Raw genomic sequence first — 55795 nt, 5'->3', positions numbered from 1 at the left:
AAGGGCGCCGAACTGGTGCAGGAGGGGGATCGCATCGAGATCTACCGACCGCTGATCGCCGATCCCAAGGAGATGCGCAAGAAGCGGGCCGAGAAGGCCAAGGAAGAGGGGCGAGCCGATGTGGTCACCGGTGGTCGACCCGATGTGCACCGCAAGCGGGACGATGGTGAATCGGCCTGACGCAGGCTGAATGCCTGGCAATAACAAGAGGCGCCACGGCGCCTCTTGTTATTGGGTGCTGCTCAGCATCGCCAAGACAGGGTGTTATGCCGTCAGATCAAGGGATCACAGCATGAGCAGCCGCTCGTTTTCCACCGTCTCGACGCCGTCCTGCAACTCGGCGAGCACACTCATGGCGTGGGCCACCTGACTCGCCTCGATGGCGCGCCAGCGCTGGAATCGCCCTCGCAGCAGCGGCCTGATGAGCGGATAGAGTGCCTGGATAAGCTGCTCGGATTTGCGCGGTGGCTGGCGATTGCCGAGCAGCATGGCGGGGCGGACGATGGCGAGCCGTTGCCACTCTTGCGCCAGCAAGGCCTGTTCCATGTCGCCCTTGGTGCGGGGGTAGAGGGCCGGGGAGCGGGGATTGGCGCCGAGGCTGGAGACGACCAGCAGGCGGCGGCAACCGTGGCGACGGGCGAGGGCGGCGAAGGCCAGCACATAGTCGAGATCCACCCGGCGAAAGGCGGTGTCGGAGCCGGCGTCCTTGCGGGTGGTGCCGAGGCAACAGAAGGCGAGTTCGATGGGGGCGGGCAGGGTCACCTCGTCCAGTTGCTCGAAGTCCACCGCCAGCCAGTGTCGTCCGGGAGCGGATTCGCCCGGCTTGCGGCAGAGCAGGGTCAGCTCATGTGCAGGGCCGAGTTGGCGGACGAGCTCTCGGCCGATGAGGCCGGTGGCGCCGGCTATCAATATCTGGCTCACGGTGATGTCCTTAAGGGGCTGGGCTTAGTTATCAGCCTATAAAACAAAACCGGCCTTGGCCGGTTTTGTTGGGTATCACAGCGGGGTGGTGAAGGCCGCCGGGAGCGGGAAGTCTCCCGTGGCGGTAGCCAGTCGGTCACCCACGAAGTTCAGGGTCAGTTCCTTGCGTTCCTTGTCACCGCGCCCTGGCTGGAATTCATAGAGATAATACCAGGTGTTGGGGTCAAAACCGTCGCGCAGCATGGGGGAACCCAACACGAACTCGACCTGCTCGCGGGTCATGCCCTGGCGCAGCTTGTCGACCTGTTTTTGTTCCACATAGTTGCCCTGGGGAATATCGATGCGATAGACCAGGCTGCAACCGGACAGAGTGAGGGCGGTCAGGGCCGCGGCAATCAGGTGTTTCATCCGCATATCGGGTTCAGATCATCCATACAGTCTTTTTAGCTCGGCAAATCATACCCACTCCCCGTGCGGAAGTAAAAAGCCATTGATCCTCCAGCCAATAAAAAGGGCCGCCAGGCGGCCCCTTGCCAATGCGCGAAGCGTTACATGGCGGCGCGGAAGATGGCGACGATCTCGGCATGGCTCGCCTGCATGGGGTTGGTTAAGCCGCAGGCATCTTTCAGGGCGTTGCTGGCCAGTACCTCGAAGTCATCTGCCCTGACCCCGAGCAGCTCCAGACCGGCCGGGATCGCCACATCCTGCGCGAGCCGTTTGATGGCCTGGATGGCGGCGGCGGCGCCTTGCTCATCGCTCATGGCGCTGACATCCACCCCCATGTGATGGGCGACGTCCTTGAGGCGAGCGGCACTGACCTGGGCGTTGTAGGCCTGCACGTGGGGCAGCAGGATGGCGTTGCAGACGCCGTGAGGCAAGTCGTAGAAGCCGCCGAGCTGGTGTGCCATGGCGTGCACGTAACCCAGGCTCGCATTGTTGAACGCCATGCCCGCCAGGAACTGGGCATAGGCCATCTGCTCGCGAGCGTGCAGATCATCGCCCTGCTTGACGGCGGTGCGCAGGTGTCGGGCAATCAGCTGAATCGCCATGATGGCGCTGGCATCGGTGACCGGGGTGGCGGCGATGGAGACATAGGCTTCGATGGCGTGGGTCAGCGCATCCATGCCGGTGGCGGCGGTGAGGCCGGCGGGCTTGGCCAGCATCAGCTCGGGATCGTTGACCGACATCAGCGGGGTGACGTGCTTGTCGACGATGGCCATCTTCACCTGACGGGCCTCGTCGGTGATGATGCAAAAACGGGTCATCTCGGAGGCGGTACCGGCGGTGGTATTGATGGCGATGAGCGGCAGCTGCGGCCTGGCGGAGCGATCCACCCCCTCGTAGTCCTTGATGCTGCCGCCGTTGGCGGCGACCAGAGCGATGCCCTTGGCGCAGTCGTGGGGCGAGCCACCGCCCAGCGAGATGACGCAGTCGCACTGGTTGGCCTTGAGCATGGCCAGGCCGGCTTCCACATTGATCATGGTCGGGTTGGGCTTGGTCTCGTCGAACACTGCGCTTTCAATGCCATGTTCTGTCAGCAGGCTGGCCACCTTGGCGACCACGCCTATCTAATTGAGGATCTTGTCGGTGACGATCAGCGCCTTGCGAAAGCCATGGCCCTTGATATCGGCTGTCGCCTCTTGCAGGCAGCCAGCGCCCATCAGATTGACCGCGGGAATATAGAATTTGAATGTCGCCATGATGGACTCCGTATGATTAGCCATTAAGTGGTATGCGAGCGCCAACATAACAGCTGATGAGGAGATAAACAGGGGTCAATAGTATCTGGTTTGCAACTTTGTGGACTCGATCGTGCTCTTGTTTAGGGCGGACAGAGAGGGCTTGACAAGGGGTGAAAATGAAAGGTGGGTGAAAAACGTTTTTCAGGAAATTCATCAGCTTAGCAAACGTTTTGCGTGGAATCTGTCACTGTCAATGCGTGGAAGTGTGAGATGCTTCAAGGAATTGGAAAGCGCTTTCGACCATAGTGGCGCCTCCCCATAATGAGGGGAGAGCAGGCTTGAAAGTACCATAAAGAATCATCTTAACTTGCCCCCTGACCATGCTGGTGGGGAGCAACCAGGAGTCCACTATGTCTGATGTTTTCCACTTGGGTTTGAAGAAAGCTGATCTGCAAGGCGCCACCTTGGCGATCGTCCCCGGTGATCCCGAGCGCGTGAAGCGTATCGCAGAACTGTTGGATAACCCGGTGCACCTGGCCAGCCATCGTGAATTCACTACCTGGCGTGGTGAAATGGGCGGCACCGCCGTGATCATCTGCTCTACCGGCATCGGTGGCCCGTCCACCTCCATCGCGGTAGAAGAGCTGGCACAGCTGGGCATCCGTACCTTCCTGCGCATCGGCACCACCGGCGCCATCCAGCCGCACCTGAACGTGGGCGACGTGATCGTTACCACCGGTTCCGTGCGCCTCGACGGTGCCAGCCTGCACTTCGCGCCGATGGAATTCCCGGCCGTTGCCGACTTCGAGTGCACCACCGCACTGGTCGAAACTGCCAAGGAGCTGGGCTCCAAGCTGCACGTGGGCGTGACCGCTTCTTCCGATACCTTCTATCCGGGTCAGGAGCGTTACGACACCGTATCCGGCCGCGTAGTGAGCCGTTTCCAGGGTTCCATGAAAGAGTGGCAAGCCATGGGCGTGCTGAACTACGAGATGGAATCTGCCACCCTGCTGACCATGTGTGCCAGCCAGGGCCTGCGCGCCGGTATGGTGGCGGGTATCATCGTCAACCGTACCCAGCAAGAGATCCCGAGTGCGGCCACCATGGCAAAAACCGAATCTGATGCCATCAAGATCGTGCTGGGCGCCGCCCGCAAGCTGATCTGATAGCACACACCGAGTGGGGGGTGGGGGCCGTTGCGAAAGCGCGGCCCCTATCTTTATCTGCCGTTTATGCCTTTCCCCGTTTTTTCTCCTCGCCCCGAGCAACATCGCCAGCCAGTCAGACTGCCCTCTTAGAAGGGACTGGCACATCTCGCTGCCATCGGCTCGCCGCTCACCGGGTGGATGAAGTCGAGCTCGCTGGCGTGCAGCATCAGCCTGGGTGTCTGTGCTGTGCCCGGCTGCATCAGGCCGCCATAGAGATCACAGCCCAGGATGGGGTGACCCAGTTGCTGGCAGTGGATGCGCAGCTGGTGGGTGCGACCGGTCTCGGGCACGAGCCGTACCCGGCTGAGCCGCAGTGGCTCACCTGTTTCGCTCTCGCGGCTCAGGCGCGCCAGCACCCGATAGCGGGAGCGGGCCGGCTTGCCGCTGAGGGCGCAGATCTTCATCAGCGGAAACAACGCCGGATCCTTGGCGATGGGGGCATCGATCAGCCCCTCGTCATCGACCGGATGACCGCACAGCAGGGCCTCGTAGGCTTTGGTCACGGCGCGCTGGCTGAACTGGTGGCAGAGCTGGGCGTTGACGGCCTTGTTCCTGGCCACCACCATGATCCCCGAGGTGCCAAAGTCGAGGCGATGCACCAGGGTGCAACCGGGGAAATCCTGTACCAACCGATAGTGTACCGAGTCGAGGTTCTGCGGGTTCTTGCCCGAGAGGCTGAGCAGGCCGCTCGGTTTGTCGATGACAAGCAGGTGCTCATCCTGGTAGAGGATCCCTATGCTGGCGTGGCAAGGGGGGGCGATAAAGGTGTCGACGATGACAGACATGGCGCGGGTCAAGGCAGAGGGTGGGGCGGGATGATAGCCAATTTTTCCTCCCCCCGCGAACCCGGTGAGGCCAGGTTGCCGGTTTTATCGGCAAAGGGGCCGGGCCAGGGGCTGCCCGGGTCCGTTTTGTGACGTTCTGCCGAGTTAAAGGGCCGCCCTGTTGTTATGGTGTGGCTCCCGTTCGCCGTGGTCTGCGTCGATGACTGGCGCTGGGGCCGCTCCCTGGGCTAGACTGCCGGGTCTGATCGGGCCGTGCATAGGGTGGGAATGGCACAGTGAGTCGCTATCCTCTCAATAGATAGCCGGCGAACATCCAGGGGGAACCGGGCCGGCTCGGGCTTCATCGACCTGCCAGAGCAGCGTCTGCGGGCATTTAACTAACCATGGGAATGGATAAGGGGCGGAGGATGTGGAAAGAGACGTTGGCATTGCTGGCCTGCGTACAACTGGCAGGATGTGCCACGCCATTCGAGTCGATGTGGCAAGGGCTGGCGACCTGTGACCTGGACCAGCTCCACCTTGATAGCGAGACGGGCGAGCCGTCCCATCCGTTGCTCAAGACCTTTACCCCCGACAAGGTGACGGACGGCTTCGCCTGGTACAAGACCCATCAGGAGTTGCACGGTCTGCCCATCACGGGATTCCTCATCCCGGCCTCGACTTTCGAGGTGCACGCCCTCTTCGTCGACACCCCCATCGCCAACGCGCGTCGGCTGACCCACAACGCCTATGGCAGCGAGTTCAGCGATGAGCGCAAACATGATCTGGGGGAGGCTCCCCTGCTGCTGCGGGATCCCAACAACCCCAAGCGCACCATCATCGACTGCACCAAGGGGGAATCGGCAGAGCCGCTGCCGGAGGAGCCGTTCCCGGAGGAGTAGGCGCGGCAAAGCCGCAACGACCCGATACGAGAGAGGGGAGCCATGGCTCCCCTCTCTGTTTATGTGTTCCCGGCTGCCGATGCATCGCACTGGCCATGACTCAGGGGTAGCTCAGAACCTGTTGGATAGCGGCCAGAGTGGCCGTTATCCAGACCGGGTTGGATAGCTCCCCGGTCGGCTATACAACTGGGGATGATTATCCTTCAGGGGTAGCTCAGAACCTGTTTGATGGCGGCCAGATTGGCCGTTATCCAGACCGGGTTGGATAGCTCCCCGGTCGCTGATGCAACAGGGGATGATTATCCTTCAGGGGTAGCTCAGAACCTGTTTGATGGCGGTCAGATTGGCCGTTATCCAGACCGGGTTGATGGGCCCCCAGTCGCCGATCCGGTAGTGGCCTTGCAGGTGACGCGCCCCCTCGGTCTGCTCGAAGCTGCACAGAATATCGAGCTCCGCCAGGGCCGTCAGGGTGTCCTGGGCGGTGCGCCTCGGCATCCCGGTCGCCGCCATGATGGCGGGGATGGTGTCGGTGCCCTGGCTTATCAGGTGAGCAACGTAGAGCCGGCGATAGAAACTGGTCCGGGTCTTGCTCGGCTCGCTCATATCTCGTCCTCGAGCCGGTCGAAGTAGCGCCAGGTTGCGATGGCAGCCTTGCCCATCACCAGCGCCCAGAGACCGAACCAGAACCAGCGGAAGAAGCTCCAGGTGGAGGCGTCGGGCTCGGTGCTCTCAATCTTGGTGACGTTCGGGAACAGGGAGAACATGTTCACGCGCCAGCCGTAGGAGGTGATGATGGCCAGACGCTTCTCGAACTCCATGGACTTGGCCTTGGCCTGCACATCGGCGGCGTTGAACTTGAAGTAGAAGGGCCAGCCCCAGAGGGTATCCTCGTTGCGGAACACCCGGATCTTCTCGCCGGGACGCTCGGTATAGATGTAATAGACATCGACGGTGGGGCCGTCAGCCGGGTTCTTCTGGCTGATGGGGCCATCCTTGTCGGTGCGCTTCACCTCGACCCCGGTGATGGTGGCGATGGTGTGTTCCGGCAGGTAGTAGTCGAGCCAGAGCGCGGAGAGCAGGGCGATGAGCCCCAGGACGATAAAGGCGGGTTTCTTGAACTTGAGGCTCATGGTGTTCTCTGGGTGAGGGGGAATGACGTGCCTCTACAATACCCATATTTGAGCATGGAGCCCAGCCCCTAATGGCACCTTAAAGTCAAAAGTATCGTTTAAAACCGGGAGAGGCCGCGCTGGTACGGCGGCTCGGGCCCAGAATGCGGGGCCCGAGCGTCGCTCGCGAAGGGCAACGAGAGCTGGAACTGGGGCCGCTGCTTGCGTTGCTGTTCGGCGAGCTGTGACAGTGCGTGACTGGCGGCGGCGCTCTGGCTGATGCCCGTCACGCTCTGGTTCACTATCTCGTGGATGTTGGTGAGGTTGCGGCCGATGTCGGCGGTGACGCAGGATTGCTCCTCGGCGGTGGTGGCTACCTGGGCATTGGCGCCGTTGATCTGGTTGACCGCGCCAGGCGAAAAGGTTTTTTCTTGTGTTAAAAGAGTGTGATAGGCAAGATCACTGGGTTATTGGCATGGAGGTGTAGTGTGTCTGATTGGATTGATCCCGCCATTCTGGCGTTGTTTGTACCCACGTTCTTTTTCGTCTCCGTCACGCCTGGGATGTGCATGACCCTGGCGATGACCCTCGGCATGAGTCTGGGGGTGCGCCGTACTCTGCACATGATGTGGGGGGAGCTCATCGGGGTTGGGCTGGTCTCGGTGCTGTCCGTGGTCGGGGTGGCTGCCGTCATGCTCAACTACCCGGCGCTGTTCTCGGCGTTCAAGTACGTGGGGGGCGCCTATCTGGTCTGGCTCGGCATCCAGATGTGGCAGGCGAAGGGCAAGATGGCCATCCCGGCCGACCTGTCGGCAGGGCAGGAGACCAAGCCGCTCGGACTGGCGCTGCAAGGTTTCGTCACCGCCATCGCCAACCCCAAGGGCTGGGCCTTCATGGTCTCCCTGCTGCCGCCTTTCATCAACGCGGCCAAGCCGATGGCGCCACAGATCGGCGCGCTGGTGACGCTCATTCTCATCATCGAGTTCTCCTGTCTGCTGCTCTACGCGAGCGGCGGCCGCACCCTGCGCCACTTCCTCGCCAAAAGCGGCAACGTCACCCTGATGAACCGCATTGCCGGCTCCCTGATGCTGTTTGTCGGCGTCTGGCTGGCCTTCGGCTGACAGCATCCGCCATGCAAAAAGGCCACCTCCCGGGAGGTGGCCTTTTTTGTGGCCTTCTGGCGCTGGCGCCGATGATTCAGTCGGTCAGGCAGTCCGGATCGAACACATATTCCCCCGCCAGCCAGCGCAGGATCTCGTTCACGCAGACCTGATCCTGGAACGGCAGGTAGCGGGTCTTGAGGTGGATCACCTGCTCTTGGGTGAGCTGGGCCAGCCCGATATCCTGGAACAGCGGCAGATCGGCCTGGATCATGGCGGAGATCTGGGGGCCACAGGTGGCGTTGAGGGAGGCGTGCAGCGCCTTGTCCGGATCGTACTGCTTGCCGAGCTTGTAGCTCATGGGCAGGGTGGCGAGCGGCAGCACCGAGAGCGCTGCCTGCTTCATGGGGTTGACCGCGTGGCCGGCCACCAGCTCGCCGAGCTCGGCGGGGCGGTTCTCGAAGGCGCGCAGGTGCAGGTAGCTGCTGGCCTTGCTGCCGTCGTTGACCGGGTAGTTGTCCCACAGGAAAGGCTTGCGGTGCAGCCAGTCGGCGGCCTGCTTGAGGTGCGCCACCGGGTATTCGGTGGAGCAGACCCTGGGGCCGGTCCAGAAGATGTCAAAACGCTTGTCCAGCCCCTGACCGAGATCGGTCAGGTAGTGGGGGGGCATGGCGCCGAACACTTTCTCCAGCACCGGATCCGTGGAGTAGTAGCTGGGGCAGAACAGCAATCGGCCGGCCTGGGTGTGGGCCGCGATGTCGTGGGCGATGGTGAGCTGCCAGTGGGCGAGATCCGGGGTGTCGCCGGTCATGTCGTCAAACAGCACCGCCAGAATATCGGGCTTGAGCGCCTCGTCGATGAGCCGCACCTTCTCCAGCAGGGCCGCTCGCTTGTGCGGGTAGTCGTGATGGGCACCCATGGGGCTCAGGCCCACCCCGAAGGCCAGACCGTTGTCACGGCACTGCTGGGCGAGGCGGCGCAGATCGTCGAGCTGCTGGGCGGGCCAGGGCTGGGCCCAGTGCTTGCGCAGATAGCCGTCTTCTTTCGGCGCGTAAATATAGAAACCATAGCCATGGCGGGGCAGCCACTGGGCGTAGCGGGCGCGGGCATCCCAGCTCCAGCCCTTGCCAAAGAAGCCCTCGATGAGGCCCAGCTTGGGGGAGGGAGGATACAGACCAGACAACAGGGTTTGGTAAGGCATAATATTCTCCCTTATCACTGAAAACCTGCTCACCACCTTGTAAAAAGTTGTGAAACAGGAAGATATGCTGCTCTAAACCTTGTTTATGACTGCAAACAGCGGTTGTCGCGCGCTTGTTATCCCGGATGACCGCCGGCAACAGATGTCGGGCGGCTGTTATTCAACATAGCCAGCGGCGGGCCTAGACGGGATCTTCTTCCAGGAAGCGAACCCCGATCTTGCGGGGCTCACCCTCTTCCATCTCCGCCACCGTCCAGAGCAGACCCTGCCAGGTGAAATGGTCGCCGACCACCAGATTATCGCCCAACTGTCCGGCGATAAAGTTGCCGAGGGTCTGATCCGCTACCTCGCTCACATCCAGCCCGTACAACGGGGCGAGATCCACCAGTCTGGCGGCCGCCTCCAGCAGGAAGTCACCGAAGAAGCGCGGGCCCAGATCCTGTTCCGGCGCCTGGCTGAACAGCTGGCCGAGGGCGGGAAGGTCACGCTCGTGGCCGATGACGCAGAGGATGTCATCGGATTGCAGGCAGGTACTGCCCGAGGGGTGCAACAGCTCCTGCCCGCGAAACAGGGCGCAGATGCGGGTGCCCTCCGGCATGCGCAGCTCCCGCAGGGGAGAGCCGATGCACCACTTCTCGGCGCTCAGGCGATAGACGAAGGTCTCCCACTGGCTGTCGAGATCGATCTCGAGCCCGGATCTATTGATGGGGGAGGGCGGTGCCGGCACCTCGACGCGGGCCAGCTTCGAGGCCAGCGGCAGCGAGCTGCCCTGCAGGATGAGGGAGACCAGCACCACGAAGAAGGCGACGTTGAAGTAGAGCTGGGCGTTGGGCAGCCCCGCCATCATGGGGAAGACCGCCAGGATGATGGGCACGGCGCCGCGCAACCCCACCCAGGAGATGAACCAGCGCTCGCGCGGCGCGAAGTTCTTGAACGGCAGCAGGCCGACCCAGACCGAGATCGGGCGGGCGAACAGGATCATCCACATGGACAAGGCGAGCGCGGGCAGGGCGATGGGCAGCAGGTTGCTGGGGGTCACGAGCAGCCCCAGCACCAGGAACATGCCGATCTGGCTGAGCCAGGTCAGGCCGTCCAGCACCGACAGCGTGGTGCTGCGGCTGCGCAGGGAGAGGTTGCCGAGCAGCAGGCCGGTGAGGTAGATGGCGAGGATGCCGCTGCCCCCCACCGCCGTGGTGAGGGCGAAGATCAGCAGGCCGCCGCTGACGGTGAGCAGGGGATAGAGACCGGGGGCCAGCTTGGCGCTGTTGATCAGGCGCCACAGCAGCCAGCCGCCTCCCAGACCGATGCCCGCCCCCATGCCGAACTGCTGCAGCAGTTGCAGCAGCAGGAAACCGGCGTCCAGTCCCTGCTGGGCGGTGGCCAGCACCTCGATCAGGGTGACGGTGAGAAACACCGCCATGGGATCGTTGCTGCCGGACTCGATCTCCAGGGTGGCGCTGACCCGCTCGTTGAGGCTGCGGCCTCCGAGCAGGGAGAACACCGCCGCCGCATCGGTGGAGCCGACGATGGCGCCGATGAGCATGCCCTGCATCAGGCTGAGATCGAACAACCAGGCTGCGGCGAGGCCGGTCAGGGCGGTGGTGATGGCGACCCCGACCGTGGCGAGCGACAGGGCGGGCCAGAGCGCGACCCGAAACGAGGAGACCCGGGTGCGCATGCCGCCATCGAGCAGGATGACCGCGAGCGCCAGGTTGCCGACCAGATAGGCGGTGGAGTAGTTGGCGAAGTGAATGCCGCCGGGACCGTCCTCACCGGCCAGCATGCCGACGGCGAGGAATATGACCAGAATGGGGATGCCGAGCCGGGAGGAGAGCGCACTTAACAGGACACTGGCTCCCACCAACAAGGCGCCGATAAAGAAGAAACTGTTGATGGTGGTGGCATCCAATGGCGAACTCCTCGTAGCGATCCGCAAAAACAGGCACATTATATGCAGTTTGGCCCCCTTTGTGTGGCTTAATTGTGCATTAATTTGCAGTTTTTTACGTTTACAGTGCTGTTTTTAAGCAGTCGGCCGGGAGGGATTGGCGCGGGCAGGATGACAGGAAGAGGTGGCAATCGGTGCCCTGTTGCAGGCAGTCAGAGGATGGCATTTCGGGGCCGGTGGCTGGTTGGGGAACCGGGCCTAAAGAGGAGAGCGAGGCGCCGCACGGCGCCCCGCTCACGGGATCAGTCGTCCTCGTCGTCTTTGACTTCCCGGATCTTGTCCCGGTATTTGGGCAACTGCTTCTCGAGCCGCTTCATGTCCTTGATGGCATTCAGAAACAGGCCGAGCAGGAACAACAGCGGCAGGCCTATCCATAACCACAGACTCATAGTTCGTTTCTCCTATCGGTGCGACCGGCGTTGACACTTGTGGTGGCATAGCGGGCCAGGATCTCGTCGAGATGGGCCAGTATGCACGCCTTGCCTTCAATATCCGCCTGTTGCAGGCAAAGCGCCAGCGCGTCGGGATCCAGCCGCTGATCGGCCGACTCCAGGGCGAAGCTGATGTGCCAGGGCTCGTAGGCGACCCCGCTGCCGCCGTCGAGCGGCTTGGCATAGGGCAGGAAGAAGCCGAAATCGTTCATGTGGTCGGTCAGCCAGTCGCTGAGGCCCGCAAACCAGCCGTGCTCTTCATACTCCCAGGGCTCCAGCGCCAGCCTGGTGCCCGTGGGCAGGCAGTCGGGATCGTAGATGTCCAGATCCGTGCCCCAGTGGTGGCGGCTGGTGCCGGGCAGAGCGCTCCAGCGCAGGATGGCGTGCAGTCGCTCGGTCTCCGTCAGCTGGTGTGCATCCAGCGGTTGGTTGTTGGCGTCCAGCAGCGGCCGCTCGCCGCGCCACTTGCCATTCCAGATGGCGAGCTGGCGCTCGAAGCCGCGCCAGCTGGAGGCGGCCTGCAGGTTGTGGCCCTCGTAGGCGGCGGCCACCTGCATGTCGTTGAAGGCCGCCGCGGTGGCGGCGCTCAGGCGGTGGGGGCCGCGCCCCACCAGGATGAGGTGGCTGTCATCCAGCCCCAGCAGCTGATCCTGGGTCATGGCTGTCCCTCCTGCGGTGTGATGGCGAAAGGGAGGGCGGCCGCGCCGCCATCCCGGGGTTGGCGTGCCGTCATGCCAGCAAGCGCTCCAGCACTCCTTGGTACATGTCCGCCAGCAGATCCAGATCCTGCGCCTTCACGCACTCGTTCACCTTGTGAATGGTGGCGTTGACGGGGCCAAGCTCGATCACCTCGGCACCGGTGGGGGCGATGAAGCGCCCGTCCGAGGTGCCGCCGGTGGTGAGCAGTGCCGGTTGCTGACCGTTGACGGATTCGATGGCTCCCACGGCCGCCACCAGCAGCTCGCCGGTGTCGGTCAGGAAGGGCTGGCCGGAGAGGGTCCATTTGATCTCAAAATCCAGCCCGTGACGGCTCAGCAGGGCCTCGACCTGCTCGCGGATCGCACTATCGGTGAGCTCGGTGCTGAAGCGGAAGTTGAACTGCACGTGCAGCTCGCCCGGGATCACGTTGGAGGCGCCGGTGCCCCCCTGGATGTTGGCAATCTGGAAGCTGGTGGGCGGGAAGTAGGCGTTGCCCTGATCCCAGACCGTGCTGGCGAGCTCGCTCAGGGCCGGCGCCGCGCGGTGGATGGGGTTGTCCGCCAGATGGGGGTAGGCCACGTGACCCTGTACCCCGCGCACCACCAGATCCCCGGTGATGGAGCCGCGCCGGCCGTTCTTCACCACGTCTCCCACCTGGCTGGTGGAGGAGGGCTCGCCGACGATGCACCAGCGGATCTTCTCGTGGCGCGCCTCCAGGGTGTCGATCACCCGGGTGGTGCCGTTGATGAAGGGGCCCTCTTCATCGGAGGTGATGAGGAAGGCGATGGAGCCCCGATGATCCGGGTGCGCGGCCACGAAGCGCTCGGTGGCCACTACCATGGCGGCGAGCGACCCCTTCATGTCGGCGGCGCCGCGACCATACAGCATGCCGTCCTTGATGGTCGGCTCGAACGGCGGGGTGTGCCACTTGTCGAGCGGCCCGGCCGGCACCACGTCGGTGTGGCCGGCGAAGCAGAACAGCGGCCCCTGGGTACCACGGCGGGCCCACAGGTTGGTGGTGTCTTCGAACACCATGGGCTCGATGACGAAGCCGAGGCGTTCGAGGCGTGCCGCCATCAGGGTCTGGCACCCTTCATCCAGCGGCGTAACGGAGGGGCGGCGGATCAGATCCTTGGCCAGTGCGATGACATCCGACATCGGCGTTCCTTAACAAAAAGTTTAACGAGAGAAGAGGGATTGGTAGTGGTCGGCTTTAAAGCCCAGGTGCAGCTCGCCATCCTTGTCCAGCAGCGGGCGCTTGATCATGGCGGGCTGGGCCAGCAGCAGGGCGCGGGCGCTGACGGTGTCGAGCCCCTGTTTTGCCTCGTCCGGCAGGGCGCGAAAGGTGGTGCCGCGGGTGTTGAGCAGGGCTTCCCAGCCGAGTCGCTCGAGCCACAGATCCAGCTGGGCGGGATCCAGGCCGTCGGCCCGGTGATCGTGAAAACGGTAGTCGACGCCGGCCTCATCGAGCCACTTGCGGGCCTTCTTGATGGTGTCGCAGTTCTTGATGCCATAGAGCATGTTGGCCATGCTGAGTCCTTTATCTGCGGGCCTTGGCCCTGAACGCTGACGTGAAAGTCAAGAGAGGGCCCGATTCTGGCATTGTGACCCCCGGATGGCAACGGCGGCGCCCCGCCAAGGGGATTTTCTACGAGGGGAGAGCCGGCCTTGGTCCCGAAAACACAAAACGCGCCAGAGGGCGCGTTTTGTGTGGGGTGACCCGGCGGGATGATTCAGGGCGCGACGGGCCACTGGTAGTCGAAGACCCGGGCGCGCTCCCAGGGCGCGTCCGGCAGGCTGGAAGAGAGGCCGGCGTACTTGCCCACGTCGTCCACCACGATGGCGGAGAGGGTCGGCAGCTGGTGCTCGGTGCAATACATGCGGATGCGTTGCAGCAGGGTGCGCAACTCGTCCTGGCTGTTCTCCAGCCCGGCCTGCCTGGCCAGCTTGGAGTAACGAATGGTGGTGCGCTCCTTTGCAGACTCGATGAGGATGTCCCACAGCTTGTAGTCGCAGTTGATGCTCTCTGCGGTGGCCTGGTTTGTCATAACTCTCTCCGGTGCGAAATGGTCGCCTTGTATCGACGGGCATCTTGGCCAGTTCCCCCCCAACGGACGTTGATCCAGAGCAAAAAAATGGAGGTTGCTGGTCTTGACGCTATGCCACTGGATTCTAATGCGCCAACGTCAAATTTAACGACTGATTTTTGTGATTTGGTTGGTGTTTTATTCTTTAAATGTGCATTCAAGCCATCTTTATTGATGGGGATCAAGGGGAAAGGCGAGATCGCCCACTAGATTTCGCCCCTCGATAACCAATCAGGAGCGCATTTTGGAACTCTTATTCGTCTTGTTCGTGCTGATGGCCGTGGTGTACGGCATCGTCAAGGACTACAACCCCCAGGCCGTGCTGGCGCTGGCGGGGATGAGCCTCTTCACCCTGTCCTACTGGCTGGGTCTGCACCCCATCCTGCCCGCCGACAAGAGCACCGGCTTCGCCCTGTTCGACCTGTTCGAGGTGTTCAAGGGAATCTTCTCTTACCGGGCGGCGGGGCTGGGCCTCACCATCATGGCGGTGGCCGGCTTTGCGACCTACATGTCCCACATCGGCGCCTCCCAGGCCCTGGTGAGGGTGGCGGTCAAACCGGTGGCGGGCATCCAGTCCAGCTATCTGATGCTCTCCATCTGCTACCTGGTGGCGGTGTTCGTCTCCCTGTTCGTCACCTCCGCCACCGGCCTCGGTCTGTTGCTGATGGTCACCATGTACCCGGTGATGCGCAACCTCGGCATCAGCCCAGCCTCCGCCTGCGGCGTCATCGCCACCTCCCAGGCGTTCGAGATTGGCCCGACCCAGACCAACGCCATCTTCTCCGCCGGCCAGTCCGGCATGGATCCGACCAGCTACTTCGTGGATTACCAGATCTGGCTGGTGGCCCCCATGCTGCTGGTGACCATGGTGCTGCACTTCTTCTGGCAGCGGCACTGTGACCGCAAGGATGGCTGGGATCCCGCTCAGCATCGCGGCGATTCCGCCGAGCTCGACGAGCAGGGGACCGACGAGGTGACGGCGCCGACCTGGTATGCCCTGCTGCCCATCATCCCCTTCGTGCTGATGATGACCTTCTCAAAGCTCTTGGTGGACGACATCAAGATGAGCGTGGAGGTGGCCATGCTGCTGTCGGTGTTCATCGGCATGCTGTGCGAGCTGCTGCGTTCGCGCTCGGTGCGCACCGCCTTCGCCGGCCTGTCGAGCTTCCTCGACGGTATGGGCAAGGTGTTCGGCCCCGTGGTGGCGCTCATCGTCTGCGCCGAACTGTTCGCCGAATCCCTCAAGGCCATCGGTGCCATCGACACCCTGCTGCATTCGGCCAGCAATGCCGGCATCGGCAGCGGCCTGATGACGCTGGTGATGGTGGGCCTCATCATGGTGGCCGCCGTCATCATGGGCTCCGGCAACGCGGCCTTCCTGAGTTTCTCCACCCTGGCCCCCGCGGTGGCGGCCAAGTTCGGGGTGCCGGCGGTGACCATGCTGTTGCCGATGCAGCTCGCCTCCAGTATCGGGCGCAGCATCTCGCCCATCGCTGCGGTGCTCATCGCCTGCGCCGGCATCGCCAAGGTCTCCCCCTTCGTGGTAGTCAAGCGCACCAGCGTGCCCATGGCCGGTGCCCTGGTGACCGCCCTGGCGCTCAACTATCTGCTGTTCATGTAATGGCGGAGCGGGCGGCCTGGCCGCTCGCTCCATTCACTCTGCCAAGCGGCGGGAGGCCGGGCCTCCTTCCTGATGGAGACGATGATGTCAGACTCACGCAACGATTTTTCCCTGGACGCCTACCTGGCGGATCTGGCCCCCCTCATCAACCTGGATTGCGGTACCCGCACCCCGGCCGGGGTGGCCAGGGTGGCCGACCTCATGACCGAGAAATACGAGGCCATCGGCTGGCAGGTGACTCGCCACCAGTTTGCCGTCGAATGCGGCCCCTGCCTCGAGATCACCAATGCCCCCGGCGCCGAGCACTATGACGTGATGCTGGTGGGTCACATGGACACCGTCTTCCCGGAAGGGACCGCCGCCAAGCGGCCGTTCAAGGTGGAAGGCGATCAGGCCTTCGGCCCCGGCGTCTCCGACATGAAGAGCGGCCTGCTCTCCACCTGGTATGCCTTGCAGGGCATGGATCCGGCCGTGCTGGCCACGCTCCGGGTGCTGGTGTGCTGCAACTGCGACGAGGAGATAGGCTCCCCCTGGTCCAAGGAGTGGCTGGTGAAGAAAGCCAAGCAGAGCGCTTGTGTGCTGGTGGCCGAGGCGGCCCGTCCGAGCGGGGATCTCATCAGCGCCCGCAAGGGCAATGCCAAGTACCGCATTCGCTTCCACGGCAAGGCCTCCCACGCGGGATCCGCCCTGGCGGAGGGCATCTCCGCCATCACCGAACTCGCCCACTGGGTGCTCGCCATCAACGAGCAGGTGAACATGGAAACCGGCACCACCATGAACGTGGGGGTGGTGCAAGGCGGCACCGGCGTCAACGTGGTGCCGGACTTTGCCGAGGCCATCGTCGACTTGCGCTTCTGGAGCAACGACGAGGCGGCGGCCGTGCACGACCGGCTCGGCTTCATGGCCCAGAACCCCTTCCTGAGCGGTTGCCGGGTCGAGGTGGAACGCCAGACCTTCAAGCCGGCGATGCGCCCCAATGAGGATACCCAGGGGCTGATGCGGCTGGTGGAATCCGCTGCAAAGGAGGAGGGGATCTCCTTCAACTGGCTGGAGGCCGGGGGCGGCTCGGATGCGAACTTCACCGCGGCGGCCGGGGTGCCGTCTCTCGATGGCTTCGGCCCCATGGGCGGTGGTTTCCACTCACAGAGCGAGTTCCTGCTGCTGGAGAGCATAGCGCCACGCATTCGTCTGCTGCAGCGCGTATTGACCAAACTGGTACGCTGAAAAATAGCGTTCAGGCAGTGAAAACGGGAGGCTTAGGCCTCCCGTTTTCATCTATGCGAAGGGCCGGAGGGTTAGCCGGCCTCGTCCTCCGCCAGATAGGCTAGGTGCTCCTGCCGCGCTACCCGCCAGCCATTGAGGTGAAGCGGCGCCCCAAAGCCGGGGCCGTCGGTCACCATGCTGTGATACTCCCCCTGTTCGCCGCAGGCATCGAAGCCCTGCCGCGCGGCAAGTGCCTGCAATTCGGCGAGGCTGGCGGCGTCCAGTGCCCGTCCCACCCAGTCCGGAGCCAGCACCCTGGTATCGACGCAGGAGAGGTGGGCTTTGATGCCGCGGGCCAGCAGATCCGCCAGCAGCGCCGCGCGAGTTTGTCGCCAGAGCGGGCTGTGCACGGCGAGGCCGAGCGGGCGACAGCGCGCACGGATCCAGTTAGGTTCCCCGCCCACGCTGTCGATATCGCCGGTGACCACGCCGTCGATATCCCACTCCCGCTGCAAGTCGGCCAGTGCCTGCTCGTAACTCTGCTCGAACGGGGCCTCTATGGTCACCAGCCGATGGGGCAAGCCCAGAGCCTCGGCCTGGCGCCGGACCAGGGCCAGCGGATGGGCGAGGAAGCGGGGATTGGGCGGGGCAAAGGTGACCAGGGCCACCACGTCATGATCCTGCTCGCGGGCATGACAGAGGGCCTGCATGGCATCCTTGCCGCCGCTCCAGAGCGCGATGACGCGAGACATGGCTTGTATTCCGATGGTGAAGGAGAAGGCATGCTACCGAGCTGGCGGGGGGTTGGCAAAGGCGGGAGCACGGGCAGGGCGCGAAAAGACAACGGGCCCCGCGAAGGGGCCCGTTGAGGGATGGCATGGGAAGGCCGGTCGGGGTTACAGCAGTATGCTGGTCAGCACATAGCCCAGGCTGCAGGAGGTGGCGACCCCGATCAGACCCGGCACGATGAAGCTGTGGTTGATGATGAACTTGCCGATGCGGGTGGTGCCGGTGCGGTCGAAACCGATGCAGGCCAGATCGCTCGGGTAGGTCGGTAGCACGAAGTAACCGTAGCTGGCAGGCAGGAAGGCGATCAGCAGCTTGGGCTCGACTCCCAGTGCCAGCCCCATGGGGGCGATGGCGGTGAGCGCGGCGGCCTGGCTGTTCACCAGCTTGGAGATGAGGAACAGCACCAGGGCATAGGTCCAGGGCTGAGCCTGCACCACGTGGGCCAGGGTCTCTTTGAGCAGCGGCATGTGGGCCTGGAAGAAGGTTTCGCTCATCCAGGCGACCCCGAACACCGAGAAGATCGCGACCATACCGGCCTTGAACACGGCACCGTTGGCGATCTCGCCCGGTTTGACCTTGCAGCGCATCAGGATGACGGCGCCGGCGATCAGCATCATCATCTGGATCACCAGGTTCATGGAGAGCGGGCCCGTCTTGCCGCCCATCTCGAACACCGGGCGCAGGGAGGCGTCGGCCCCCAGCACCACCACGGCGGCGATGGCGGCGAAGAAGATCCAGGTCGACCAGTAGGCCTCTTTCGGGAACTTGGTGTTGAGCAGGGTCTCACCGCCACCGTAGATGTAGGCGCGCTGCTCTGGATCCTTGATCTTGGCCTGGAACTCTTCGTCCTTGTCCAAGTCCTTGCCGCGGCGCAGGCTCCACAGGGCCGCCATGATCACTCCGCTGAGGGAGGAGGGGATGGCGATCATCAGGATGTCGAGCAGGCTGTAGGCCTGACCGATGCCGTGACCGGCCGCCAGGATGGAGACCATGGAGACCACGGCCACCGACACCGGCGAGGCGCAGATCGCCATCTGGGAGGCGACAGAAGCCACCGCCATCGGGCGCTCCGGGCGAATGTTCTTCTGTAGCGCTATGTCGGAGATGATGGGGAACATGGTGTAGACCACGTGGCCGGTGCCGCACAGGAAGGTGAGGGTCCAGGTGGTGAGCGGCGCCAGTATGGTGATGTATTGGGGATGACGGCGCAGCAGGCGCTCGGCAATCTGCATCATCAGGTTGAGACCGCCTGCGGTCTGCAGGGTGGCGGCGCAGCCGATCACCGCGAGGATAGTCAGCATTACCTGGACTGGCGGCTCACCCGGGGTGAGGCCGAACACGAAGGTCAACAGGAACAGACCTATGCCGCTGATGAGACCCAGCCCCATGCCCCCGAAACGGGTACCCAGCAGCAGACAGCCGAGTACCACCAAAAATTCCATCAAGATCATTCCATTTCCTCGCGTGATTCGATCCATGTGGGTGTCGGAACATGGATCCGGATTATCTGTTGTTATTTGCCCCTAAAGGGTTAGTGGTTATTCTGCCTACCCTAAAGGGGTAAAAACTTGAAGTGCTTCAATAACTCATGTTTTTTCGATTTAACTGCATAAAAACTACGGTGCGAGGCGATGGAGAGGGCAGAAAGGCGGTGCGGGCGGGGCTGGTTGCGAGGTGAGATGGAGGGAAGAGGGGGCGTCATTGCCGCCAGCCCCGAGCCGATGTGGAGGGCATATGGAACGCATCACTGGGTGGGTCGGAGGGGCGGGGCATGGGCAGGTCGAGCGCGGTCATGGGGGCGGGACGTGCCCGCCCTGCATTGGCTGACGGCTTACTGTTTGTCGTCTGGCGCGGCGGCGGAGGAGGAGAGCTGCGACAACAGGGCGGCACCGCAGCTAGCCAGGATCTCATCGGCCAGTGGCGAGTCATCCGGACAGGCGCGCGACAGCACCATGGCGCCGATCATCTGCGCCATCTGCGCCATGCCCCTGGCTCGGCGCGCCTCATCGTCGCCCGCGTCGGCTAGCTCGTCGAGCGTCCCGACGCGGGTCAGCAGGGTCTCGATACCGGCCGCGAAGGCGGCCTTGATCTGTGCCGGCTGACGCGCCGCATCGGCGCACAGGGCGGCCATGATGCAGCCGTCCCCCGGGGCGTCGCGATGCTCCCTTGACAGGTAGTGACTGACAAACGCCGGGGCATCCAGGGTCTTGGTCTTTTCGGCACTCTGCTCGAAGGCGCAGGTGGCCGCCTCCGCCATCAGATCCGCCTTGGCCGGGAAATGCTTGTAGAAGCCGCCATGGGTAAAGCCGGCGGCCGCCATCAGATCTGCGACCCCCACTCCGTCGTAACCCCGTTCCCGAAACAGCCTGGCGGCGGTCTCGACGATGCGTGCCCGGTTCGCCTGCGCCTGTGCTTTGGTGACCCTCATAGCCGGTGATCTCTCCGAATAGTGCAACTGCTGAAGTGCCCAATATACATTGATGTCGGTCATCATCAAAATGCTTGACTGCAAAGATGATGATCGTCATCTTTAATGGTGTTCAATCCGGAAGAGGCGAGAGGGCGTGATCGCTCAGCCTGCGCCATCATGGATACGCCCGCTCGGTATTGACCGGCGCGCAGACCCGCTTCCACACCCGACCCGGCATCCACAAGACAGAGGCGAGACATGACAGACCCCAGACTCTTCGAAGCCTACCCCTTTGGCCCCATCACCCTCGCCAATCGCATCGTGATGGCGCCGCTGACCCGCAATCGCGCCGGTGCCGGCCTGGTACCGAGCGAATTTGCTGCCACCTATTACAGCCAGCGCGCCACGGCAGGCCTGCTGATTGCCGAGGCGACGCAGGTTTCCGCCCAGGCGCAGGGCTATCAGGACACCCCGGGTCTCTACACCCCGCAGCAGATCGCAGGCTGGCGCAAGGTGACTGAGGCGGTGCATGCTAAGGGGGGCCGGATCTTCGTGCAGCTCTGGCACGTCGGCCGTGTCTCCCACGTCGATCTGCAGCCGCAGGGGGCCGCCCCTGTGGCCCCCTCGGCCATTCGTGCCGAGACCAAGACCTTCGTCAACAACGGCTTCGTCGAGGTGTCGGCGCCGCGGGCGCTGACCCTAGAGGAGATCCCTGCCATCGTCGATGACTTCCGTCAGGCGGCGGCCAACGCCATGGCGGCCGGCTTCGACGGGGTCGAGGTACACGGCGCCAACGGTTACCTGCTGGAGCAGTTCCTCAAGGACGGGGCCAACCTGCGCATTGATGCCTATGGCGGCTCCATCGAGAAACGGGCACGGCTGCTGCTCGAGGTGACCGCCGCCGTGGCAAACGAGATTGGGGCCGATCGCACCGGGGTGCGCATCTCTCCCGTGTCACCGGCCAATGGCATCTCCTGCAGCGATCCCCAGCCGCAGTACGATTATCTGGTCGAGCGGCTCAGTGAACTTGGCATCGTCTACCTGCATGTGATCGAGGGGGCCACCGGCGGTCCCCGCGATGTCGCCCCCTTCGACTTTGGCTCCCTGCGCCACCGCTTCAAGCAGACCTATCTGGCCAATAACGGCTATGACCTCGCGCTTGCCAACGCTCATCTGAGCCAGGGCAAGGCGGATCTGTTTGCCTTTGGCCGCCCTTTCATCAGCAACCCGGATCTGGTGGCTCGCCTCAAGGAAAGCGCGCCCCTTGCCGCGTTGCGGCCTGAGACCCTCTATGGCGGCGGCGCCGAAGGCTACATCGACTATCCGGCCCTGGCAGGCGCCGGCGAGTAGCCGCACATCGACGGGAAGCGTCACACCATAGCGCCCCGTCGACGCAGCGCCATGGCCGGCCAGTGCCTGGCGCGGCATCCATCACAGTGCAACACGATCACCCGAGAGAATGACATCATGACTATTAAACCCACAGTGCTCATCACCGGTGCCTCCAGCGGCATTGGTGCCACCTATGCCGACCGCTTCGCCAGACGCGGCCACAATCTGGTGCTCGTCGCCCGCGACAAGGCCCGGCTGGAGGCGCTGGCTGCTCACCTGCGTCAGGAGTGCGGCGTCGCCGTCGACGTGCTGGCGGCCGATCTCACCCGGTCACAGGACGTGGAGGCGGTCGAGGCCCGCCTGCGCGGTGATGCCGGCATCGGCATCCTGATCAACAATGCCGGGGCCGGTCAGTCGGGTCACTTCATCGAGCAGAGCGCCGCCAGCGTCGAGCAACTGGTGACCCTGAATACCACGGCGCTGGCCAGGCTGGCCGCCGCCATTGCCCCGCGACTGGCGCAAGCCGGTGCGGGCAGCATAGTGAACATCGGCTCGGTGGTCGGGCTGGCCCCGGAATTTGGCATGACGCTCTACGGCGCGACCAAGGCCTTCGTGCTTTACCTGTCCCAGGGCATGAGTCAGGAGCTATCCCCCCGCGGAGTCTATGTGCAGGCGGTGCTGCCGGCGGCCACTCGTACCGAGATCTGGGCACGCTCCGGCATCGATCCCGACAGCCTGCCGGAAGTGATGGAGGTGGAGGAGCTGGTGGATGCGGCGTTGGTTGGCTTCGATCGCCGCGAGGCGGTCACCATACCGCCGCTGCACGACGCGAGCCGCTGGGATGCCTTCGAAGACGCGCGCAAGGCCATGTTCTCCGGCATCCGCCAGGCCCATGCCGCCGCGCGTTACCGGGTGGTGCCCAGTTGACCCGGATTGCCGCGTTGTTCGACGAGGGCAAGCTCAAGCCCGTCATCGACAAGGTCTTTCCATTTGCACAGGCCGGCGAGGCGCTCGCCTATCTGGCGACCGGCCGTGCCAGGGGCAAGGTCGTCGTCAGCCTGGCGTGACAGGCGGAGGACGACAGCAGGCAATAAAAAAAGCCGACCCCGGGGTCGGCTTTTTTGATTTTCGTACGAAGCTCGCCGTTTAGAACTCGGCGGTACGCGGGGTACGCGGGAAGGGGATGACGTCACGCACGTTGCCCATGCCGGTCACATAGACCACCAGACGCTCGAAGCCCAGACCAAAGCCGGAGTGCGGCACTGTGCCGTAGCGACGCAGGTCGCGATACCACCAGTAGTCTTCCTTGTTCAGACCCATCTCGGCCAGGCGCGCATCCAGCACGTCCAGTCGCTCTTCACGCTGGGAGCCACCGATGATCTCGCCGATCCCCGGGGCCAGCACGTCCATGGCGGCGACGGTCTTGCCGTCGTCGTTGAGGCGCATGTAGAAGGCCTTGATGTCTTTCGGGTAGTTCTTCACCACCACCGGGGATTTGAAGTGCTCCTCGGCCAGGTAGCGCTCGTGCTCGGAGGACAAGTCGATGCCCCAGGAGACCGGGAACTCGAAGGTCTTGCCGCAGTTTTTCAGCACTTCGATGGCGTCGGTGTAATCGATCTGGGCGAAGTCGGAGGAGACGAAGCGCTCCAGACGGTCGATGGCATCCTTGTCGACGTGCTGGGCGAAGAATTCCAGATCGTCGCGGCGCTCGGCCAGCACGGCGTTGAAGACATATTTCAGCATGGCTTCGGCCAGGGCGGCGTTATCTTCCAGGTTGGCGAAGGCGATCTCCGGCTCCACCATCCAGAACTCTGCCAAATGGCGGCTGGTGTTGGAGTTTTCGGCGCGGAAGGTCGGGCCGAAGGTGTAGACCTTGGACAGGGCGCAGGCATAGGTCTCGACGTTGAGCTGACCGGACACGGTCAGGAAGGTCTCCTTGCCGAAGAAGTCCTTGTCGTAGTCGACCTTGCCGGCCTCGGTGCGCGGCAGGTTTTCCAGATCCAGGGTGGAGACGCGGAACATCTCGCCCGCACCTTCGGTGTCGGAGGCGGTGATGAGCGGCGCGGCGATCCACAGATAACCCTGCTCGTGGAAGAAGCGGTGAATGGCCTGGGCCAGGCAGTTGCGCACCCGGGTCACGGCGCCGACCACGTTGGTGCGGGCACGCAGGTGACCCTGCTCGCGCAGGTATTCGATGCTGTGGCGCTTGGCGGACATGGGGTAGGTGTCCGGATCTTCGACCCAGCCCACCACCTTGACCTCGGAGGCTTGCAGCTCGAAGGCCTGACCGCTGCCCTGGGAGGCGACGATCTCGCCGGTCACTTCCACGGAGCAGGCGGTGGTCAGACGCAGCACTTCATTCTCGTAATTGGCCAGGGTATTGGGGACGACGGCCTGTACCGGATGGAAACAGGAGCCATCGGATATGGCCAAAAACGAGATCCCCGCCTTGGAATCACGGCGGGTCCGGATCCACCCTTTCACTGTCTGGGTGGTGCCAACCGCATACTTACCGGTCAGCACATCTACTACGGATGCGTGCGTCATCGAAATATTGTCTCCAGCTTGTTCTTGCAGCGCTATTTGCAACACTAGGGGTCTTGCCGGGGCATGAATGGCCCTGGGTGGCAGACTAAGCCGTCAATCTTACCCGTGGGGGTTTGATAAAACCAAGCAAAAATATCGGTCGTTTGTGGGGTTTTCGGCCCGGATCGCTCGGCAGGCGGGCCGTCAGAACAGGGGGCGGGCACGGCGGCAGACCCGCAGGCGCCGGATGGGCCGGAGCATGAGCCCGGGGCGGCCTCTCTCTGTGGCTCAGCCCCGGCTTTTCTTGTCCCGCTCCGAGGAGGCGGGGCGCTTGCCGAGCTGGCGCTCCACGCTGTCGAGCATCTGGTTGTAGGCCAGTGCGACCCGGCCTATCTCGTCGCCCTCGTCGCCCTCGAGCCGATGACCGAAGTCATGGCGATCGGTGGCCTCTTCCATGGAACGGGTCAGCTGATTGAGGGGGCGGACTATCCAGGTACGGATGACCCAGAGGGTCAGCAGCAGTCCCAGCCCGAAGATGACGGTGAGGCTCAGGGCCGAGGTGAGAATGTTCTGCTCGACCCGGGTGAACAGGGTGTCGAGGGAGTAGTCGAAGCGTACGGCACCCAACACGGTGTTCTCCGCCACCTGATGGCAGCTGGTGCAGTCGGTGCCGCGAAAATCTTTCTGGGCCAGCAGCGGACGGGTCACCACCAGCCGGCTGTGCATGCCGTCGTTGACCACCTCCACGCTGCCTTTGCCCGCCAGCGCCAGGGCATCGAATCTGTCCTTGGGCGCTTCGGTCTCGCGACCCGGCCCGTACTGCTTGTTGATGGGGGCACCGCGCACTATGCGGGCGTCTTCCACGTGGGCATGTTCGAGGAACTTGCTGCGCAGGGTATCGCGGGCCGCCATCTTGTCGGTCAGCATCAGCATGTTGAGGCCGTCGAAGTAGGCCTCGGTCTGCTCGTGGCTCTGCTCCTTGATGAGGGTCAGGATGAGATCGCGCTCGCGTACCGCCTGATAGGCCGCGGAGAACACCAATACCATGGAGAAGATGAACAGCAGGAAAAAATTGATCTTGGCAGTGATGGAGAGGCGCATGGGGCTGGTACATCTGTTGGGTCAAACTCGCGCAGTCTACGCCTCCCGTCGTTCGGGTTCTGGTGTCTCGCTCACATTCTGATGAAAAAGAGCCAAAAGGCCCTGCACTCTCATGCAGGGCCCGTTCATGCTGGCTCAGTACTCGCCGCTGGCGATGGCCTGGGTGATGGCGGTGGTCAGCACGGTTAATTCCGACGGGGAGATGACGAAGGGCGGCATCAGGTAGATGATCTTGCCAAAGGGCCGGATCCAGGCTCCCAGTTCGACAAACTTGCGCTGGATGCGCGCCACATCGACCCGCTCCTTCATCTCCACCACCCCGATGGCCCCCAGCACCCGCACATCCGCCACCGCCGGCTCCAGGGTCAGTGCCACCAGCTCGGACCTGAGCTGGTGTTCGATGGCGCGCACCCGATCGCGCCAGGGCGAGGCCAGTAGCAGCTCGATGGAGGCGTTGGCGACCGCGCAGGCCAGCGGGTTGCCCATGAAGGTGGGCCCGTGCATGAAGACCCCCGCCTTGCCGTCACAGATGGTGCGGGCGACCCGCTCCGTGGTGAGGGTGGCCGACAGCGTCAGGTAGCCACCGGTGAGCGCCTTGCCGAGGCACATGATGTCCGGGCTGATGCCGGCCCAGTCACAGGCGAACAGCTGGCCGGTGCGCCCGAAGCCGGTGGCAATCTCGTCGGCGATGAGCAGCACGCCGTACTCGTCGCACAGGGCGCGCACCCACTGCAGGTAGCGGGGGTGGTAGAAGCGCATGCCGCCCGCCCCCTGCACGATGGGCTCGAGCACGATGGCGGCGATCTCCTCGTGATGGTCCGCCATCAGGGTGGCGAGCTCCACCACGCACTCTTCGTCCCAGTCGGCGTGGAAGCGGCAGCTCGGCGCCGAGACGAAGTGATGCTCCGGCAGGAAACCTTGATAGAGCTCGTGCATGCCGCCATCCGGATCGCAGACGCTCATGGCGCCGAAGGTATCACCGTGATAGCCGCCGCGCAGGGAGACAAACTTGGATCTGGGCGTGCCCTTGGCGTGCCAGTACTGCTGGGCCATCTTGAGCGCCACCTCCACCGCCACCGAGCCGGAATCGGCGAGGAAGACCCTGTCCAGCCCCGCCGGGGTGATCTCCACCAGCTTGCGGCACAGCTCGATGGCGGGGGCGTGGGTCAGGCCGCCAAACATCACGTGGGACATCTTGCCGAGCTGGGCGCTCGCCGCCGCATCGAGCTCCGGTACCTGATAGCCGTGAATGCAGGCCCACCAGGAGCTCATGCCATCCACCAGGGTGCGGCCATCGCTCAAGGTCAGGTTCACCCCCTTGGCGCTGGCCACTTCGTAGCAGGGCAGGGGATGGGTGAGGGAGGTATAGGGGTGCCAGACGTGGTGCAGGTCGAACTCTTTATTGGTCATTGTTTGTTCTGTTGTCAATGTGATTGATCTGGTCGGTGTTGACAGTCTACGCGCGCTCTCTACACTAGCCAACAATTTCAGCCACTTGGCTTCGCACGCTCAGGATTGCGTGCGGGGCATGGCGGGTTCTGCGGTCGCTCATCCGGGATGGCCGGCGCAGGATCCCACTTATAACAATCGGAAGCCATGTATGAATGCTCTCACCCTGGGGGGTCATGCCCTTCGTCACGACTGGACCCTGGCCGAGGTGCAGTCGCTGTTTGCCCTGCCATTCAACGATCTGCTGTTCCAGGCCCAGACGGTGCACCGCGCCCATTTCGATCCCAACGAGGTGCAGGTGAGCACCCTGCTCTCCATCAAGACCGGCGCCTGTCCGGAGGATTGCAAATACTGCCCCCAGAGCGCCCGTTATCACACCGGGCTCGAGACCGAGCGGTTGATGGAGGTGGAGAAGGTGCTGGAGCGGGCCCGTGAGGCCAGGGCCAACGGCTCGTCGCGCTTCTGCATGGGGGCCGCCTGGCGCAACCCCAAAGAAAAAGACATGCCCTACATACTGCGGATGGTCGAGGAGGTGCGGGGGCTCGGCATGGAGACCTGCATGACCTTGGGGATGCTGACCGCCGAGCAGGCGTCCCGTCTCGGTGCGGCCGGGCTCGACTACTACAACCACAACCTCGATACCTCGCCGGAGTTCTACGGCGACATCATCACCACCCGTACCTATCAGGACCGACTCGACACCCTGGCGCACGTGCGTGGCGCCGGCATGAAGGTCTGTTCCGGCGGCATCGTCGGCATGGGGGAGCAGGCCAAGGACAGGGCGGGTCTGCTGATGGCGCTGGCCAACCTGCCATGCCACCCGGAGAGCGTGCCCATCAACATGCTGGTCAAGGTGAAAGGCACGCCGCTGGAGAACGAGGCGAACCTCGACGCCTTCGAATTTATCCGCACCATTGCCGTGGCGCGCATCATGATGCCGGGCTCCCACGTGCGCCTCTCCGCCGGGCGGGAGAAGATGAACGAGCAGATGCAGGCCATGTGCTTCATGGCGGGGGCGAACTCCATCTTCTACGGCTGCAAGCTGTTGACCACGCCGAACCCGGACGAGAGCAGCGACATGCAGCTGTTCAAGCGGCTCGGCATCCGCCCCGCCCAGCGCGTCCAGAAGCCCGATGCGGTGCAGGAAGAGGAGCTGCTGGCCGAGGTGACACGCCAGCCCGCCGGCGACGAGCTGTTCTATGATGCCACCCGTCAGCGTGCGGCAGTGCAGTCTGCTGTAAAACCCGCATGAGTATCGTCACTTCTTCTGATAAATCGGGGCCTTTCGCCCTGAGTGACGCCCTGGCCGAGCGTGAGCGCAATGCCCTGCTGCGCCAGCGTATCCCGACCGAGGGCGCCACCGGCCCCCGACTGCAGGTCGGGGGGCGCGAGTACCTCAACTTCTCCGCCAACGACTACCTGGGGCTGGCCAGCGACGACGTCATCAAGCAGGCGTTCATGGCTGGGATTTCACACCATGGCACCGGCTCCGGCGCCTCCCCGCTGGTGACCGGTTACAGCCGTGCACACCAGCGGCTGGAAGAGGAACTCGCCGACTGGCTGGGGCTGGAGGCGGTGCTGCTGTTCAACTGCGGCTTCTCCGCCAATCAGGCGGTGCTCAAGGCCTTGCTCGGCAAGGAGCATCTGCTGTGGCAGGACAGGCTCAACCACGCCTCCCTGCAGGAGATGGGCAACCAGCTGCCCTGCAAGATGAGGCGCTTCGCCCACAACGACATGGCGGCCCTCGAGCGGCAGCTGGCGCCGGGCAAGGGCTTGATCGTCTCGGAGGGGGTGTTCAGCATGGACGGGGATCAGGGTCCCTGGCGCGAGCTCGCAGCCCTGGCCGCCCAAAGCGGCAACTGGCTGATGATCGACGATGCCCACGGTCTCGGCGTGCTGGGGCCTGAGGGGCGCGGCACCCTGGCGGCGCAGAAGGTCGATCCCGGCGCAGTGCACATCCAGATGGGCACCTTTGGCAAGGCGCTCGGGGTGGCAGGCGCCTTCGTGGGCGGCAGTCGCGAGCTGGTGGACTATCTGGTCAACTTCGCCCGCCCCTATGTCTACAGCACCCATATGCCCGCCGCCCAGGCCTGCGCGGTCAGCCAGAGCATCGCACTGGTGCGTGCGGCAGATGAGGCGCGCGCCCATCTGCAACGGCTGATCGCCCGCTTTCGGCAGGGGGCTGGCCAGCTTGGCTGGACCCTAGGTGAAAGTGAGACGCCAATTCAGCCGCTGCTGGTGGGGGAGAGCGCGCCAGCCCTTGCCTTGAGCGAGCGACTGCGTGAGCGCGGCCTCTGGGTCGGTGCCATCCGCCCACCGACGGTGCCACAGGGCACGGCGCGACTGCGCATCACTCTTTGTGCCAACCACAGCGAGCAGGATATCGACCGTCTGCTGGATGGCCTGGGTCTCTGCCCGGCCCTTGCAGGGGAGCCATCCCATGCATGAGCCGCTCTCCCACGACGCCTTCCAGCGGGTCGACAAGGTGCAGTTGGCGCGCCGCTTCGGCGCCGCTGCCCGCCACTACGACGCCCATGCCCGTTTCCAGCAGGAGGTGGGGCAGGCGCTGCTGGCGCGGATGCAGGATGTTGTGCCCAGTGCCTTGCCTGAGTCTGGTCTGGATCTCGACTCTGCCGCGCACCGGCGTTGCTTGACCGGTGCTTTACCGGAAACGGGGCTGGATCTGGGCTGCGGCACGGGTTTCTTCCTGCCACAGCTCGCCACTCATTGTCAGCAACTGCACGGGCTGGATCTCGCCCCCGGCATGCTGGCGCAGGCGGCCCAGCGGGGCAGCGGCGCCTGGCTGTTGTGCGGTGATGCGGAGCAGTTGCCCTTCGCCGACCAGAGCCTGGACTGGGTCTTCTCCAGCCTCGCCCTGCAGTGGTGTGAGCGCCCGACCCGGGCCTTCGCCGAGCTGCGTCGGGTGCTCAAGCCCGGCGGTCAGCTGCTGTTCTCGACCCTGCTCTCGGACTCTCTCTGGCAACTGCGTGAGGCCTGGCGCACGGTTGACGAGCGTCCCCATGTCAATCGTTTTCTCAGCCTGTCACAATTGCGCCGCGCCCTCATCGACGGTGGCTTTCCCACCCCCGAACTGGAATGCCTGACCTGGTCTCTCGCCTACCCGGAGCTGACCGGGCTGCTGCGGGACCTCAAGGGCATAGGGGCCAGCCAGCTCAACGATGGCCGTCAGCCCGGGCTTGGCAATCGCCAGCGCCTGTTGCGCCTGGGGGAGGCCTATGAGCAATACCGTCAGCCCGATGGCCTGCTGGCCGCCAGTTATCAGGTCTGCCTCGGACGACTCGTTCGTCAATAGAAGGCCGGCTGGTTCGTCCATAAGCGATTCCGCCCGCCCATGGGGGAGCGGCTCGCCACCCAACATCATTGAAACGCGGGTGACGCGGCCAGGCCGCCACCCTGTATTGCGTTGAGGAGTCATCATGGTCAAATCCTTCTTTATCACCGGCACCGACACCGACGTGGGCAAGACGCTGGTCGCCCGCACCCTGCTGCGGGAACTCGCCACCCAGGGCATTTCATGCGCCGGTTACAAGCCCATCTCGGCGGGGTGTGCCCGCACCGCCGAGGGGCTGCGCAACCAGGATGCCCTGTTGCTGCAGGCCGCTGCCAGCCTCCCGTTGCCTTATGAGCAGGTCAATCCCTTTGCCTTTGAGCCGCCGATCGCACCCCACATCGCCGCCCGCGAGGTGGGGGAGTCTATCCCTCTGAGTGGCTTGTCCGCGGGGCTGCGAGCCATCGAGCAGGCCGGCGCCGAGCTGGTGATCGTCGAGGGGGCCGGGGGCTGGTTCCTGCCGCTGGACAGAACCTATCTGCTGTCGGACTGGGTCAGGCAGGAGAACCTGCCGGTGATCGTGGTGGTGGGGGCCAAGCTCGGTTGCCTCAACCATGCGCTGCTCACCTTCGCCGCCATTCGCAACCAGGACTTGCCGATCGCCGGTTGGGTGATCAACCGGCTGGATGAGCGCATGAGCCACTACCAGGAGAACCTGGATACCCTGAGGGGCTTGCTACCGGCGCCATTTTTGGGTGAAATACCTTTTGTAAACAATCCACTCGACGCTGATTTACGCGGGTGTCTCGATATTTCTCCTCTGCTCTGAACCCGACATTCAGCAAACATTCATCGGATCTATCTATTATCTGGAGCTGGTGTGGTAGCAGGCCGGCAGCGAATCGGCCCGGACCACGCATCTATATCTCACAAGGAGTCAATATGAAGCGAATTATGCTATTCCTGGTGACCAACCTGGCCGTCATGCTGGTGCTGGGGGTGGTACTCAATATCCTGTTCTCGGTTCTGGGGATCAACAAGTCCAGCATTTCCGGTCTGTTGGTGTTCTGCGCCGTGTTCGGTTTTGGGGGTTCCTTTATCTCCTTGCTGATGTCCAAGTGGATGGCCAAGCGCAGCTATGGTGTCCAGGTCATCGAGCAACCCCGTAACGAGACCGAGCACTGGCTGGTCAGCACCGTGGCCCGTCAGGCCCGCGAGGCAGGCATCAAGATGCCGGAAGTGGGGATCTACGACTCCCCCGAGATGAACGCCTTCGCCACCGGTGCCCGTCGTGACGACTCGCTGGTGGCCGTCTCCTCCGGCCTGCTCTACAGCATGAGCCGTGACGAGGCGGAAGCCGTGCTGGCCCACGAGGTGAGTCACGTGGCCAACGGTGACATGGTGACCCTGACCCTGATCCAGGGGGTGGTGAACACCTTCGTGATGTTCTTCGCCCGTATCGTGGCCGGCGTCATCAGCAACTTCTTCAGCTCCAACAACAGCGAAGAGAGCAGCAGCACCGGTGGTTTTGCCTACATGATCACCGTGTTCGTGCTGGAGATGATCTTCGGTGTGCTGGCCTCCATGATCGTCATGTGGTTCAGCCGTCAGCGTGAGTTCCGTGCCGATGCGGGCGCCGCCAAGCTGGCCGGTCGTGACAAGATGATCGCCGCGCTGCAGCGCCTCTCCCGTGGCGCCGAGCCGCAGATGGAAGGCACCATGATGGCCTTCGGCATCAACGGCAAGCGCTCCGTGAGCGAGCTGTTCATGAGCCACCCGCCCATCGAGCAGCGCATCGCCGCCCTGCGCGGTTAAGCGTGTCGCCATCAAAAACGGCTGCCCTCGGGCAGCCGTTTTCGTTTCTGCAATTTGGTGATTTAGGGAGATAGCCCCGCTTCCTGGCTTATTGCGGTTCGATCATCTTATTTGATCACCAGATCGGTCAGCGGCACGGCGCAGCAGGTGAGGATCCTGCCCGCGGACCGCTCGGCGGCGGTGATGGCCGGCGCATCCGGGTGATCCACCTCGCCCGAGAGCAGGGTCTGCTTGCAACTGCCGCAGATGCCGGCGCGGCAGCTCCAGGGCAGCTCCACCCCTTGCTTGTGGGCTTGATCGAGGATGGTGCCCTGATTGTTGCCGGCAAAGCGCTGTTCGCCGATGCGCACTTGCACCGCCTGATGGGGGCGGGCCACCGAGAGGATGGCGCCACCGAAGCTCTCCTGCCGGATGCGCTCGGCGGGGACGCCCTGGGCGGTGAGCAGCGCGACCGCCTCGCTCATAAAGCCGTGGGGGCCGCACAGGAAGACTTCCCGTGCGAGCAGGGCCGGGATCCTGGCGAGGTGCGCCTGGCTCAGACGCCCGCTGAGCCCCTGCCAGTGGGGGCCGGGCTGGCTCAGGATCAGGGTGAGTTGCATGCCGGCCTGGCTCAGGGCGTGCAGCTCGGCGGCGGCCGGGATGTCGGCCTCGCTGCGGCACAGGTGCATGAAGTGCACCTCATCGAGTTCATCCCGCAGGGCCAGGGTACGGGCGATGGCGAGCATGGGGGTGACGCCGGAGCCTGCCGAGAGCAGCAGCAACTTGCGCTCGCGCCCCAGATGAAAATCACCGGCGGGGGGGTTGGCCAGCAAGGTGTCGCCGACGTTCAGCTGACTGTGCAGCCAGGGGGAGATGCGACCCTCGCCGAGGCGCTTGACGCTGATGCTATAGCGATCCGGTTGATCCGGCGTAGAGCTTAAGGTGTAGCGCCGTTGCAGTCGCTCTCGCGCCTTCCCCTGACCGATGTCGAGGCTGATGGGCAGGTGCTGGCCCGGCAGGTAATCCGGCAGGGGCTCGCCGTCGGCGGCCTCGAACCAGAAGGTCTCCAGATCCCGCGCCAGCGGCTCGCGGGCAATGCAGCGTAACACTCTTTTTTTAGGGGATTCGTTGGGATAAACCACAGGTCTGGCGCTCTCTAATACCTCGATTTCACTGCCTGCGGCGATCCAGCCCTCGTTCAATGCCACCAGATTCTGACCGAAGTAGACCTCGCCATCCGCGCCACGGCGATAACGGGTGAGGGTGGCCAGCGGCTCTTTGAGGGCGTTGAATCTGTCGCTGCCGGGTTCCACCGTGGTCATGATGCAGCGGCTGCAGGGCTTGGCGACCAGGAACTCCACCTCGCCGATGCGGATCCGCTTCCAGCCATCCTCCTCGAATGGCCTGGTGCCGCTCGCCACCAGGTTGGTTCTGAACTGGCTCATCTGGTGCAAGGCATCGGAGCGCAGGTTGAGGTCATCGAGCGAACTCTGGCCGATCAGCAGCAGCGGATAGCCGTCGGCGAAGCTGACCCGGGTGCCGGTCTTGGTGCGAAAACGATCCGAGATTTCCCCCAGCCAGAGCAGCCGGACCGGTTCACCCGCCACTCGGCTCAGCCACGCATCGGCCTCGGCGTGGGTATGGAGGGCACTGAAGTTGTCACCCCAGACGCCGGTGGTCTGCGGGGCGCGGCTGAATGTCTGCTCCAGCAAGGTGAGCGACTCCAGGCCCGGGTAGCGCAGTTGCAAGCCGCCGTCCATGGGGGAGGCCACCACCCGTTGCAGTTGGGGATGGGTGCGGGCAGTGATGAAGCTGCCGTCCGGCTTGACCACCATGTAGCGGCGATCCCCTCGCAGCCCCTCTTCGGTCACCAGGGCGCGAGTCAGTGGCATGCCTGCCGTCGATTTGATGGGATAGAGATGAATGCTGTCGAGCCTTGGCATGTCCGGGTCCTTGTGCTGTGGGCTGTTCCTGTGAAGAGAAACAAGATAATGATCCCTGCTCTGCGCAGCAATCGTTGCATGCTTGCGTCCTGGTCCCGCCCTCGCGCAGAGGAAGAGTCGAGCGCCTCGAGCCCCTGAAGGCAGGTTCCCCCTTTGGGCCGAGCCCGATGGCAAACGGGTTTATTGACGGGGAGATGGCCTGAGCGGCGTCATGCTGTGCGCAATCAGACAAGATGTTACACGGGTCACGTTCTGTTCTCCACACCCAAAAATATGCAACTTTATTTGATCTAGATCGATTGATTAGCGCAAAAAACAGCTCACTGTTGAGTCATATTTCACTTCCTGACGCTTTCGCTTCTTCCCCCTCCGGCCACCGTCTGCCTCGGCTACACGGTTTCAAGTGCCAGCGGAGAGGGCCTGTCACACAAAAAGAAGAAAGCAACCTATGAGCAAACAACGTGATTTGACTCCACAGCCGGATCTTTCCCAGAAAACGGGAACAGGCCCGGTCCGTACTCGGCTACCCGTTTGGCGGCCGGCCCTGCCACCTTGCAACCACGCCTGCCCGGCCGGAGAGAACATCCAAGCCTGGCTTGCCCTGGCCGAAGCGGGCCGCCTCGAGGCGGCCTGGCAGATGCTGCTCGAAGAAAATCCGCTGCCTGCCGTGCACGGACGGGTCTGCTATCACCCCTGTGAGAGCGCTTGCAACCGCGCCCAGGTGGATGAGGCCGTCTCCATTCACGCCATCGAGCGTTTCCTCGGTGACGAGGCGCTGGCCCGGGGCTGGCAGCCTGCACCGCCGGCGCCCGCCAGCGGCAAGAAGGTGCTGATCGTCGGTGCCGGTCCCTCGGGGTTGTCATGCGCCTGGCACCTCAACCGTCTCGGCCATGAGGTGGAGATCCGCGAGTCGGGCCCGCTGGCCGGTGGCATGCTGCGCTTTGGCATTCCCGCTTATCGCTTGCCCCGGGATGTGCTCGATCACGAGGTGGCCCGCATCCTTGCCGCCGGAGTGACGCTCAGGCTCAACCACAAGGTGGAGGACGTGATCAAGGCGCGCGATGAGGGGGGCTTCGACGCCGTCTTCATGGCCATAGGTGCTCATCTGGCAAAACGGGTCGACATACCGGCGCGGGAAGCGGGCAAGATCCTCGATGCGGTGAGCTTCCTCGAGCAGGCGAGCCTGGCCGAGGAGCAGGGACTGCCGCCCCCCCAACTGGGCCGCAGGGTCGCCATCTACGGTGGCGGCAACACCGCCATGGACGCGGCCCGTACCGCCCGCCGGCTCGGGGTGGAGGAGGCGATGATCATCTACAGGCGCGATCGGGATCATATGCCGGCCCACGCCTTCGAGGCCGACGAGGCCGAGGAGGAGGGGATCAAGATCAACTGGTTGCGCAGCATTCGCCAGCTCGACAACAGCGCCATCGAGGTGGAGGTGATGGTGTTGGATGAGCAGGGCAAGCCGGTACCCACCGGCCAGTTCGAAACCCTGGAGGCGGACTCCCTCATCCTGGCACTGGGGCAGGAGGTGGATCTCTCTGTGCTGGAGAGCATCCCCGGCGTGCGGGTCAACGGGGATGGGGTGGTGCAGGTGACCGACAACCTGATGACAGACGTGCCCGGCCTCTTTGCCGGCGGCGACATGGTGCCCTCCGAGCGCACCGTCACCATCGCCACCGGCCACGGCAAGAAGGCGGCACGGCACATGGATGCCTGGCTGCGGGGCCGCCACCATCACAAGCCGATCTCCCATCCGCTGGTGGGGCCGGAGCAGTTGCAGCTCTGGTTCCAGACCCATGCTCCTGCCAGCAGCCAGCCGACTAGGCCCGCTTGGACGCGGAACGATTTTGGCGAGATCATCGGTGGGCTGGATGAGACGACGGCCCGCTACGAGGCTGCGCGCTGCTACTCCTGCGGCAATTGCTTCGAGTGCGACGGTTGCTACGGCAGCTGCCCCGAGCAGGCCATCCTGAAGCTGGCACCGGGCCAGGGCTATCGGGTCGATGCCGACCGCTGCACCGGCTGCGGTGCCTGTCACGATCAGTGTCCCTGCCATGCCATCGAACTGCGCCAACCTGAGGTGTCCCAATGAAACACGAACTGATCATGGTCGATGGCAACGAAGCCGCGGCCCGGGTGGCGTACCAGCTGAGCGAAGTGTGCGCGATCTATCCCATCACCCCTTCCTCGACCATGGCCGAGCTGGCGGATGCCTGGGCCGACGAGGGGCAGACGAACCTCTGGGGCAACGTGCCCACCGTCGTGGAGATGCAGAGCGAAGGGGGGGCGGCCGGCACTGTACACGGTGCCCTGCAGGCGGGGGCGCTCGCCACCACCTTCACCGCCAGCCAGGGGCTGATGCTGATGCTGCCCAACATGTACAAGATCGCCGGCGAGCTCACCGCCGCCGTGTTCCATGTGGCAGCCCGCTCCCTGGCGGCCCAGGGGCTCTCCATCTTCGGCGACCATCAGGACGTGATGGCGGCGCGCAGCACCGGCTTTGCCATGCTGGCCTCCGCCTCGGTGCAGGAGGCGCAGGATCTGGCGCTCATCGCCCACAGCGTTACCCTGCAGAGCCGGGTGCCCTTCATCCACTTCTTCGACGGTTTTCGCACCTCCCACGAGGTGAACAAGATAACCGCCCTGCACCAAGACGAGATCCGCGCCTTGATCGACAACGACTGGGTGCGCGCCCACCGCGCTAGGGCTCTGAATCCGGATCGCCCTGTGATGCGCGGCACGGCCCAGAACCCGGACACCTATTTCCAGTCAAGGGAGAGCGTCAACCCCTTCTACGAGGCGGTGCCGGCCCGGGTGCAGCAGTGCATGGACAGGCTAGGCGCCCTCACCGGCCGCCACTACCGGCTGGTGGAGTACCACGGCGCAACCGATGCCACCGACGTCATCCTGCTGATGGGGTCGGGGGCGGCCACCGCCCGCACCACGGTGGACTGGCTCAACCGCCAGGATCGCAAGACCGGGGTCCTGGTGGTGCGCCTCTATCGCCCCTTCCCGGTGCAGGCGCTGCTCGATGCGCTGCCCGCCAGCGTGCGCCGCATGGCGGTGCTGGATCGCACCAAGGAGCCGGGAGCGGGGGGCGAGCCACTGCTGCTGGATGTGCAGAGCGCCCTCATCGACGGCCTGCAACGGGGCCTGCTCAAGCGATTGCCCTGGCTCAGCGGCGGCCGCTATGGCCTCTCCTCCAAGGAGTTCACCCCGGCCATGTGTGCCGCTGTGTTCGAGGAGCTGGCATCCGATGCACCGCGCCCGCGCTTCACCGTCGGCATCGTCGATGATGTGTCGGGTCTGGGCCTTGACTGGCATCCCATCGGCGATCTGGAGCCCGCCAGCCGGGTGCGGGCCCTGTTTTTCGGGCTGGGGGCGGACGGCACAGTCGGCGCCAACAAGAACAGCATCAAGATCATCGGCGAGCTGGACGGCTTCCATGCCCAGGGTTACTTCGTCTACGACTCCAAGAAGTCCGGCTCGCGCACCGTCTCTCACCTGCGCTTCGGCCCCGCGCCCATAGACGCGCCCTGGCTCATCGAGCAGGCGAGCTTCATCGGCTGTCACCAGTGGAGTTTCGTCGAATCGGTGGATTTGCTGGAGCACGCCGCCGAGGGGGCGACCCTGTTGCTCAACGCGCCTCATGAGGCGGGCGAGGTCTGGGCCCGGTTGCCCGAGCGGCTGCGGGCCCGCATCCGGGCGCTCAAGATCCGGCTCTACTGCATCGACGGGGACAGGGTGGCCGAGCAGAACGGCATGGGCAATCGCATCAACACCATCATGCAGACCTGCTTCTTCGCGCTAGCCGGGGTCTTGCCGAGAGAGGAGGCGATCGCCCTCATCAAGCAGAGCATCGAGAAGAGCTATGCCCGCAAGGGGCCGCAAGTGGTGGCGCGCAACTTCGCCGCGGTGGACGACACCCTGGCCCACTTCAACGAGATTGTGATCCCGGCGGGGGATGAGTGGCCAAGCGACTACCCGCTGCCGCTGGCACCGGGGGGCTGCGAGTTCGTGCAGCGGGTCACCGGCGAGATGCTGGCGGGACGGGGGGATCTCATTCCCGTCTCCATGCTGCCTGTGGATGGCACCTATCCGACCGGCACCAGTCGCTTCGAGAAGCGGGACATCGCCCGGGAGATCCCGCTCTGGCGTTCGGAACACTGCATCCAGTGCGGCAACTGTGTCTTCGTCTGCCCCCACGCGGCGCTGCGGGCCAAGTTCTACCATCAGGACTGGCTGGCGACCGCCCCCGAGGCGGTGCAGTCGGTGCCGGTGACCGCCAAGGGCTTCCCGGACAGCCGCTATAGCCTGCAACTCTATCCGGAGGATTGCACCGGCTGCGGTCAGTGTGTGCAGGCCTGCCCGGTACGGGTGGGGGCCGATGAGTCACATGAGGGCGATCGCGCCATCGTGATGGCCGACAAGGCGCCGCACCTCGAAGGCCAGAAACAGGCGCTGCGCTGGTTCGAGCGCCTGCCCTGGCCCGCCCGCGAGCGGGTGGACTTCTCCACGGTGCGCGGTACCCAGTTCCTCGAGCCGTTGTTCGAGTTCTCCGGGGCCTGCGCCGGCTGTGGCGAGACGCCCTACCTCAAGCTGCTGACCCAGCTGTTCGGGGATCGCATGCTGGTGGCAAACGCCACCGGTTGTTCGTCCATCTATGGCGGCAACCTGCCGACCACCCCCTGGGCGAAGAATGGCGAAGGCAAGGGGCCGGCCTGGTCCAACTCCCTGTTCGAGGACAACGCCGAGTTTGGCTTCGGTTTCAGACTCACAGCCGATCAGCATCAGGGCCAGGCGGTGGCCGCACTGCAGGGGATGCGAAACGAGCTGGGGGCCGAGTTGGTCGACACGCTCATCGGTGCCCCCCAGCGGCTGGAGTCCGAGATCCGCGCCCAGCGGGGCAGGGTGGCGCTGGTGCGCGATCGACTGGAGGAGGTGCGCTCGGGGCAAGCCCGGGAGCTGCTGTCGCTCATCGATCAGCTGGTGCGCCGATCGGTCTGGATCGTCGGCGGCGACGGCTGGGCCTATGACATCGGCTCGGGTGGCCTCGATCATGTGCTCGCCTCCGGGCGGGATGTGAACGTGCTGGTGATGGATACCGAGGTCTACTCCAACACCGGTGGCCAGATGTCCAAATCGACTCCGCTCGGCGCCGTGGCCAAGTTCGCGGCGGGGGGCAAGACCCTCGCCAAGAAGGACGTAGCGCTGCAGGCCATCTCCTACGGCAACGTCTATGTGGCGCGCATCGCCTTTGGTGCCAATCCGCAACAGACGCTGCAGGCGTTGCGCGAGGCGGAGGCTTATCCAGGGCCGTCCCTCATCATCGCCTACAGCCACTGTATCGCCCACGGCATCGACATGGAGCAAGGGTTGAACCAGCAGAAGCGGGCGGTGGACTCGGGCCACTGGCCGCTGATGCGCTACAACCCGGTGTTGCGCAGCGCGGGGCAGAATCCCTTCAGTCTCGACAGCCTGCGTCCCTCCATCCCCCTCGCCACCTATAGAGCCGAGGAGAACCGCTACCGGGTGCTGGCCCAGAGCCATCCCGAGGAAGCGGAGCGGCTGATGCAGGTGGCGCAGCAGGTGGCCCGCCAAAAATGGGCCACCTACGAGGAGATGGCGACCCGCGAGGCGAGTCACTTCCACCCGCCGATCTGAGACGAGCGGTAATCAGCGGGAGGGGCCAGGGCGGCCCCTCCTTTTTTTATGTTGCCTCGTATTCTGCGAGCAATTAAAAGCCCGGCTTGAGGGCCGGGCTGGGGGATAAGTTGCTTATCCGGGTATTCGTCGAGGCGTCTAATGTGGATGTTGTTTGAGGATGTCGTATATCTCCTCTTTCAGCTTAAGTTTCTGTTTTTTCAGATCCTTCACCTCGGAGCTGTAATCGCTGGCGTGATGCTTTTCCAACTTTCTAATCTCCGCATCCAGGTCATTGTGCAAATCAAACTTCTTCTGGAAATGGACATCACTGCTCTTCAGTTTCGAGATGAGTTCTCTGTACTCTGGGAACATGTAATGGAGCCTCCTTGTTGTCGTTTGCTGGTGCCTTGACCTTCAAACTACCCCTAACGCCGACGAAGAAATGTGATCCGCTTCAAATTCGTCGTCACTGGATTGCAGTCCGCCCCCGCGTTTTTTTAACTGCTTGAATTGCAAGCTGATAAGAGCTTGCTCAATCAGGATCCAGTCCCCGAACTGGGAGGTATATCACGTTTGTGACCCGCGTATGACAGTCGCAGGCAAACAAAAAGGGGCCCATGGGCCCCTCTCCGGCATCAGCCGATGGTCACTCTTTTTTCTTCTTCTTTTCCGGCAGCGGCTGGCCATCACGGGCGATCACCTTGCCCACCTCGAAGCCTACCTGCGCCGCCAGCTCTTCCAGGTCCGGCGCCTTGGCCTCGTCGCCGATGGCGTACTGGTAGTTGGCGATGGTGATCTTCTCGGCCACCGGGGTGCCGGGGACTATGGGCTCACGCCAGCCCTGACCGACATGAGCCACCAGGGTGCCGTTCATGATGAGCTCGCCGACGATCTCCTGGGTGGGAGTGCCCTTGCCGTAGGTGAGCGCCTGCGGGTGTTTCTTGCCGACCAGCGGTTCGGTGCTGGCGTGCATCAGCTTGGTGCGGATCAGCCACTTGGGATCCTTGGTCTTGCCGACCGCCTTGCCGGTCTGGTACTCGTTGATCTTGATGGTCTTGATCATCTGGGCCATGAAGTGCTTGGTCAGTGCTTTCTGGGCTTCGCTGCTCTCATCGATGACGATGGGAGCCACGTACCAGATTTGGGCCGCCTGCGCCTTGGGTGCCTTGGATGCAGTGGCGCCGGTTTGCGCCATGGCCAGTGAGCTGAGCAGCAGAGTAGCCAACAAGAGTCCGATTTTCTTCATTCTGATTCCGCTTATGTTTCAACTAGGATTTTGTTTTGCCAGCGGCGACTGCGCCAGCGCCAGAACATGGCCAGACCGCGTACCCACTCATCGCAGGCAAGCGCCAACCAGATGCCGACCAGGCCATAACCTTGCATGATCCCAAGGAAATAGGCGAGCGGGACGGCAATCCCCCACATGGAGACGAGCGCCATGTAGAGCGGGAAACGGGCATCCCCGGTGGCACGCAGGGCGTTGATCACCACCAGGTTGAAGGTGCGGCCGGGTTCGAGGATGAGGCTGATGAGAAACAACTGCGCCACCTGGGTGATGATGTCGGGATCGTCGGTGAACAGGCTGATGATGGCGCGGCCATTCAGGGCCGCGGCGATGGCGATGAAGGTGGTGACGATGAGCCCGAGTTTGAGGCTCTTGAGCAACTGGTTATAGGCCTGCTCGAAGCGGCGGGCCCCCGCGAGGTGACCGATGATGATCTCGTTGCCAAGGCCGATGGAGAGGCCGAACAGCAGGATGAACAGGCAGATCTGGAAGAAGTAGGACTGGGTCGCCAGCGCCTTGTCGCCGAGCAGACCGACGAAGGCCGTCACCACCATGAACTGCAGCATCCAGGAGAGGTTCTCTCCCGCCGCCGGCAGGCCGATGTGCAGCACCTTGTCCAGCATGGCCTTGCTGGGGCGAACTATCTCCGGCAGTCGCAGCTTGATGCCGGTCTTGCGGGTCACCAGCCACACCAGCAGCACCACCCCGACGATGCGACCCGCCACCGTGCTGATGGCGACCCCGGCCACCCCCATCTGCGGCAGGCCGAACCAGCCGTAGAGCAGCAGCAGGTTGCCGACGAAGGTGATGAGGTTGACGATGAGCGTCACGTACATGGCCTGACGGGTATGGCCGTGGGCGCGCAGGGTGGCGGCCAGGCAGAGCGCCGCCGCTTCCGGCAGCAGGCACAGACCGATGATCTGCAGGTAGAGGGTGGCATCCCCCATCAGGTGGGCAGGCAGGTTCATCAACGCCAGCATGGTGCTGGCCCCGGCGATGACCCCCACCGCCGCCACCAGCCCCACCAGCAGGTTGAAGCCGATGGCGGTGTGGATCACCACCCGCGCCTTCTCCTTGTCGCCGGCCCCGAGATACTGGGTGATCACCACGCTGGTCCCGATGCTGACGAAGCTGAACAGGGTGATGGCGAGATCGAACACCTGGTTGCCGACCGCCAGCGCCGCCACCCCCTGATAGGAGACGTGTCCCACCATGAAGGTGTTGAGGGCCCCGGTCAGGAAGTGCAGGGCGAGATCGATGAACAGTGGCCAGGTCAGGGCGAAGAGGGTGCCCGGGCCCGCGTGGGATTGAGTCTGCATGACATGTCCAAATAGGAATGATGGCTCTCGTCAGCGCCATCTGGACGGGCATTTAACACCAAGAGCCTGAGCGGTGCAATGGCTGAGCCTGCCTGCTGCTCGCTCGGCAGGGTGAATCGACGGTGCCGAGTTCGGTTGCATCTCATCCCTATTCAGGCAGGAGTGGCACCGGCCTCCTGCTCGGAAGGCAGGGTGAGCCGCGCCGAGTCCGGCAGCGCCTCGTCCTGGGGCCAGCGGGAGAGCAGGGCGTCGGTGGTGCTCTCTGTCACCTCGTCATCCTTGAACACCGGCTCGCGGTAGCAGCGGGTCATGCGCAGCGCCTGATACATGTCGGGGCAGAGGGTGATCCCCTCGTCGCCGACCCGGATCCCGGCCTGCTGCAGCCAATGGGTCATCTGGCCGTGGCGACCGGCCATCACCATGTGGATACCCCGTCGCTTCAGCTCCTTGTGCAGCTCGCCCACCATGCTCATCACGCTGATGTCCTGATGGGTGAAGCAGGCGACGGCGTCGATCACCAGACACTTGGGGTTCTGGGGATCCTGCACCAGCAGGGCCAGCACCCGCCGCTTGAAGTAGGGGGCATTGAAGTAGGTGAGCGGCGAGTTGAAGCGATAGACCAGGATGCCGGGAATGGCCTTGGCCTGCTCGTTGTCCCCCAGGGTGCGCACCACGCCCTCGTCATCCATGCCGAGCAGTTGATCGGTCGGACGCATCACGTTGCGCAGGAACTGGAACAGCCCCAGCAGGACCGCGAGGGTGATCCCCGGGATCACCCCCATGGCCAGCACGCTGACGAAGGTGATGAGTGCCAGCCAGAAGGCGGCCCTATCCGAGTGGCGCAGCGCCCACAGGCCGTGAAAGTCGGTCAGCGACAGGGAGGCCATCACCAGTACTACGCCGAGGGCGGCGGTGGGAATGTATTGCAGTGGCGCCGTCAGGTAGAAGGTGACCAGGGCGATGATGAGGGCGGCGATGATGGAGACCAGCTGGCTCTTGCCACCGTTGGCATCGTTGACCGCGGTGCGCGAATCGGCACCGCTGATGGCAAAGCCCTGGGAGAGGGCCGAGGCCAGGTTGGCCATCCCGAGCGCCCTGAACTCCTTGTCGGCATCGATCTCGTAGCCGTTCTTGGCGGCGAAGCTGCGGGCGGTGAGCATCATGGAGACGAAGCTCACCATGGCGAGGTTCAAGGCGGGCAGCACCAGTTCACGCATCAGGCCGGGGGGAAATTCCGGCATCTGGAATTCCGGCAGACCTGAGCCAATGGCGCCCAGGGTGGCGATGTCGAAGCGGGCCAGATCCAGCGCCCACACCAGGGCGGCCGTCACCACCATGGCCACCATGGAAGAGGGCCAGGCCGGCTTGTAGCGCTTGCTCAGCAACAGGGTAAGCAGCGCCGTCAGGCTCATGGCCAGGGTCGGCAGGTGGGTCTGGGTGATGTAGTGGGTGGCGTTGAGAATGCGCTCGATCAAATAGCGTTCACTGAAGGTGAAACCGAAGATCTTGGAGAGCTGGCCCACCATGATGGTGATGGCTACCCCGTTGAGCAGCCCCATCAGGATGGGGCGGGAGAGGAAATCGGCCAGCACCCCCAGCTTGAAGCGGCTGGCGATGAGGCACCAGAACCCGGTCATGGCGGTCATGGTCATCACCAGTTGCCACTGCAGGGTGGCGCTCCCGGCGGCGAGCGGGGTCACCACGGCGGCAATGACGGCGCAGGTGGCGGCATCCGGGCCGACGATGAGCTGACGGGAGGTACCAAACAGGGCATAGACCAGCATGGGCAGGATGCAGGAGTAGAGGCCGACGATGGCCCCCACCCCGGCGAGCTCTGCATAGGCGATGGCCACGGGCAGCGCCACCGCGGCCACCGACAGGCCTGCGCGAAGGTCCGGTACCAGCCAGGCCCGCTGATATTGCAGCAGGGCGGCGAGGCCCGGCAGCCAGCGTTCGAGAGAGAAGAAGTCGCGCATTATTTAACCCATTGAGTTATAAACAGCTTTTGGCTCTAGTGTGCCCAAGGTTGTCGAAGCATTGCAACGCCGTTATGGTCGTGCCACCGCAAGGTCGGGCCAGCTTGTTGGCTGGTTGCTGGCAGGCCATGCACAGTGGGTTGCCCATCGCTGCATCTTGCCCGGCATCAGACATCACGCCTGTGCTCCATCTGGACCGCTCTGCGGGCGGGGCGACGTTTCAATGTCCATGGCGGCGCAACCAGATCTCGATGTAGCTGCAGGTGGGGATGATCGTCAGTCCCTGTGCCTGGCTCCAGTCGTAGAAGCTGCGTGCCAGCCGGTCGGCTATCCCCTTGCCTCTCAGCGCCGAGGGAACCTGGGTACTGTAGGCCTCGACCCTGCCCGCATCCAGCTGGCGATAGGCGAGGCGGGAGAGCTGGTCGTCCACCACGCAGACGAACTGCTGCTGGTCGGGCTGATGAAGGATGTCACTCATGCTGGCTCCTCGAACGGTGAGAAAAATCATCAGAGCATGCTGGCGGCACTTTGCCAACAGGGCTTTTTGCCTGCCCCCGCTTTGTCGGCGAAGGGCGCTCGCTTACACTGTCTCCGCCTGCGAACGGTCGACAGCCCAAGGTATAGAACAGTTAACAGAGGATGGATCCCATTATGGCCTTCGCCACCCTGGATGCCCTGATAGGCAACACCCCGCTGCTGCGGTTGCAGCGCATCAATCCCCATCCTGGGGTGACCCTGCTGGTCAAGCTGGAGGGTAACAACCCCGCCGGCTCGGTCAAGGACAGGCCGGCGCTGAATCTGATCAAGGCGGCGGAGGCGAGTGGTCACCTGCGGCCTGGCGACAGGCTTATCGAGGCCACCTCCGGCAATACCGGCATAGCGCTGGCCATGGTGGCGGCGGTGCGGGGCTACCGGATGCGGCTCATCATGCCAAGCACCATGAGCCAGGAGCGGCGCGATGCCATGCTGGCCTATGGCGCCGAGCTGGTGCTGGTGGAGAACGGCATGGAGGGGGCGCGGGATCTGGCGCTCGCCATGCAGGCGCGTGGCGAGGGGCTGGTACTCGATCAGTTCAACAACCCGGCCAACCCGGATGCCCACTACCTGTCGACCGGCCCCGAGATCTGGCACCAGAGCGAGGGGGCGATCACTCACTTCGTCTCGGCCATGGGCACCACCGGCACCATCATGGGAGTCTCCCGCTACCTCAAGGAGCAGAACCCGGCCATCGAGGTGATCGGTCTGCAACCGGCAGAGGGCAGCCAGATCCCGGGGATCCGGCGCTGGCCCGCCGCCTATCTGCCCGCCATCTTCGAGCCTGCGCGGGTGGATCGGGTGCTGGACGTGACGCTCGATGAATCCCTCGTCATGATGCGCCGACTGGCGCGCGAAGAGGGGATCTGCTGCGGAGTCAGCTCGGGCGGCGCCGTGGCCGGTGCCTTGCGGGTGGCGGGCGGCCTCGAGCAGGGGGTGGTGGTGGCCATCATCTGCGACAGAGGGGATCGCTACCTCTCCACCGGGGTGTTCACGCCAAGCCCCTGATCCCTCGCGCCATCCTCGAGGGCTGTGCTTGGCGCCACGCCGGCATGGCCCGCTGTCTCACCCAGCTCAATAAGCCGATCGGCTCGTCATTCCCACACCTGCTCCAGCAGCGCCAATAACTGATCCCTGTCGGCATCCTTGCGGTTGTAGAGCAGGGCTCCGTCGTTGATGGCGAGATCCCGGATATCGTTGAGCACGGCCCTGTCGGTTACCCCCGCCTCCGCCAGGGTGCGCGGCAGTCGCACCGCCTTCCACAGGGTATCGCGCAGAGCACACAATGCATCGAGAGTGGCCTGGGGACGCAGGGCGGCCGGGGTGGCGGCGAAGCGCTCGGTGCCGACCAGCGGCAGCAGCAGGCGGGCGAGCTCCTCATCGATCTCGGGCCTGTTGTAATCGAGCACCGTGGGCAGGAACAGATTCATGCACAGGCCGTGGGGCAGGTGGCAGCGGGCCCCCAGGCTGTGACCGAGGGCGTGCACCAGCCCCACCATGGAGTTGGAGAAGGCCATGCCCGCCAGGGTGGATCCTTCCGCCAGTTGCAGCCGCAGCCGGCTATCTTCCGGCCGTTGCAACACCAGGGGCAGGGCGTCTGCTATTTTCTCCACCGCCGCCAGGGCCAGGGCGTCGCTGACCGGATTCCTGGCGTTGCCGATGAAGGCCTCGATGGCATGGGTCATGGCATCCATGGCGGTGGCGGCGGTGATATTGAGCGGCAGTCCCCGGGTGAGGCGCGAGTCCAGCACTGCCAGCCGGGGCAGCAGGAAGGGGGAGGTGAAGGGCACCTTGCGCCCACTTGCTTCGTCTCTTATCACCGCCACCTGGGTGACCTCGGAGCCCGTGCCCGCCGTGGTCGGCACCACCGCCAGCGGCTTGAGCGGTCGGGTCAGGGTGTCAGCCCCGGCATAATCCAGCAGCCGGTCCCCACCCTTTTTCCCATCGCGAGGCGAGAGGGTGGCGAGGATATTGACCGCCTTGGCGGTGTCGATGACGGAGCCACCACCGAGGGCCACCAGGCTGTCACACTGCTGCGCCCGATAGTGGGCGGCGATCTGCTCCACCACTGCGGTGGAGGAATCCGCCGGGATCTCGTCCCAGCTGGCGGCAATCGGCAGCCCGCCCTCGGCCAGCAGTCGGGTCAACAGGGTGGCGAGCCCGCTGTCGGCAACCCCTTTGTCGGTAAGCAGCAGCGGGCGAGTGGCCCCCAGCGCCCGCAATTCGCCGGCCAGCTGTTCCAGTGCCTGCTCTCCCGCCATCAGCTTGACCGGGCAACAGAAATCGTAATAGCGACTCATCTTGTTCATCCTCGTGTTCAACCGGTCAGCAGACCCAGGTAGATGCGGCCGGCGCGGCTCAGCTTGTGGGACGGATTGGGGTAGTGGCGCAGCAATGGCCGCACCATGAAGGCGGGCAGGATCAGGGCCTGCAACTGCTCCAATGCGCGCACCAGCTGCATGGCGACCACCAGATCCCCCTCCACCAGCAGCCGGTTCTCGCAGAACGCCTGATTGATGCCAAGCCGAAAGCTCAGCACCCGAAAGGCGATGGCCGGATGTTTGAAGCACACCCGCAATGGCTGCACCTTGCCATGACCCTGGCGAGGCGTGCCGCAGCGCCAGCGGTCGGCGGCCTTGTGGATGAGCAGCCCTGAGGGCAGGCCGACCACCTCGAGCCGGATGAGGAGCCCGTCGGGCAAGGAGCCGAGTTCACGGCGCACCGCCTCATCGACCCGGGCGGCGCGGCACAGGGTGCGGCCAATGACCCACAGCAGGGCGGCTATCCAGCCACGGCGACCGGCAGCGAGCAGGGCATCAAGCGTCATCCCGGGCCCCCGCAATGGCAGACCAGAACAGGGCGAAGGCATAGGCTTGCCAGTGGGGGTCCTGCCCGTGCTCCGGGGTGTCGACAAACAGCGAGGCGCAGGCCAGAAACTGGCTCTGGCATACCTCCAGTATCAGGGCTTCGGGCGCCTGCATCAGCTCGCCGCTGGCCTGTCCCTGCGCCAGCAGCACCGGCAGAAAGCGCAGGGTGTCCATCAGGATCTGGCTGCGCAGGGATCTGGCCAGCAGCGGGGAGTGAAAGAACCCCAGCACGAACTTGAGCTCATTGGGGTTGGCCTGCATCCAGCCCATCGCCTGGTGCCAGTAGTGGCGAGCTTGCTCCTTGAGCGGCAGGTCGGGATCCGCCTCGCTGATGGCGGCGCCGAGGCGCAACTTGACGTCCTGATAGATCTGCTGGATAAGCAGCTCCTTGCTTGGGAAGTGGTGGAACAGGGTGCCGTTCGCCACCCCAGCTGCCTTGGCGATACGGGCGGTGGCGGCACCCTGCAGGCCATCTTCGGCGCACAGGGTGAGGGCGGCATCCAGGATCTGTCGGCGCTTGTCGGTCATGGGGCTCTCCTAGCGCAGAAACAGGGTCATCATCAGCCGCTGATACCAGCGCCGATAGGGGGGATGGATAAGCCTGCCCGTGCTGAACTTGCCACGGCGCAACACCGTCTTGGCCTTGGAGAAGGTGAGGAAGCCCTCGTGACCGTGGTAGTGGCCCATGCCGGAGGGACCGATGCCGCCGAAGGGGGCATCATCTGCCGCCACCTGGAACAGGCTCTCGTTGATGGCCATGCCACCGGCGTGCGTCTCGCGAGTGACCCTCTCTTGCAGCGCAGGATCCAGGCTCATCAGGTAGAGGGCCAGGGGGCGGGGGCGCGCCGCTATGTAGGCGAGGGCCTCGTCGATGCTGTCGTAGGGGACGAGCGGCAGCAGGGGGCCGAAGATCTCCTGCTGCATCAGCTGGCAGTGGCCGGGCACCTCGGTCAGCAGGTGCGGGGCCAGCCGTTGGTTGGCGTCATCCCGGGCCGGGGAGGCGCAAGGGTGCAGCTCTGCCCCCGCCCGCTCGGCCTCGGCCAGCCAGTCGACGAGCCGGGCATATTGCTGCGCGTTGATGATGGAGCCGTAGTCCGGGCTCGCCAGTCCCTTGGGATAGAGGCGGGCGAAGTGGTTGCGGTAAGCCTCGATAAAGGCCGGCTCTTGTCCTCTGGGCAGCAGCACATAGTCGGGGGCCACGCAGATCTGGCCAGCGTTGAGACTCTTGCCGAAGATCATCCGCTCCACCGCCAGGGTCATGGGCATGTCGGGGGCGATGAGAGACAGGGGCTCTTGCCGCCTAGCTCCAGGGTGAGCGGGGTGAGCTGGGGGGCGGCCGCCGCCATCACCAGCTTGCCCACCGCGGTCCCGCCGGTGAACAGCAGATGATCGAAAGGGAGGGCGCTGAAGGCGGCCGCCAGCCCGGCATCCCCCTCGATGACGACCACCTCGTCCTCGGCGAAAGCCTGAGCCAGCAGGGTGCGCAGCACGGCATTGGTGTGGGGGGTGAACTCGGAGAGTTTGAGCATGGCCCTGTTGCCGGCGGCGATGGCGCTGATGAGGGGACCGAGGCTCAGCATCACCGGGAAGTTCCAGGGCACCATGATGCCGACCACCCCGAGGGGCTGGTAATGCACCTCGACCCTGGCCGGTGCCAGCAGCAGCCCGGCGTGGCGGCGCTGGGGCTTCATCCAGCGCCCTAGCCGTTTGATGCTGTAGTTGATCTGCATGACGCAGGGCAGGATATCGGCGATCAAGGAGTCGTAGTCGCTGCGCTGGCCGTAGTCCCGGGCCAGGGCGTCGCACAGCGGCTGCCGGTGGGCGAGCAGGGCGCGCTTGAGGTGCCGCAGCCGGGTCCGACGGGCATCCAGGCTCGGCATGGGATGGGCGCCACAGGCCTGCTTGAGGCGGAGCAACTGCCCGGGCAGGGAGAACTTGTCGGTTGAGGACTGCATTCGTATCGCTTCCATGGCATGTTTCGCTCGAAAAGTGGCCGACTGATTAGTCGGTCTGACTCTAACGCTTGGTTGCCACATTGTAAATACCATCTCTGGGCCAAGGTATGGGTCTGGTCGTGGGCCTTGGAAACTGTGCTCGGTGCCGCAGTTTCAGGGGATTTTGATTGGTGAATTATCCAATAAGAGGTAGTTGTTGGTTATCAACTACATGGAGAGCAGCATATGACCAGGGAACTGCACAGCCTGTTGGCCCGGCTGGACGATGTGATCGAGCGGATGCCGGAGTGCTTCAACACCTACGAGTTCGCTCAGAAGCTGGCATCGCGACATCAGCGCGAATATTTCGCCGCGGGCTACTCCTTGGCCGAGCAGGAGAAGAACCTGCTGCGGCTGCTGCATCAGAAGATTGCCGAGGCGTTGGCCAGCAGCGACGGAGTGATCGAAGGGGCCCTGTTGCCCTGCATGACCCCCTGGGGCGAGCGGGCGGTCTCACCGCGCTGGCACCGCAAGCATTGAGCTGTCGACCTTCCAATAGCAAAAGGCCCGCCGGGGCCTTTTTCGTCATCAAGATTTCGTTTTCGAGTTGTGGCTATTGTGTCAGGCGTCTGGCCTGCCAGTAGCGGCTGTTCCAGTAGACGTTGTCGAGCCGGGAGCGGATCACCCCCTTGCTGGTGGACGTGTGGATAAACTCCCCCGCCCCGGTGTAGATGCCGACGTGATACTGCTGCCAGCCGGTCTTGAAGAACACCAGATCGCCGTATTGCAGGCGGTAACGATCCACCGGCCTGCCCAGGCTGGCCTGGGATTCCGTGGTTCTGGGCAGGTTGAATCCCAGCACCTGGCTATAGGCGAGCTGGGTGAAGGCGGAGCAGTCGAGACCGGCCCTATCCTCGCCCCCCATGCGATAGGGAACGCCACGCCACTGTTGGTAGAAACCGTCAAAGGCCCCGCTCTGACGGGGGGGCTGTGGTTCTGGCGTGCTGGAGCAGGCGGTGATAAGCAGGGCCAGCAGGGGTGGTAGCAAGGTGCGAAACATCGGAACTCCTTGATAGGACACGCAACCCATCATAGCCAGTGTTGCTGCTTGGAACCTGAATGCCAATAACATAATTGCCGCCTGGCGCAGAAAGGTGCTGCCAGCCACCGGCTATTCAGCCGGCCGCTTGGGCTCTATCAGCGGTGTGAGCAACTCGGCGAGCTTGTAGAAGGTCTGCACCCTGGTCGTGCTGGGACGCCACACCAGACCAATCTCGCGATAGGGCTTCTCTCCCGGCAGAGGGATGGCCACCAGATCCGAGTTGTCGAGGATGCCGGCGTCGATGGCCATCTGCGGCAGGAAGGTGGTACCGAGCCCGGCGCCCACCATCTGCACCAGGGTGTGCAGACTGGTGGCGGCGAACGGGTTGATCTTGCTCTTGTCTCGCAGTCGGCAGGCGCTCACCGCATGCTCGGTCAGGCAGTGCTCCCGCTCCAGCAGGAAGATGCTTTGATTGGGCAGCTCCTTGTAATCAAACGGCATGTGCAGACCCGCCGCCATGTGGGACGGCATCACCATGTGGAAGGGATCTATGCCCACCATCTTGCTGTGAAAACCGCCAATCTCCACCGGCAACGCCAGGATCAGCAGATCGAGCTGCCCCTGCTCCAGCTGCTTGAGCAGGTTGGTGGTGGTATCTTCCCGCAGCAGCAGCTCCAGCTCGGGATATTCCTTGCCGCACACCTGCAGCAGCTTGCTGAGCAGGAAGGGGGCTATGGTGGGGATGCAACCGAGCCGGACTGTGCCGTGCATGACGCCGCCCTGCTGCTGGCCGAGCTCCATCAGATCCCGGGCGTCGGACAGCAGGTTGCGTGCCCGCGCGACGATCTCCATGCCGACCGGCGTCATGATGAAACTCTTGTGATCGCGCTCCACCAGTTGCAGATTCATCATGTCTTCCAGGGTCTGGATCCCGGTACTCAGGGTGGACTGGCTGACATGGCAGGCCTTGGCGGCGCGATTGAAGTTCTTGTGCTCATCGAGAGCGACCAGATATTGCAGCTGTTTCAGGCTGGGCCAACGTTGCATATGCGGGATCCAATCAATGCTATCTATTTGATTTAATTAATCTACCATCGCGTGTTCGGTTTGTCGCCGACATTAGGTGCCTCGCCTGGGGGCGGACCTCTTGCAACGTGATCGCGGTCATTTAATGGACAGATAAAGGGGGGCGAGCCACATGTTCCATGGCCGGCGCCCCTGTCACGGCCGCCGGTTCCCTTCATCTAGTCCGCTGACGAGCCCGGATGGTGGGGAAGGGAGCATAAAAAAACGCGCCTGGGCGCGTTTTTGCTGTGCGATGAGGCAAGGTACCTAGTCGTCAAAGATGCCGAAATGATCCTTGGCGAAGTTGACCCGCTGCTCCACGTTCATCTTGACCTGGCCGAGCTTCTCGATGGTCTTGAGGTTCGGCACCAGACCGCGACCGTTGGCGATCTGGATGGCGAGACCGGGACGGGCGTTGAGCTCCAGCAGCATGGGGCCGCGGAACTTGTCGAGCACCATGTCGGTACCGATGTAGCCAAGCCCTGACATCTCGTAGCAGGAGGCCGCCAGGGTCAGCAGGGTGTCCCAGTGGGGCACCTTGAGGTCGTAGAGATCGAGGCCGGTGTCCGGGTGGTGGCGCAGCGGGTTGCCAAACTGCACCGCCCGCAGTGCACGGCCGGTGCGCAGGCACAGACCCACCCCCACGGCACCCTGGTGCAGGTTCGCCTTGCCGTCGGAGGCCGCGGTGGAGAGCCGCATCATGGCCATCACCGGGAAGCCCTTGAAGATGATCACCCGGGCATCTGGCACCCCTTCGAACGAGTAGCCGTCGAACACATCATCGAAGTTGATGAGGCCTTCCACCAGCGCCACGTCGGGCTTGCCGCCAAGCGAGTAGAGCCCCGCCAGGATGTTGGAGACATGGCGCTCCAGATCCTGACCGTTGCTGGCGCTGCCGTTCGGTTTGTAGAACAGACCGTCTTGCTGGCGCAGGATCACCAGGATCCCCTTGCCGCCGGAGCCGCGGGCCGGCTTGATGCAGAAGCCGGGCCAATCCTTGACCAGTGTCGTGATCCGAGTCACGTCGTGTTGCTCGCGGATGGTGCCGATCAGTTCCGGCACCGTGACCCCTGCATCCAGCGCGATGCGCTTGGTCTGCAGCTTGTCATCCACCAGCGGGTAGAGGCTGCGCGGGTTATAGCGGCTGATGTAGGAGTGGTTGCGCTTGTTCATGCCGAGGATGCCTGCCTGGGACAGGCTCCACGGACTGGTGTATTTCTGCCAGAACCACATCTGTTACTTGTCCTTACCCGGGGTGGCGCCAGACTTCATCTCGTCCACCAGCGGCTTGAAACGCTTCAGTTCGCTCAGTTTGTAGCCGGTGTAGTTACCCATCAGCAACACGGTCGCCATCAGCACCAGCTGCAGGCCGAGGAAGTTGAAGGTCAGATGACGAATAAGCTCGTTATCCATGGCCAGGTAGGCGATCACCGCCACCAGCAGGGAGCCGCCGCCCTGGCGCACCACCTCTTTGGGACCCTCTTCTTCCCACAGGATCGACATCCGCTCTATGGTCCAGGAGAGGATGATCATCGGGAAGAAGGTGATCTTCATGCCGTCGGTCAGCCCCAGCTTGAAGGCAAACGCGGAGAAGATGCCGATCATCGAGATCACCATGATGATGATCGCCGATATTCGGGCGACCAATAGCAGGTTGAGTCGCGACAGGTAGGAGCGAATGATGAGGCCGGTGCCGACGATCAGCAGGAAGCCGATGAGACCGGTGACGAGGGAGGTCTGGATGAAGGCGACCGCGATCAGCACCGGCATGAAGGTACCGGAGGTCTTGATCCCCACCAGCACCCGCAGGAACACCACCATCAGCACGCCGATGGGGATCAGCAACAGACCCTTGAACAGGGCCTGCTCTTCCAGCGGCAGGCTGTGAATGGAGAAGTTCATCATCTCGGATTTTTCGAACTTCTGCGCCAGCGCCACGTTGACCGGCTGTTCCTGCTCGATCATCGAGAAGGTCACCCGGGAGTTGTGGCCACCGGTGACGTCCAGCAGGGCACCGGAGTTGTATTCCCACAGCAGCAGGTTGGCCGGTTGGCCCTGCTCGCCGGTCTGGGGGTTGAACAGCTTGTAGTCGGTCGGGCTGTTGAACACCTGCAGATAGTCCACCAGCTCCTGGCGACGGCGACCGTCTTCCAGGCTGAGGGAGTGCACCACCCGGGCCGGTACGTCGGCGTTGTTGAGCAGCTCGGCAATCAGGTTGGCGCGGCTCTTGTGAGATTTGAGCAGCTCGGCGTTCTGCTCCTGCTTCTCGATCTCCTTGATGATCTCGCGGGTCAGGGTGTAGCCGTCGGCGGAACGCTCCTGGGCGCGCTCCAGGATCTGCTTCATCGCGGTGGCGTAGGGCTCACTCTCGATCTGCTTCTCGATGGCGGGCGGCTGGGGATTGGCGGCCGGTTTGGCATGGGCATCGGCCATCATGTCGACCCGGTAGTAGAGCTCCTGGCGACCGGTGGCGCTGCGGATGGACCACTCGGCGCGGGCATCCCCGTCCTTCTCGACAAACGACAGGCCGTAGCCGGGGCTGGCGGCGTTCTCGTTCATCAGGGTGAACCCGGGCTGGGTGCCCGGAATGGCGAGGGAGGCGATGACGGGTTCGCCGGTCGCCTCGAACTCCAGCTTGGCTTCGATAGACCAGATCTGACGTTTCTCGCCTGGCGTCAACGGCACGTCCAGCGCGACATGGTGATAAAACGTCATTCCCAGGCCGACAATGTACAGCAGGGCGACCAGCAGATAGAACGGCTTACGGGAAACCATGGATTATTTTACATCCTTGAGCTTGGGTTTTGGTTGGATATATTCGCGGGCCACATCGACCACGGCGATGTCTTTGAGGAATTCACGGCCCAGCAGCACCGGGAAGGTCATGTCGCTGCGATCCTTCAGGGTAAATTCGGCTTTCTCGGTCATGTCGCCGATACGCACCGTCAGGCGCACCACGGGACGACGGTCGAGATCGTCGGCGGAGGCCTGGCGCACGCGCACGTGACGCACCAGCGGGGCTTCGATCTGGATCTTGTCGTCCATCTCCTGATGGCTCAGGAAGAAGCGCACCCAGTTCTTGCCGTTGCGCTCGAAGATGGTGATCTCCTGGGCGCTGATGGAGGAGGTGGTGGCGCCGGTATCGACCCGCGCCTGGAAGGCGTCGTTGGCGGCATCGACCCAGATCCACTCCGCTTCACCCACCAGCAGCTTGCCATCGACGGTGTGGCCCTGGCTCGGCGCCTGGCACTTCTCGGTCGGGATGACCATGGGCTTGGGTGGCTCTGGTTGCAGGGTGGCCAGCTTGCTGTCGACTTTCTTCACGGACTCTTTCATGTTGTTGACATCGGTGTTGAGCTGAACCAGCAGGTGCTGTTGCTGCACATACTGCTTCTGTTGCTGTTCCATGGATGTTTGCAGGCGTTGTTCGCTCAGGGTGATCTCGTTGCGAAGTTCGGCCAGCGTCAGGGTCGGGGCCGGGGGCGCTTTCTCCATACTGACACACCCGCCGAGACTGAGCAGGGAGAGCAGGGTCATTCCTTTTAATTTGCTTTTCATGTCATTCATTTAACTGTGCTTCCTGGAATTGGGTCAGTGTAACTTCCACAGCCGCCATCGGCTAGTCTTTGGCCTTCCTGGCGATCAGTACGGCACGTTTGGGTGCCGGGTATCCTTCGACCGTGAGTGCCGGATCGGCGGGATCCAGGTAGTCACTCAGGGATTCATTAATCATCCAGTCGGTACGACGCTGTTCGTCGGTGCTGGTCATATTCTCGTCCACTATCCGCACGTCCTTGAAGCCACAGCGCTCGACCCAGAGTTTGAGCGCCGCGCTCGAGGGGATGAACCAGACGTTGCGCATCTTGCCGTAACGGTCGGTGGGCACCAGCACCTCATTGACGCCGCCGTCGACCACCAGCGTTTCGAGCACCAGCTCGCCATCGTCTTTCAACTGGTTGCGCAGCTGCTCGATGTGCTCGATGGGAGACTTGCGATGATAGAGCACCCCCATGGAGAAGACGGTGTCAAAGGCGCGCAGTTCGGGCAGTTCCTGAATGCCGAGCGGCAGCAGGTGGGCCCGTTGGTCATTGCCGGCAAAGTGGCGAATGGCCTCGAACTGGCAGAGGAACAGCGGGCTGGGATCGATGCCGACCGCGAGTTTTGCGCCGGCGCCGACCATGCGCCACAGGTGGTAGCCGCTGCCACAGCCGACGTCCAGCACATAACGACCGGCCAGCGGACTGATGTGGGGCAGCACCCGATCCCACTTCCAGTCGGAGCGCCACTCTGTGTCGATGTGGATGCCGTGCACGTGGAAGGGGCCCTTGCGCCAGGGCATGAACTGGCGCAGCAGGCTCTCGGTCTTCTTGCGCTCCCCCTCGCCCAGGCTGTCGGCGCTGCCGATCTCGACCCGCTCGACTAGCTCGACATGGCCGGGAGCAATGCCCGGCAGCTTGTTGAGGGCACGGTTCCAGCGCGGCAGATCCCCGTGCAGGTTGTCATGTTGCCAGGCGTGCAACTGGGCGGGCAGGGTATGCAGCCAGTGGCTCAAGCGGTTCTTGGCGATCAGTTGGTAAAAATTGGCGAAGTCGATCATGGCTTATTGGGCGTCGCT

The 55795-nt window shown here is 63.7% G+C and carries 52 protein-coding genes and 3 pseudogenes (2 of these 55 cut by a window edge); 18 read left to right on the top strand and 37 right to left on the bottom strand.

Annotated elements, in window-relative coordinates; translation table 11 throughout:
- A protein-coding gene (locus ACZ9IL_RS11125) for an RnfH family protein (protein WP_476003574.1) crosses the window boundary here: on the top strand, positions 1 to 180 show its 3' end. 180 nt of this gene lie to the left of the window's left edge; only the last 180 of its 360 coding nucleotides appear in the window; its start codon lies off the left edge, out of view; the stop codon is at positions 178 to 180.
- A gap of 105 nt (positions 181 to 285) precedes the next feature.
- Here ACZ9IL_RS11125 and ACZ9IL_RS11120 read toward each other — a convergent pair whose 3' ends face one another.
- From ACZ9IL_RS11120 to yiaY, 3 genes and pseudogenes are all read right to left on the bottom strand, one after another.
- Complete coding sequence (locus ACZ9IL_RS11120; protein ID WP_476003573.1) at positions 286 to 921, bottom strand: NAD(P)H-binding protein; 636 nt, start codon at positions 919 to 921, stop codon at positions 286 to 288.
- Positions 922 to 996: 75 nt separating this feature from the next.
- Complete coding sequence (locus ACZ9IL_RS11115; RefSeq protein ID WP_005325779.1) at positions 997 to 1335, bottom strand: outer membrane protein assembly factor BamE; 339 nt, start codon at positions 1333 to 1335, stop codon at positions 997 to 999.
- Between the two features lie 134 nt (positions 1336 to 1469).
- Positions 1470 to 2621 (bottom strand): annotated as a pseudogene (yiaY, locus tag ACZ9IL_RS11110) (L-threonine dehydrogenase).
- 392 nt (positions 2622 to 3013) lie between these two features.
- Here yiaY and udp point away from each other — a divergent pair.
- A complete protein-coding gene (udp, locus tag ACZ9IL_RS11105; RefSeq protein ID WP_476003572.1) occupies positions 3014 to 3769 on the top strand; it encodes a uridine phosphorylase in 756 nt (251 codons plus the stop codon).
- A 128-nt stretch (positions 3770 to 3897) separates the two neighbouring features.
- Here udp and ACZ9IL_RS11100 read toward each other — a convergent pair whose 3' ends face one another.
- Positions 3898 to 4596 carry an RluA family pseudouridine synthase gene (locus tag ACZ9IL_RS11100; RefSeq protein ID WP_476003571.1) on the bottom strand — a complete coding sequence of 233 codons (699 nt, stop codon included), beginning with the start codon at positions 4594 to 4596 and terminating at the stop codon, positions 3898 to 3900.
- A 407-nt stretch (positions 4597 to 5003) separates the two neighbouring features.
- On the opposite strand from ACZ9IL_RS11100, the gene ACZ9IL_RS11095 reads away from it, so the two are divergent.
- Entirely contained in the window at positions 5004 to 5477 is a 474-nt protein-coding gene (locus ACZ9IL_RS11095; protein WP_476003570.1) for a hypothetical protein, read from the top strand.
- A gap of 306 nt (positions 5478 to 5783) precedes the next feature.
- On the opposite strand, the gene ACZ9IL_RS11090 is transcribed toward ACZ9IL_RS11095, so the two are convergent.
- From ACZ9IL_RS11090 to ACZ9IL_RS11080, 3 genes and pseudogenes are all read right to left on the bottom strand, one after another.
- Entirely contained in the window at positions 5784 to 6080 is a 297-nt protein-coding gene (locus ACZ9IL_RS11090) for a winged helix-turn-helix domain-containing protein (RefSeq protein WP_476003569.1), read from the bottom strand.
- Positions 6077 to 6607 (bottom strand): DUF1523 family protein, encoded by a 531-nt coding sequence (locus ACZ9IL_RS11085; RefSeq protein ID WP_476003568.1) that lies wholly within the window; start codon positions 6605 to 6607, stop codon positions 6077 to 6079. Before ACZ9IL_RS11085 ends, ACZ9IL_RS11090 begins: the two co-directional genes overlap by 4 nt.
- A gap of 179 nt (positions 6608 to 6786) precedes the next feature.
- Positions 6787 to 6996: pseudogene (locus tag ACZ9IL_RS11080) on the bottom strand (methyl-accepting chemotaxis protein); the annotation flags it as partial.
- Between the two features lie 78 nt (positions 6997 to 7074).
- Between ACZ9IL_RS11080 and ACZ9IL_RS11075 the strand changes: the two are divergent.
- Complete coding sequence (locus ACZ9IL_RS11075) at positions 7075 to 7707, top strand: LysE family translocator (RefSeq protein ID WP_476003567.1); 633 nt, start codon at positions 7075 to 7077, stop codon at positions 7705 to 7707.
- Positions 7708 to 7783: 76 nt separating this feature from the next.
- On the opposite strand, the gene ACZ9IL_RS11070 is transcribed toward ACZ9IL_RS11075, so the two are convergent.
- The 7 genes from ACZ9IL_RS11070 to ACZ9IL_RS11040 all read right to left on the bottom strand — a co-directional run bounded on the left by ACZ9IL_RS11070 (position 7784) and on the right by ACZ9IL_RS11040 (position 14013).
- Entirely contained in the window at positions 7784 to 8887 is a 1104-nt protein-coding gene (locus ACZ9IL_RS11070; protein ID WP_476003566.1) for a beta-N-acetylglucosaminidase domain-containing protein, read from the bottom strand.
- 181 nt (positions 8888 to 9068) lie between these two features.
- Entirely contained in the window at positions 9069 to 10796 is a 1728-nt protein-coding gene (locus tag ACZ9IL_RS11065; protein WP_476003565.1) for a potassium/proton antiporter, read from the bottom strand.
- Between the two features lie 281 nt (positions 10797 to 11077).
- Entirely contained in the window at positions 11078 to 11224 is a 147-nt protein-coding gene (locus ACZ9IL_RS11060) for a hypothetical protein (protein WP_156128293.1), read from the bottom strand.
- A complete protein-coding gene (locus ACZ9IL_RS11055; protein ID WP_476003564.1) occupies positions 11221 to 11925 on the bottom strand; it encodes a M15 family metallopeptidase in 705 nt (234 codons plus the stop codon). The genes ACZ9IL_RS11060 and ACZ9IL_RS11055 overlap by 4 nt, the downstream gene beginning before the upstream one ends.
- A 70-nt stretch (positions 11926 to 11995) precedes the next feature.
- Positions 11996 to 13123 carry a succinyl-diaminopimelate desuccinylase gene (gene dapE, locus ACZ9IL_RS11050; protein ID WP_476003563.1) on the bottom strand — a complete coding sequence of 376 codons (1128 nt, stop codon included), beginning with the start codon at positions 13121 to 13123 and terminating at the stop codon, positions 11996 to 11998.
- Between the two features lie 21 nt (positions 13124 to 13144).
- On the bottom strand, positions 13145 to 13495 hold the full coding sequence (locus ACZ9IL_RS11045) for an ArsC family reductase (RefSeq protein WP_476003562.1): 351 nt from the start codon (positions 13493 to 13495) through the stop codon (positions 13145 to 13147).
- A gap of 203 nt (positions 13496 to 13698) precedes the next feature.
- Positions 13699 to 14013 (bottom strand): hypothetical protein, encoded by a 315-nt coding sequence (locus ACZ9IL_RS11040; RefSeq protein ID WP_476003561.1) that lies wholly within the window; start codon positions 14011 to 14013, stop codon positions 13699 to 13701.
- 283 nt (positions 14014 to 14296) lie between these two features.
- On the opposite strand from ACZ9IL_RS11040, the gene dcuC reads away from it, so the two are divergent.
- A complete protein-coding gene (gene dcuC, locus ACZ9IL_RS11035; RefSeq protein ID WP_476003560.1) occupies positions 14297 to 15673 on the top strand; it encodes a C4-dicarboxylate transporter DcuC in 1377 nt (458 codons plus the stop codon).
- Between the two features lie 84 nt (positions 15674 to 15757).
- On the top strand, positions 15758 to 16897 hold the full coding sequence (locus ACZ9IL_RS11030; protein WP_476003559.1) for a M20 family metallopeptidase: 1140 nt from the start codon (positions 15758 to 15760) through the stop codon (positions 16895 to 16897).
- A 71-nt stretch (positions 16898 to 16968) separates the two neighbouring features.
- Here the strand turns inward: ACZ9IL_RS11030 and ACZ9IL_RS11025 are convergent, their stop codons facing one another.
- The 3 genes from ACZ9IL_RS11025 to ACZ9IL_RS11015 form a co-directional block, all read right to left on the bottom strand.
- Positions 16969 to 17628 carry a Dph6-related ATP pyrophosphatase gene (locus ACZ9IL_RS11025; protein ID WP_476003558.1) on the bottom strand — a complete coding sequence of 220 codons (660 nt, stop codon included), beginning with the start codon at positions 17626 to 17628 and terminating at the stop codon, positions 16969 to 16971.
- A gap of 144 nt (positions 17629 to 17772) precedes the next feature.
- Entirely contained in the window at positions 17773 to 19116 is a 1344-nt protein-coding gene (locus ACZ9IL_RS11020) for an anaerobic C4-dicarboxylate transporter (RefSeq protein ID WP_476003557.1), read from the bottom strand.
- Between the two features lie 380 nt (positions 19117 to 19496).
- A complete protein-coding gene (locus ACZ9IL_RS11015) occupies positions 19497 to 20093 on the bottom strand; it encodes a TetR/AcrR family transcriptional regulator (protein ID WP_476003556.1) in 597 nt (198 codons plus the stop codon).
- 240 nt (positions 20094 to 20333) lie between these two features.
- Here ACZ9IL_RS11015 and ACZ9IL_RS11010 point away from each other — a divergent pair, with 240 nt between their 5' ends.
- The 3 genes from ACZ9IL_RS11010 to ACZ9IL_RS11000 all read left to right on the top strand — a co-directional run bounded on the left by ACZ9IL_RS11010 (position 20334) and on the right by ACZ9IL_RS11000 (position 22474).
- On the top strand, positions 20334 to 21425 hold the full coding sequence (locus ACZ9IL_RS11010; protein ID WP_476003555.1) for an alkene reductase: 1092 nt from the start codon (positions 20334 to 20336) through the stop codon (positions 21423 to 21425).
- 117 nt (positions 21426 to 21542) lie between these two features.
- Positions 21543 to 22334: an SDR family NAD(P)-dependent oxidoreductase gene (locus tag ACZ9IL_RS11005; protein WP_476003554.1), complete on the top strand. Its 792-nt coding sequence runs from the start codon at positions 21543 to 21545 to the stop codon at positions 22332 to 22334.
- Positions 22331 to 22474, top strand: a complete 144-nt coding sequence (locus ACZ9IL_RS11000; protein WP_476003553.1) for a zinc-binding dehydrogenase — start codon at positions 22331 to 22333, stop codon at positions 22472 to 22474. Before ACZ9IL_RS11005 ends, ACZ9IL_RS11000 begins: the two co-directional genes overlap by 4 nt.
- Positions 22475 to 22553: 79 nt before the next feature.
- Here the strand turns inward: ACZ9IL_RS11000 and asnS are convergent, their stop codons facing one another.
- The 3 genes from asnS to bioA form a co-directional block, all read right to left on the bottom strand.
- On the bottom strand, positions 22554 to 23954 hold the full coding sequence (asnS, locus tag ACZ9IL_RS10995) for an asparagine--tRNA ligase (protein ID WP_476003552.1): 1401 nt from the start codon (positions 23952 to 23954) through the stop codon (positions 22554 to 22556).
- Between the two features lie 267 nt (positions 23955 to 24221).
- On the bottom strand, positions 24222 to 25034 hold the full coding sequence (locus ACZ9IL_RS10990; protein WP_476003551.1) for a HAMP domain-containing protein: 813 nt from the start codon (positions 25032 to 25034) through the stop codon (positions 24222 to 24224).
- 135 nt (positions 25035 to 25169) lie between these two features.
- Complete coding sequence (gene bioA / locus ACZ9IL_RS10985; protein WP_476003550.1) at positions 25170 to 26444, bottom strand: adenosylmethionine--8-amino-7-oxononanoate transaminase; 1275 nt, start codon at positions 26442 to 26444, stop codon at positions 25170 to 25172.
- 190 nt (positions 26445 to 26634) lie between these two features.
- On the opposite strand from bioA, the gene bioB reads away from it, so the two are divergent.
- From bioB to htpX, 5 genes are all read left to right on the top strand, one after another.
- Positions 26635 to 27735 (top strand): biotin synthase BioB, encoded by a 1101-nt coding sequence (bioB, locus tag ACZ9IL_RS10980; RefSeq protein ID WP_476003549.1) that lies wholly within the window; start codon positions 26635 to 26637, stop codon positions 27733 to 27735.
- Positions 27732 to 28931, top strand: a complete 1200-nt coding sequence (gene bioF / locus ACZ9IL_RS10975) for an 8-amino-7-oxononanoate synthase (RefSeq protein WP_476003548.1) — start codon at positions 27732 to 27734, stop codon at positions 28929 to 28931. The genes bioB and bioF overlap by 4 nt, the downstream gene beginning before the upstream one ends.
- Positions 28924 to 29796: a methyltransferase domain-containing protein gene (locus ACZ9IL_RS10970; RefSeq protein WP_476003547.1), complete on the top strand. Its 873-nt coding sequence runs from the start codon at positions 28924 to 28926 to the stop codon at positions 29794 to 29796. Before bioF ends, ACZ9IL_RS10970 begins: the two co-directional genes overlap by 8 nt.
- Before the next feature lie 124 nt (positions 29797 to 29920).
- Complete coding sequence (gene bioD, locus ACZ9IL_RS10965; protein WP_476003546.1) at positions 29921 to 30601, top strand: dethiobiotin synthase; 681 nt, start codon at positions 29921 to 29923, stop codon at positions 30599 to 30601.
- 113 nt (positions 30602 to 30714) lie between these two features.
- A complete protein-coding gene (gene htpX, locus ACZ9IL_RS10960) occupies positions 30715 to 31587 on the top strand; it encodes a protease HtpX (protein WP_476003545.1) in 873 nt (290 codons plus the stop codon).
- Between the two features lie 107 nt (positions 31588 to 31694).
- Here htpX and ACZ9IL_RS10955 read toward each other — a convergent pair whose 3' ends face one another.
- Complete coding sequence (locus tag ACZ9IL_RS10955) at positions 31695 to 33509, bottom strand: MOSC N-terminal beta barrel domain-containing protein (RefSeq protein ID WP_476003544.1); 1815 nt, start codon at positions 33507 to 33509, stop codon at positions 31695 to 31697.
- 448 nt (positions 33510 to 33957) lie between these two features.
- On the opposite strand from ACZ9IL_RS10955, the gene ACZ9IL_RS10950 reads away from it, so the two are divergent.
- Positions 33958 to 35604 (top strand): NAD(P)-binding protein, encoded by a 1647-nt coding sequence (locus ACZ9IL_RS10950; protein WP_476003543.1) that lies wholly within the window; start codon positions 33958 to 33960, stop codon positions 35602 to 35604.
- A complete protein-coding gene (nifJ, locus tag ACZ9IL_RS10945) occupies positions 35601 to 39176 on the top strand; it encodes a pyruvate:ferredoxin (flavodoxin) oxidoreductase (RefSeq protein ID WP_476003542.1) in 3576 nt (1191 codons plus the stop codon). The genes ACZ9IL_RS10950 and nifJ overlap by 4 nt, the downstream gene beginning before the upstream one ends.
- Before the next feature lie 138 nt (positions 39177 to 39314).
- Here nifJ and ACZ9IL_RS10940 read toward each other — a convergent pair whose 3' ends face one another.
- From ACZ9IL_RS10940 to ACZ9IL_RS10920, 5 genes are all read right to left on the bottom strand, one after another.
- Complete coding sequence (locus ACZ9IL_RS10940) at positions 39315 to 39530, bottom strand: HP1242/YdcH family protein (protein ID WP_108536732.1); 216 nt, start codon at positions 39528 to 39530, stop codon at positions 39315 to 39317.
- A 274-nt stretch (positions 39531 to 39804) separates the two neighbouring features.
- Complete coding sequence (locus ACZ9IL_RS10935; RefSeq protein ID WP_476003541.1) at positions 39805 to 40404, bottom strand: hypothetical protein; 600 nt, start codon at positions 40402 to 40404, stop codon at positions 39805 to 39807.
- An 11-nt stretch (positions 40405 to 40415) separates the two neighbouring features.
- Entirely contained in the window at positions 40416 to 41762 is a 1347-nt protein-coding gene (locus tag ACZ9IL_RS10930; RefSeq protein WP_476003540.1) for an MATE family efflux transporter, read from the bottom strand.
- A 152-nt stretch (positions 41763 to 41914) separates the two neighbouring features.
- On the bottom strand, positions 41915 to 43738 hold the full coding sequence (locus tag ACZ9IL_RS10925) for a SulP family inorganic anion transporter (RefSeq protein WP_476003539.1): 1824 nt from the start codon (positions 43736 to 43738) through the stop codon (positions 41915 to 41917).
- A 220-nt stretch (positions 43739 to 43958) separates the two neighbouring features.
- Positions 43959 to 44216 (bottom strand): GNAT family N-acetyltransferase, encoded by a 258-nt coding sequence (locus ACZ9IL_RS10920; protein WP_476003538.1) that lies wholly within the window; start codon positions 44214 to 44216, stop codon positions 43959 to 43961.
- A gap of 161 nt (positions 44217 to 44377) precedes the next feature.
- Between ACZ9IL_RS10920 and cysM the strand changes: the two genes are divergently transcribed.
- A complete protein-coding gene (cysM, locus tag ACZ9IL_RS10915; RefSeq protein WP_476003537.1) occupies positions 44378 to 45280 on the top strand; it encodes a cysteine synthase CysM in 903 nt (300 codons plus the stop codon).
- 86 nt (positions 45281 to 45366) lie between these two features.
- Here cysM and ACZ9IL_RS10910 read toward each other — a convergent pair whose 3' ends face one another.
- The 4 genes and pseudogenes from ACZ9IL_RS10910 to ACZ9IL_RS10895 all read right to left on the bottom strand — a co-directional run bounded on the left by ACZ9IL_RS10910 (position 45367) and on the right by ACZ9IL_RS10895 (position 49109).
- Positions 45367 to 46572: an iron-containing alcohol dehydrogenase gene (locus tag ACZ9IL_RS10910; RefSeq protein ID WP_476003536.1), complete on the bottom strand. Its 1206-nt coding sequence runs from the start codon at positions 46570 to 46572 to the stop codon at positions 45367 to 45369.
- 17 nt (positions 46573 to 46589) lie between these two features.
- Positions 46590 to 47099, bottom strand: a complete 510-nt coding sequence (locus tag ACZ9IL_RS10905; protein ID WP_476003535.1) for a hypothetical protein — start codon at positions 47097 to 47099, stop codon at positions 46590 to 46592.
- A complete protein-coding gene (locus ACZ9IL_RS10900) occupies positions 47089 to 47667 on the bottom strand; it encodes a TetR/AcrR family transcriptional regulator (protein WP_476003534.1) in 579 nt (192 codons plus the stop codon). The genes ACZ9IL_RS10905 and ACZ9IL_RS10900 overlap by 11 nt, the downstream gene beginning before the upstream one ends.
- A 9-nt stretch (positions 47668 to 47676) precedes the next feature.
- Positions 47677 to 49109 (bottom strand): annotated as a pseudogene (locus ACZ9IL_RS10895) (coniferyl aldehyde dehydrogenase).
- 210 nt (positions 49110 to 49319) lie between these two features.
- On the opposite strand from ACZ9IL_RS10895, the gene ACZ9IL_RS10890 reads away from it, so the two are divergent.
- On the top strand, positions 49320 to 49613 hold the full coding sequence (locus ACZ9IL_RS10890; RefSeq protein ID WP_476003533.1) for a hypothetical protein: 294 nt from the start codon (positions 49320 to 49322) through the stop codon (positions 49611 to 49613).
- Between the two features lie 73 nt (positions 49614 to 49686).
- Here ACZ9IL_RS10890 and ACZ9IL_RS10885 read toward each other — a convergent pair whose 3' ends face one another.
- From ACZ9IL_RS10885 to cmoA, 7 genes are all read right to left on the bottom strand, one after another.
- On the bottom strand, positions 49687 to 50133 hold the full coding sequence (locus ACZ9IL_RS10885; RefSeq protein WP_476003532.1) for a C40 family peptidase: 447 nt from the start codon (positions 50131 to 50133) through the stop codon (positions 49687 to 49689).
- Between the two features lie 111 nt (positions 50134 to 50244).
- Positions 50245 to 51162, bottom strand: a complete 918-nt coding sequence (locus tag ACZ9IL_RS10880) for a hydrogen peroxide-inducible genes activator (RefSeq protein ID WP_476003531.1) — start codon at positions 51160 to 51162, stop codon at positions 50245 to 50247.
- A 285-nt stretch (positions 51163 to 51447) separates the two neighbouring features.
- Positions 51448 to 52413 carry an alpha-L-glutamate ligase-like protein gene (locus tag ACZ9IL_RS10875; RefSeq protein WP_476003530.1) on the bottom strand — a complete coding sequence of 322 codons (966 nt, stop codon included), beginning with the start codon at positions 52411 to 52413 and terminating at the stop codon, positions 51448 to 51450.
- Positions 52414 to 52416: 3 nt separating this feature from the next.
- On the bottom strand, positions 52417 to 53955 hold the full coding sequence (locus ACZ9IL_RS10870; RefSeq protein ID WP_476003529.1) for an inactive transglutaminase family protein: 1539 nt from the start codon (positions 53953 to 53955) through the stop codon (positions 52417 to 52419).
- Positions 53956 to 53958: 3 nt separating this feature from the next.
- Positions 53959 to 54747: an ATP-dependent zinc protease family protein gene (locus ACZ9IL_RS10865; RefSeq protein WP_476003528.1), complete on the bottom strand. Its 789-nt coding sequence runs from the start codon at positions 54745 to 54747 to the stop codon at positions 53959 to 53961.
- Between the two features lie 52 nt (positions 54748 to 54799).
- Positions 54800 to 55777, bottom strand: coding sequence for a tRNA 5-methoxyuridine(34)/uridine 5-oxyacetic acid(34) synthase CmoB (gene cmoB, locus ACZ9IL_RS10860; protein WP_476003527.1), 978 nt, complete (start codon positions 55775 to 55777; stop codon positions 54800 to 54802).
- A gap of 3 nt (positions 55778 to 55780) precedes the next feature.
- Positions 55781 to 55795 carry the 3' end of a carboxy-S-adenosyl-L-methionine synthase CmoA gene (gene cmoA, locus ACZ9IL_RS10855; RefSeq protein WP_476003526.1) on the bottom strand. 729 nt of this gene lie beyond the right edge of the window, so only the last 15 of its 744 coding nucleotides appear in the window; the start codon falls outside the window, past its right edge — the gene reads right to left on this strand; its stop codon occupies positions 55781 to 55783.

This window comes from Aeromonas sp. TECH754 (genome assembly GCF_056279295.1).
The sequence above is the reverse complement of the archived record's forward strand: the minus strand, read 5'-3'. Positions and strand labels throughout refer to the sequence as shown.

Coding starts and splice junctions, on each gene's coding strand:
- ACZ9IL_RS11115 (WP_005325779.1), bottom strand. CDS start 1,335: ATGCGGATGAAACACCTGATTGCCGCGGCCCTGACCGCCCTCACTCTG.
- udp (WP_476003572.1), top strand. CDS start 3,014: ATGTCTGATGTTTTCCACTTGGGTTTGAAGAAAGCTGATCTGCAAGGC.
- ACZ9IL_RS11100 (WP_476003571.1), bottom strand. CDS start 4,596: ATGTCTGTCATCGTCGACACCTTTATCGCCCCCCCTTGCCACGCCAGC.
- ACZ9IL_RS11095 (WP_476003570.1), top strand. CDS start 5,004: ATGTGGAAAGAGACGTTGGCATTGCTGGCCTGCGTACAACTGGCAGGA.
- ACZ9IL_RS11090 (WP_476003569.1), bottom strand. CDS start 6,080: ATGAGCGAGCCGAGCAAGACCCGGACCAGTTTCTATCGCCGGCTCTAC.
- ACZ9IL_RS11085 (WP_476003568.1), bottom strand. CDS start 6,607: ATGAGCCTCAAGTTCAAGAAACCCGCCTTTATCGTCCTGGGGCTCATC.
- ACZ9IL_RS11070 (WP_476003566.1), bottom strand. CDS start 8,887: ATGCCTTACCAAACCCTGTTGTCTGGTCTGTATCCTCCCTCCCCCAAG.
- ACZ9IL_RS11060 (WP_156128293.1), bottom strand. CDS start 11,224: ATGAGTCTGTGGTTATGGATAGGCCTGCCGCTGTTGTTCCTGCTCGGC.
- ACZ9IL_RS11055 (WP_476003564.1), bottom strand. CDS start 11,925: ATGACCCAGGATCAGCTGCTGGGGCTGGATGACAGCCACCTCATCCTG.
- dapE (WP_476003563.1), bottom strand. CDS start 13,123: ATGTCGGATGTCATCGCACTGGCCAAGGATCTGATCCGCCGCCCCTCC.
- ACZ9IL_RS11045 (WP_476003562.1), bottom strand. CDS start 13,495: ATGGCCAACATGCTCTATGGCATCAAGAACTGCGACACCATCAAGAAG.
- ACZ9IL_RS11040 (WP_476003561.1), bottom strand. CDS start 14,013: ATGACAAACCAGGCCACCGCAGAGAGCATCAACTGCGACTACAAGCTG.
- ACZ9IL_RS11030 (WP_476003559.1), top strand. CDS start 15,758: ATGTCAGACTCACGCAACGATTTTTCCCTGGACGCCTACCTGGCGGAT.
- ACZ9IL_RS11025 (WP_476003558.1), bottom strand. CDS start 17,628: ATGTCTCGCGTCATCGCGCTCTGGAGCGGCGGCAAGGATGCCATGCAG.
- ACZ9IL_RS11020 (WP_476003557.1), bottom strand. CDS start 19,116: ATGATCTTGATGGAATTTTTGGTGGTACTCGGCTGTCTGCTGCTGGGT.
- ACZ9IL_RS11015 (WP_476003556.1), bottom strand. CDS start 20,093: ATGAGGGTCACCAAAGCACAGGCGCAGGCGAACCGGGCACGCATCGTC.
- ACZ9IL_RS11010 (WP_476003555.1), top strand. CDS start 20,334: ATGACAGACCCCAGACTCTTCGAAGCCTACCCCTTTGGCCCCATCACC.
- ACZ9IL_RS11005 (WP_476003554.1), top strand. CDS start 21,543: ATGACTATTAAACCCACAGTGCTCATCACCGGTGCCTCCAGCGGCATT.
- asnS (WP_476003552.1), bottom strand. CDS start 23,954: ATGACGCACGCATCCGTAGTAGATGTGCTGACCGGTAAGTATGCGGTT.
- ACZ9IL_RS10990 (WP_476003551.1), bottom strand. CDS start 25,034: ATGCGCCTCTCCATCACTGCCAAGATCAATTTTTTCCTGCTGTTCATC.
- bioA (WP_476003550.1), bottom strand. CDS start 26,444: ATGACCAATAAAGAGTTCGACCTGCACCACGTCTGGCACCCCTATACC.
- bioB (WP_476003549.1), top strand. CDS start 26,635: ATGAATGCTCTCACCCTGGGGGGTCATGCCCTTCGTCACGACTGGACC.
- bioF (WP_476003548.1), top strand. CDS start 27,732: ATGAGTATCGTCACTTCTTCTGATAAATCGGGGCCTTTCGCCCTGAGT.
- ACZ9IL_RS10970 (WP_476003547.1), top strand. CDS start 28,924: ATGCATGAGCCGCTCTCCCACGACGCCTTCCAGCGGGTCGACAAGGTG.
- bioD (WP_476003546.1), top strand. CDS start 29,921: ATGGTCAAATCCTTCTTTATCACCGGCACCGACACCGACGTGGGCAAG.
- htpX (WP_476003545.1), top strand. CDS start 30,715: ATGAAGCGAATTATGCTATTCCTGGTGACCAACCTGGCCGTCATGCTG.
- ACZ9IL_RS10955 (WP_476003544.1), bottom strand. CDS start 33,509: ATGCCAAGGCTCGACAGCATTCATCTCTATCCCATCAAATCGACGGCA.
- ACZ9IL_RS10950 (WP_476003543.1), top strand. CDS start 33,958: ATGAGCAAACAACGTGATTTGACTCCACAGCCGGATCTTTCCCAGAAA.
- nifJ (WP_476003542.1), top strand. CDS start 35,601: ATGAAACACGAACTGATCATGGTCGATGGCAACGAAGCCGCGGCCCGG.
- ACZ9IL_RS10940 (WP_108536732.1), bottom strand. CDS start 39,530: ATGTTCCCAGAGTACAGAGAACTCATCTCGAAACTGAAGAGCAGTGAT.
- ACZ9IL_RS10935 (WP_476003541.1), bottom strand. CDS start 40,404: ATGAAGAAAATCGGACTCTTGTTGGCTACTCTGCTGCTCAGCTCACTG.
- ACZ9IL_RS10930 (WP_476003540.1), bottom strand. CDS start 41,762: ATGCAGACTCAATCCCACGCGGGCCCGGGCACCCTCTTCGCCCTGACC.
- ACZ9IL_RS10925 (WP_476003539.1), bottom strand. CDS start 43,738: ATGCGCGACTTCTTCTCTCTCGAACGCTGGCTGCCGGGCCTCGCCGCC.
- ACZ9IL_RS10920 (WP_476003538.1), bottom strand. CDS start 44,216: ATGAGTGACATCCTTCATCAGCCCGACCAGCAGCAGTTCGTCTGCGTG.
- cysM (WP_476003537.1), top strand. CDS start 44,378: ATGGATCCCATTATGGCCTTCGCCACCCTGGATGCCCTGATAGGCAAC.
- ACZ9IL_RS10910 (WP_476003536.1), bottom strand. CDS start 46,572: ATGAGTCGCTATTACGATTTCTGTTGCCCGGTCAAGCTGATGGCGGGA.
- ACZ9IL_RS10905 (WP_476003535.1), bottom strand. CDS start 47,099: ATGACGCTTGATGCCCTGCTCGCTGCCGGTCGCCGTGGCTGGATAGCC.
- ACZ9IL_RS10900 (WP_476003534.1), bottom strand. CDS start 47,667: ATGACCGACAAGCGCCGACAGATCCTGGATGCCGCCCTCACCCTGTGC.
- ACZ9IL_RS10890 (WP_476003533.1), top strand. CDS start 49,320: ATGACCAGGGAACTGCACAGCCTGTTGGCCCGGCTGGACGATGTGATC.
- ACZ9IL_RS10885 (WP_476003532.1), bottom strand. CDS start 50,133: ATGTTTCGCACCTTGCTACCACCCCTGCTGGCCCTGCTTATCACCGCC.
- ACZ9IL_RS10880 (WP_476003531.1), bottom strand. CDS start 51,162: ATGCAACGTTGGCCCAGCCTGAAACAGCTGCAATATCTGGTCGCTCTC.
- ACZ9IL_RS10875 (WP_476003530.1), bottom strand. CDS start 52,413: ATGTGGTTCTGGCAGAAATACACCAGTCCGTGGAGCCTGTCCCAGGCA.
- ACZ9IL_RS10870 (WP_476003529.1), bottom strand. CDS start 53,955: ATGGTTTCCCGTAAGCCGTTCTATCTGCTGGTCGCCCTGCTGTACATT.
- ACZ9IL_RS10865 (WP_476003528.1), bottom strand. CDS start 54,747: ATGAATGACATGAAAAGCAAATTAAAAGGAATGACCCTGCTCTCCCTG.
- cmoB (WP_476003527.1), bottom strand. CDS start 55,777: ATGATCGACTTCGCCAATTTTTACCAACTGATCGCCAAGAACCGCTTG.